This window comes from Candidatus Eisenbacteria bacterium (assembly GCA_035577985.1).
Taxonomy (GTDB): Bacteria; Desulfobacterota; Binatia; order DP-6; family DP-6; genus DATJZY01.
Genome location: DATJZY010000015.1, coordinates 1 through 44,313 on the forward strand (window position 1 = coordinate 1; position 44,313 = coordinate 44,313).

Sequence of the window (44,313 nt, forward strand, 5' to 3'; positions counted from 1 at the left end):
GGACCCTCGCCGGATACCTGCACGCCACGCGCCCCGCAAGCGCGCGAGCCGAGCGGGCATGCTACACCGCCATCCATGAGACGAGGGACGGGACGAGGTCTGGCGGTACTCACGAGCGGCGGCGACGCGCCGGGGATGAATGCGGCGATCCGCGCGGTCGTGCGCACGGGGATCGACCGCGGGTTCGAGCTGTACGGAGTGCGCGACGGCTACCACGGGCTCCTCGAGGGAAACCTGCGCCCGCTCGCGGGACGCGACGTCAGCGGCATCATCCAGCGGGGCGGGACGATGCTCGGCACGGCGCGGAGCCCGGCCTTCAAGACCGAGGCGGGGCTCGAGCGCGCCGTGCAGGTCATCTCGGACGCTCGCATCGACGGCGTCGTCGTCATCGGCGGCGACGGCTCGCAGGCGGGCTCCCTGGCGCTCTCGAATCGTGGGGTCCCGGTCGTCGGGGTCGCGTCGACGATCGACAACGACCTCGCCGGATCCGACGTCACGATCGGAGTCGACACCGCGCTCAACGTCGCGCTCGAGGCGATCGACCGCCTGAAGGTGACCGCGTCCTCGCTCCGCCGCGCCTTCCTGGTCGAGGTGATGGGTCGTGGCTGCGGGTATCTCGCGCTCGCGGCCGGCATCGCCGGGGGGGCCGAGGCCATCTGCATTCCGGAGCAGCCGGTCGACCCGGAGCACGTGGCGCAGGAGATCCTCTCGGCCTACAAGTCCCGCAAGCAGCACGCGCTCATCGTCGTGGCCGAGGGCGCCAGCCACGACGCGGCGGCGCTCATGCGCTACTTCGAGGAGCATCGCGACCGCCTCGGCTTCGTGATCCGGGCCACCACCCTGGGACACGTCCAGCGCGGCGGCACGCCGACGGCGTTCGACCGGCTTCTCGGCTCGCGCTTCGGCGCGGCGGCGGTCGAGGCCTACGCGAGCGGCACCCACGGAGTGCTCGTCGGTCTCCGGCGCGACTCGGTGACGACGACGCCCCTCACGGACGTGGTCGGGAAGAAGAAGCCCCTCAGCGCCAAGCTGATCGAGCTGGCGCGCGTCCTGCGCTGAAGGGATCCCTGCCGGAAAAGCAGCGGGCCGCGGGAGGAGCATCCTCCCGCGGCCCGCGTGATCCCGCGTTCGTTCGGCGCGCTAGGCGGCGGCGCCGATCAGGCGCTCGAGCTTCTGGCGCACCAGCGACGGGTCGACGACCGGCTTCGCCAGGTAGTCGTCGCAGCCGATCGCGAGCGCCTTCTCCTCGTCGCCGGCCATGGCCTGCGCCGTGAGAGCGATGATGCGCACGGCGTCGCCGCCGTCCATCTGGCGGATGCGTTTCGTCGCCTCCCATCCGTCCATGACGGGCATCTTCAGGTCCATGAAGATCAGGTCCGGGCGGTCGGCCTTCACCGCCTCGATGGCCTCCTGGCCGTTGGTGGCCTCGCGAATGTCGAACTGCCCGATCTTCTTCAGACGGTAGACGAGGATGCGACGATTGTCCTCGTTGTCTTCGACGACCAGGATCTTCTTGAGCGCCATCAGTGTCCCTCTCTCCCGTCTCCCGTTCCCGACGAAGCGGCCCCACGCTTCGCGCGCCGACACACGGCGTTCCATGCCGGCTGCGTGCTCAGTATGCAGCCGTGACCCCGGACTCTCAAACCTCGGCAGCTCCGCAGACCGTCAGTAATTTGACTTGCGGTCCGCCATCTCCTTACTTCCGCGTGATGTCGGTCCGCACGCGCTTCCCGCCGAGCCCGACCGGGGCGCTGCACATCGGCGCGGTCCGCACGGCCCTCTTCAACTACCTCTTCGCTCGCCACCACGGCGGTGCGTTGGTGCTCCGGATCGAGGACACCGACCGCGAGCGATCGACGCCCGAGTCGACGGCCACCATCCTCGACGGGCTCCGCTGGCTGGGTCTCGAATGGGACGAGGGTCCGTTCTTCCAGAGCCAGCGCACCGAGCTGTATCGGGCCCAGGCCGATCGCCTGCTCGAGGGCGGCCGCGCCTACCGCTGCTGGTGCACGGCCGAGGAGCTCGAGGCGAAGCGCGACGCGGCCATCAAGGCGGGGGGCCGCGTGGGCTACGATCGCACCTGCCGCGAGGGCCGGACGCCGCCGGGCGACGAGTCGAGCTTCGTCGTCCGCTTCAAGGCCCCGCTCGACGGCGAGACCGTCGTCGACGACAAGGTGAAGGGCCGCATCGTCTTCCAGAACGCCGAGCTCGACGACCTGGTCCTGCTGCGTTCCGACGGCACGCCGACCTACAACTTCTGCGTCGTGGTCGACGACGTCGACATGCGCATCACCGACGTGATCCGCGGCGACGATCACGTGGCCAACACGCCGCGGCAGGTCCTCCTCTATCAGGCGCTCGACGCGCCGCTGCCGCGGTTCGCCCACCTGCCGATGATCCACGGGCCCGACAAGACCAAGCTCTCCAAGCGGCACGGCGCGACCTCGATCCTCGCGTACCGCGACCAGGGCTACCTGCCCGACGCGTTGGTCAACTACCTGGCACGGCTCGGGTGGTCGCACGGCGATCAAGAGCTCTTCTCGCGAAGCGAGCTGGTCGAGAAATTCTCGCTGGAGAGCGTCGGCACCTCGCCGGCGATCTTCAATCCCGAGAAGCTCGCATGGGTGAACTTCCAATATCTCAAGGCGACACCGCCCGAGACCCTGGCCCGCCTCGTCGGCCCATTTCTCGTGCAGGCGGGTCTGCCGGTGCCTACCGATCAGGCATGGCTCGGCAGCGCCCTGGCCACCCTCCGCGAGCGCGCGAAGACCCTGGCGGAGCTCGCAGAGGCAGCGCGATTCTACATTTCGGACACGATCGAGATGACCGCACAGGCCCAGGCGCAGCTGAGGGCGGAGATCGCGCCCGCCTTCGACGAGCTCGTCGATCGACTCGAGCGTCTCGAGCGCTGGGAGCCGGCGACGATCGAGGCAGCGTTCCACGCCACCATCGAGCGACACGCGATCGGTCTCGGAAAGCTCGCGCAACCGGTGCGGGCCGCCGTGACGGGATCGACGGCGAGTCCCGGCATCTACGAGGTGCTCGACGTGCTCGGGCGTGACCGCACGATCGCGCGTTTACGCGCTGCACGCGCGCACTTTCCGAGCGTTGCGACGCCGTCCGCACCTTGACTCCCCCACCCCCATCCTCTAGCTTTCGCGCCGCGTTGAGGCGTCGGCTAATTGGTAAGCCACCTGACTCTGGATCAGGCCACTGGAGGTTCGAGTCCTCCCGCCTCAGCTCCGGTCCCATCGTCTAGCGGCTAGGACACCGGCCTCTCACGTCGGTAGCGGGGGTTCGATTCCCCCTGGGACCACTCACTCCTCCGCGCGGACCGCGTGCGATCCGCTGGCAGCGGAGTGCTCGCCGCGGCAATTTCTTGACAGCGGCCCTTCTGCAGCGTAGCCTCATGCTCGGGTCGCGTGTTCGGGACGACGCAGGACGATCCGAAGGGGGCGTGGGTGCGGTGGAGGTGTTGGGAGGCCGCAGAGCACCAGTGTGCGGCTACTTCGCGAGCGCGTGTCGCAAAGTGGCTCCGTTCGCTGTCTCGCTGGCTGCGACCCACTCGCCGGCCACGTCACCACGCCGGATCGTTCCGGCACATCGCTTGCACTTGGATGTGGCCAGCAGGCGTTACGCTCGCCGCGCGCACACCGATGAAACAAGAGGTTCTACGGCTCCAGCCCGTACGCGCTGGAGGAAGAACAGGGCCGGCCGGGCCCTGACACATCGGCCACGTCGGCGAGCCGAGAGGAGCAACGCCCATGGATAGGCAGCCCTCGTTCGAGCAACTGATCAAAGAGGACCGCGCCTCGCGCGACGCGAAGCGGTGGCGCGGGACACTCCTCGAATACCTCGAGCTGGTTCGCAAAGACCCGTCGATCACCAAGCTGGCCCACGCGCGGGTCTACGACATGATCATGCGCCCGGGCTCGCATGACATCCTCGAGACCGACGACGGGCGCGTGAAGCGCCTCTACAAGGACGAGTCGGTCAAGGTCTACGACTTCTTCGGGGACGAGTTCTTCGGCATCGAGAAGACGATCAGCCAGATCGTCCGCTACTTCCACTCGGCCTCGCTGAAGGGCGAGGAGAGCCGGCAGGTCCTCTACCTCATGGGCCCCGTCGGCTCGGGCAAGAGCTCGCTCGCCGAGAAGCTGCAACGCGGCCTCGAGGCGCTCGAGCCGTTCTACACCATCGACGGCTGCCCGATGTTCGAGGAGCCGCTCCACCTCCTGCCGCGCCACCTGCGCAAGGAGTTCGAAAAGATGCTCGGCGTGCACATCGAGGGCGATCTCTGCCCGGTGTGCCGCTTCCGCCTGAAGGAGGAGTACGGAACGCGCTACGAGGAATTCCCCGTCGTCGCGCGCTACTTCTCGAAGCGCAACCGCGTCGGCATCGGCGTCGTGCCGCCGGTCGACCCGAACAACCAGGATACCTCGGTGCTGATCGGCAGCGAGGACATCTCGAAGCTCGACGTCTACAGCGAGGGCGACCCCCGCGTCCTCGACCTGAACGGCGCGCTCAACGTCGCCAACCGCGGCGTGTGCGAGTTCATCGAGGTCTTCAAGAACGAGACCGAATACCTGCACGCCATGATCACGGCGACGCAGGAGAAGATCATCCCCGCGCCCGGCCGGCACGGCATGGTCTACGTCGACGCCGTCATCATCGCGCACTCGAACGAGGCCGAGTGGCAGAAGTTCAAGGCCGACCACACGAACGAAGCCATCCTCGATCGCATCGTGGTCGTGAAGGTCCCGTACAACCTGCGCCTGTCCGAAGAGGTGAAGATCTACCAGAAGATCATCCGCCACTCGGACTTCCACGCGCACGTGGCCCCGCACACGCTGGAGGTGGCCTCGATGTTCGCGATCCTCTCGCGACTCGAGCCGTCCAACAAGTGCGACCTCATGACCAAGCTGAAGCTCTACAACGGCGAGGAAGTCGTCGAGAAGGGCAAGACGAAGAAGCTCGACGTCCACGAGCTGCGCGACGACACCAAGCGCGAGGGCATGTTCGGCATCTCGACGCGCTTCATCATGAAGGCGCTCGACAACGCGCTGTCGGACAACGTCGAAGGGAACTGCATCAACCCTATCAACGTCCGCGAAGCCATCATCAACATGACGAAGGAGACGGACCTCCCGGACGACACCCGCAAGAGCTACCTCGAATTCCTTCAGGACACGCTCCACAAGGAGTACCTGGAGCTGCTCGAGAAGGAGATCACCAAGGCCTTCGTCTACTCCTATCAGGAGCAGGCCGAGTCGCTCTTCCAGAACTACCTCGACCACGCCGAGGCCTTCGTGAACAAGACGAAGGTGAAGGACCGCAACACGAAGGAAGAGCTGACGCCGGACGAGGGGTTTTTGAAGTCCATCGAGGAGCAGATCGCCATCATCGGCTCGGCCGCCGAGGGCTTCCGGCAGGAGGTCATCGCCTACCTCTGGGCGTCCAGCCGCCGCGGCGAAAAGGTCTCCTACCACTCCTACGAGCCGCTGAAGGAAGCCATCGAGAAGAAGCTCATGACCTCGGTGCGCGAGATCAGCCGCATCGTGACCAAGGCCCGCACGCGCGACGAGGAGCAGAACGAGAAATACAACGCGATGGTCCAGAACCTCCTCGACAACGGCTACTGCCCGAGCTGCGTCGACGTCACGCTCAAGTACGCGGCCAACAACCTCTGGAAGGACTGAGCGGCGCCCGCGATGTCGCGCACGGTCGATTCGATCTTCCGGCCGTACGCGCCCGCAGACGCCGAGCGCAGCGATCGCTCGGCCGGCGACCGGGCGCGTCACCGGGCCAAGGTCCGCGAGTCGATCCGCGAGAACATCGCCGACATCATCGCGGAGGAATCGATCATCGGGCAGAGCCGGGACCGCGTCATCAAGGTCCCGATCCGCGGCATCAAGGAGTACCGGTTCGTCTACGGCGACAACACGCCGCAGGTGGGCCAGGGCAAGGGCAGCACCGAGCGCGGGCAGGTCGTCGGCAAGGCCAACGGCGAAGCCGACGGCGAGGGCCAGGACAAGGCCGGCGATCGCCCGGGCGCCGACTACTACGAGACCGAGGTCACGCTCGAGGAGCTGATCGAGATCATGTTCGAGGACCTCGAGCTCCCGGACCTCGAACGGAAGGCGCTCCGACAGCTCGAATCGATCCGCTTCGGCAAGCGCAAGGGCTACCGGCAGGTCGGCATCCGTGTCCGGCTCGACAAGCGCCGCACGGTCCGCGAGCGCTCGAAGCGGCTCCACGCCGCCCGACGGCGCGATCGCCTCGCTGCCGAGAGCTCACCCGATCCGACGGCCACCCTCACGACGCCGCGGCGCTTCCCGTTCCACGACCACGACCTCGTCTACCGGCACATCATGACCGACATTCGCAACGAGTCGAATGCGGTCGTCCTGTGCCTCATGGACACCTCGGGCTCCATGGACACCATGAAGAAGTACCTCGCCCGGAGCTTCTTCTTCCTGCTCTACCAGTTCATCTGCACGAAGTATCAGAACGTCGAGATCTCGTTCATCGCGCATCACACCGAGGCGAAGGAAGTGACCGAGGAGGAGTTCTTCCACAAGGGTGAGTCGGGTGGCACGTTCATCTCGTCCGCGTACCTGAAGGCGCTCGAGATCATCAAGGAGCGTTACCACCCGTCGCTCTGGAACGTGTACGCGTTCCACTGCTCGGACGGCGACAACTTCGATTCCGACAACCCCGCGGCGCTGAAGTCGGCCAAGGAGCTCTCGGAGGTCTGCAACCTGTTCGGCTACGGCGAGATCAAGCCACTCGGCTCGCGCTACTACGAGAGCTCGATGCTGAACGTCTTCCGGCGCCTCGAAGCCGACAACTTCCAGACGGTCCTCATCGAGCGCAAGGAGGACATCTGGCCCTCCTTCAAGGCGTTCCTCGGCAAGGATCGCGCGGCGGCGGAGGGCTGAGACGGTGGCGACCTGGAGCGTCGCGGATCTCGAGGCGTGGGACGGGCGGATCCGCGAGCGCGTCGACGCCATGGGGCTCGACTGCTACCCGCAGGAGTTCGAGCTGTGCGACCACGCACAGATGCTCGGCTACATGGCCTACTCGGGCATGCCGTCGCACTATCCGCACTGGTCCTACGGCAAGGCTTACGAGAAGCTGAAGACGCTCTACGATCACGGCGTCTCGGGGCTGCCCTACGAGATGGTCATCAACTCGAACCCCGCGCTCGCCTACCTCATGCGCGACAACTCGCTCCTGCTCCAGGTGCTCACCATCGCACACGTCTACGGCCACAACGACTTCTTCAAGAACAACTTCACCTTCCGCACGACGCGCGCCGAGTTCACCATCAGCACGTTCAAGGCGCACGCCGACCGCATCCGCCGCTACGTCGACATGCCGAGCATCGGCATCGAGAAGGTCGAGGCCGTCCTCGACGCCGCGCATGCCCTCTCGCTCCAGTGCCGCCGCAACCTCGCCATCCGCAAGCTGAGCCCCGAGGAGCAGCGCGACCGTCTCGTCGAAGCCGCGACCCCGGCTCACGATCCCTTCCAGAGCATCCACCGCCGTGCCGAATCGACCGAGCCCGAGCTTCGCAAGACACCGGCGGCACCCGACGAGGACCTGCTCCTGTTCATCCGCGACCACAACCCCTTCCTGCAGGGCTGGCAGCAGGATCTCCTCACCATCGTCCACGAGCAGGCGCAGTACTTCATCCCGCAGATCGAGACCAAGATCATGAACGAGGGCTGGGCCTCGTTCGTCCACAAGCGCATCCTCGACTCGCTCGAGCTGCCGCAGGAGCTGCACCTGGAGTTCCTGGTCCGTCACAACCAGGTGGTGCGGCCGATCCCGGGCAGCCTCAACCCCTACCATCTGGGTCTGAAGCTCTGGGAAGAGATCGAGCGCATCGGCAACGATCCCACTCCCGAGGAGCGCGAGCGCATCGGACCGGGCAAGACCGGACGGGACCTCCTGTTCGAGACACGCGAGGTCGACCGCGACGTCTCGTTCCTGCGCCGGTGGCTCACGGAGAAGGTGATGCGCGACCTCGACCTCTTCGTCTACGAGCCGAAGGGCGACGACCTGGTCGTGAGCGACGTCTCCGACGAGGAGGGCTGGCGGTCGGTGAAGGAGTCCCTCCTGCACGCCGTCGGCATGGGCGGCATTCCGGTGATCCACGTCGAGGACGCCGACTTCGGCGGCAATCGCTCGCTGCTGCTCGCGCACGGTCACGACGGGCGCGACCTGCAGCTCGAGAACGCGGAGAAGACGCTCGCCTACGCCCACCGCCTGTGGGGCCACGACATCGTGCTCGACACCGTGCTCGACGGCAAGCGGACGCACCTCACGTTCAGCGACAACGGATTCGCGGCCAAACCCGTGAAGTAGAGGCCCGGCCGACTGGCTGGCTCCACCCCGGCTCGTCGGTATAATCCCCGACCGGATGCCGATCTACGAGTACCGGTGCGCCGATTGCCGGAAGAAGGTGACGGTGCTCACGCTGCGCGTGAGCGAGGCGGTCGACGCCGTGTGCGATCGCTGCGGAGGCCGTCGTCTGGACCGGCTCATGTCGCGCTTCGCCACCGTACGCTCGGAGAACGACCGCCTCGACGACCTCACCGACGACGCCGCGCTGGGCGACGTCGACGAGAGCGACCCCAAGAGCATGGCACGCTGGATGCGCAAGATGGGCAAGGAGCTCGGCGACGACGCCGGCGGCGATTTCGACGAGATGGTGGACGAGCTCGAGAGCGGGGAGAGCTCCGAGGACGAGGCCGGCGACGACGCCGGCGGAGGGGACGAGTCGTAGCGGTGTCCGCCCCCCGTCCTGCCCGCCGCTCCCGCGTGGAACGTGCCGCCGATCGCTTCGGCTGGACCGACGTCCTGGCCAGCATCTCCGACGGCGTCATCGTGCTCGACGCCGAGGGGATGATCGGCGATCTCAACCCGGCCGCGGAGCAGCTGACCGGCACGTCCGCCTCCCATGCCATCGGCCTGTCCTTCAGCGGCACCTTCGGCGCCCGCGATCACAACCGCTGGCTGGTCGACATGGTCGACGCCACCCTGCGCGAGGCCGTCACCCATCGCCGCTCGCAGGAGACGCTGCGAGGGCCGACGCACGAGCTCCTGGTCGGCGCCGCCTGTGCGCCCATCCTCGATCCCGGTGGCGCCGTGCGGGGCGCGGTCCTCATCCTGCACGACCTGACGCTGCAGCACACACTGGAGGGCGCGACCCGTCACGCCGAGCGCCTCTCGGCACTCGGTACGGTCACCGCCGGCCTCGCCCACGAGATCCGCAACCCACTCGGCGGCATCAAGGGCGCCGCGCAGCTCCTGCGCAACGACCTCACCGACCCCAATCAGCTCCGCTGCACCGAGCTCATCATCCGCGAGGTCGAGCGGCTGGACGGCCTCGTCGACCAGCTCCGTTCGCTCGGCGCGCCGCCGGCGTTGAACCTCGAGCCGGTCAACATCCACCGCGTGCTGAACGACGTCATCGACCTCGAGCGCCAGTCCCCCGAGTGGGGAGCGGCGGTCGTGGTCGCCGAGTTCGACCCGAGCCTCCCCCCGGTTCTGGGCGACCGCGCCCAGCTCCTGCAGGTGTTCCTCAACCTGGTGAAGAACGCCGTCGAGGCCCTCGGCGGCTCGGGCACGATCACGATCGTGACGCGCATGGACACCGGGTACCGCATCCGTCGCGGCGAGAATCGCGCCCGCTTTCTCGCCGTGACCATCACCGACACGGGGCCGGGGATCTCCGCCGCCGACGTTCCTCACCTCTTCGCCCCCTTCTTCTCCACCAAGGCGCGCGGCAGCGGGCTCGGCCTCGCCGTCTGCCAGCGCGTCATCTCGCAGCACGGCGGCGCGATCGCCCACGAGACCCCGTCGCGCGGCGGCGCGCGCTTCCGGGTGACCCTCCCGGTGACGGAGGATCACGATGGCTGAAGCACCCGAGGCGAGCGGCACCCTGCTCATCGCCGACGACGAGGAGTCGATCCGGTGGGTCCTCGAGCGGGCGCTCACGCAGCTCGGGCATCGCGTGCTCGTGACGCCGAACGGCGCCGCCGCCCTCGAGGTGCTGCGCTCGAACGACGTCGACGTGGCGCTCGTCGACATCCGCATGCCGGACCTCTCCGGCCTGGACCTCCTCTCCCGCGTCCGCGAGGAGGGCATCGACACGCTCCTCATCATCATGACCGCGCAGAACACGATGGGGAACGCCATCGAGGCCACCAAGCGCGGCGCCTACGACTATCTCACCAAGCCGTTCGACCTGGAGCAGGTGGGCCACCTGGTCGGCCGGGCGCTCGCGCTCCGCCGCCTGACGCGCGACCTGCAGCGGCTGCGGGGCGAGCTCGAGCAGCGGCACGAGCTCGTGATCGGGCGCACGCCCGCGATGCAGGAGGTCTACAAGGTGATCGGCCGCGTCGCCGCCACCGATGCGACCGTCCTCATCCAGGGCGAGACCGGCACGGGCAAGGAGCTGGTCGCCAAGACGATCCACTACCATTCGGGGCGCAGCGGGGCGTTCGTCGCGCTCAACTGCTCCGCGATCCCGAACGAGCTGCTCGAGAGCGAGCTCTTCGGCTACGAGCGCGGCGCGTTCACCGGCGCGACCGAGCGCCGCATCGGCAAGTTCGAGGCGGCGGCGAGCGGCACGCTGTTCCTCGACGAGATCGGCGAGCTGCCGCTCGCGCTCCAGGTGAAGCTGCTGCGCGTGCTCCAGGAACGCGAGTTCACGCGCGTGGGCGGCCGCGAGGCCATCCGCGCCGACGCGCGCATCGTCGCGGCCACGAACCAGGACCTCGAAGCCGCCGTCCATACGGGCCGCTTCCGCGAGGACCTGTTCTTCCGCCTGAACGTCGTCCGCATCACCGTCCCGCCGCTGCGCGACCGCCGCGCCGACATCCCCGAGCTGATCGACTTCTTCGTCGACAAGGTGAACCGCACGCTCAACACCGCGATCGTCGGCGTGACCGACGACGCCCGGGAGGCGCTCCTGCGCCACAGCTGGCCGGGAAACGTCCGCGAGCTCGAGAACACCCTGCTGAGGGCGGCCGTCCTGGCGCGCGGGCGGACGCTGCTCGCCGAGGACTTCACGCTGACGGGCGGCAAGCCCGGCGCCGCGGGCGCCGGTACGCTCGGCCTCGAGGACGCCGTGCGCCGCCGCGTCTGGGAGATCCTCGAGCAGAACGGCGACGCGACGACGGGCACGATCTACGACGCGGTCATCGCTGCGGTCGAGCGGCCCCTCATCGAGCTCGTCCTCGACCGGGCGGGCGGCAACCAGGTGAAGGCGGCCGACATGCTCGGCATCAACCGCAACACGCTGCGCAAGAAGATCACCGACCTCGGCATCGCGGTGCGCAAGACGCCCACCGGCACGGCGTGAGCGCGCCTCGCCTCCCTCGCCTGTACGCCATCGTCGATCCCCAGGGCACCGACCGTTCGCCCTTCGACCTCGCAGCGGCCTACCTCGCGGGCGGCGCGCGACTGCTGCAGCTCCGCTTGCCGGGGGCGACCGCGCGGGTCCTCTTCGAGGCGGCGCTCGCGCTGCGTGCGCTCACACGTGCGACGGGCGCACGCCTCATCGTGAACGACCGCCCCGACGTCGCCGCCGCGGTCGACGCCGACGGCGTCCACCTGGGGCAGAGCGACGTGCCCGTCGCCGTCGCCCGGCGCCTACTCGGCTCCGAGCGCTGGATCGGCGTCTCGACGCATGACCTCGCGGAGGCTCGGGCCGCCGTCGCCGGCGGCGCCGACTACCTGGGGGTCGGCCCCGTGTACGCGACCGCGAGCAAGGTGGGCGCCCTGCCCCCGCGGGGCCTGGACCTCGTGCGCGAGGTTCGTGCCCTCAGCGATTGCCCGCTGGTCGCCGTCGGCGGCATCACGCCGAGCACGGCGCCCGAGGTGATCGCCGCCGGCGCCGATTCGGTCGCTATGATCGCGGCGCTCGCCCGTGCGGCCGATCCAGCCGCGGCCGTGCGCGACGTGCTGGCGCGCCTCGCCCCGCGCGCTCAGTGAAGCCGGCCGCCCCCGCCGGTCGCCGCGTCGTCCGAGATCATCTCGCGGTTCTCGAAGCGCGTGTACTCGCGGAGGAAGGCCAGCTCGACGGAGCCGATGGGGCCGTTGCGCTGCTTGGCGACGATGATCTCGGCCACGCCCCGCTTCTCGGTGTCCTCGACGTAGACCTCTTCGCGATAGATGAAGGCGATCACGTCGGCGTCCTGCTCGATGGCGCCCGACTCGCGGAGGTCCGAGAGGCGGGGCTTCGGGGGGCTGCGGTTCTCCACCTGCCGGTTCAGCTGCGAGAGGGCGATCACCGGGACGTTCAGCTCCTTGGCGAGCGCCTTGAGCGAGCGTGAGATCTCGGAGATCTCCTGCTCCCGGCTGTCCTTGCCCTCCGAGCTCCGCATGAGCTGCAGGTAGTCGACGACCACGAGCCCCAGCTTCGAAGCGGGATCGCGCCAGAGGCGGCGCGCCTTCGCGCGGAGCTCGAGCACGGTGATGGCGGGCGAGTCGTCGATGTAGATCGGGGCCGACATGAGCACGTGCGCCGACTGCGCCAGCTCCGAGAGCTCGCCCGGCTGCAGGTGCCCGGTGCGCACGCGCGCGAGGTCGATGCGGGCCTCGGAGCACAGCATGCGGAGCGCGAGCTGCTCCTTCGACATCTCGAGCGAGAAGACGGCGATGCCGGTCCCTGCGCGGAGCGCGGCGTTGGCCGCGATGTTGAGCACGAACGCCGTCTTCCCCATGCTCGGCCGGCCCGCGATGATCACCAGATCGGACGGCTGGAGCCCCGCCGTCAGCTTGTCGAGGTCGACGAAGCCGGTCGTGACGCCCGTCACGGCCTGCTTCTGCGCGTGCAGGCGCTCGACCAGGTGGAACGTGTCGCTCATGAGGGAGTCGAGCTTCACGAACGCCGGCTTCACCTCGCGCTCCGAGATGGAGCAGATCTGCTGTTCGGCGCGATCGAGCAGGTCCTTCACGTCGCGTGAATCCTGATAGCCGCTCGACGCGATCTCGGTCGCGGCGCCGATGAGGCTTCGCAGAATCGCCTTCTCGCGCACGATGCGGGCGTAGTGCGTGACGTTGGCTGCGGTCGGCACTCGCTCCGCGAGCTCGGCCAGGTACGACGCGCCGCCCACGTCCTGCAGCTCACCACGCTGGCGCAGCGTTTCGGGCAGCGTCACGAGGTCGGCCGGCTCGTTGCGCTCGGCGAGCACGATCATGGCCCGGAAGATGCGGCGGTGCGCCTCGCGGTAGAAGTCGTCGGCGCGCACGAACTCGAGCACGCGATCGAGGGCGGTGTTGTCGAGCAGAACGCCGCCCAGGACCGACTCCTCGGCCTCGAGGCTCTGCGGCGGGAGCCGCCGGAGCGCGTCGTCGGCAGCGGCCATGGGCCGGCTATCTCGCGCCGTCGGTGAGCAGGGCGTTCAGAGCGTGCTGATCGTGCTTGGAGATCTGCTCGCCGGTGGGCGGGCGCACGGGCTCGTCGTTCATGAGAACGCGCCACATGCCGAATCCGGTCGCGACCGCCGCGATCAGCAGCACCAGGGGACGCAGGATGGCGCCGCGTGGCCGTCCGCCCGCCGCTCGTCCGTCATCCCTCCGCATCAATCCGCTCCTTCCATCCCAGCTACGTGAGGCCGGGAGTGTAGCGTTCGGGGCCCGCGATGGCCAGAGGGAGGGGTGTCCGCTCGCCGAGGCGCGGGCGGAGGATCGGCCAACCGCGGCGCTGGGCCACGCGTCGCAAGGGAGGATCGGGGTGGACGATCAGCGGGTGGCCGACGGCTTCCAGCAGCGGCAGATCGGTCACGGAATCGGTGTAGAAGTAGCTCTCCGCGAGGTCGAGGCCCTCGCGCGTCGCGAGCGCACGGGCCCAGTGCACCTTGCCCTCGGCGTAGCAGATCGGGTGTACGACCTTGCCGGTGAACAGGCCCTCCTCCACCTCGAGCTGCGTCACCAGGAAGTGTCCGATGCCGAGGTCGGCGGCGAGCGGCTCGGCCAGATACCGCGTTGCGCTCGTCGCCAGCACCGGCACGTGTCCCGCCTCGCGATGCGCCGCCACGAGCGCGGCCATCTGCGGATAGAGGTATTGGCGGACGTCGCGGACGTACCAGCGCTCGCAGTCCTCGCGCATCGTCCGTTCGTCTTTGCCGACGACGAACCGCATCGACTCGCCGAGCGTGCTCTGGATGTCGAGGAGGCCCAGCTTGTATCGCGCGAGGTAGTAGAGCGTCCACGCCACGTCGCGGCGGCGGGCCTGGCCCGTCCGCCGCAGGTGGCGCATGTAGAGCGGAGCGGAGTTGCGGGCGAGGAGCGTTCCGTCGATGTCGAAGAACGCCGCGATGCCCACGCCGACTAGGCTCGCTCGACGACCATCGCGATGCCCTGTCCACCGCCGATGCAGAGCGACGCGACGCCGAGCTTCGCGCTGCGATCGGCCATGGCGTAGAGCAGCGTGGTCAGCACGCGGGCGCCGCTCGCGCCGATCGGGTGACCGATGGCGATCGCGCCGCCGTGGACGTTGACACGCGCCTTGGGGATCTTGAGCTCGCGGAGCACGCCGAGCGACTGCGCGGCGAACGCCTCGTTCAGCTCCCAGAGGTCGATCTCCTCCTTGCGGAGGCCGGCCTTCGCAAGCGCCTTCTCGCACGACGGCCACGGGCCCATGCCCATGATCGACGGATCGACGCCGGCCGAGGCGTACGAGCGGATGGTCGCGAGCGGCGTCAGGCCCAGCTCCTTCGCCTTGGTGTCGGACATGACGACGAGCGCCGCGGCGCCGTCGTTGATGCCCGAGGCATTGCCGGCCGTGACGGAGCCGCCGTCGGGCTTGAAGGCCGGACGGAGCTTCGCGAGCACCTCGGTCTTGGTGTCGGGTCGCGGATGCTCGTCGGTGTCGAACTTGAAGACCTCGCCCTTCTTCGCGCCCGGCACCTCGACCGCGACGATCTCGGCCTTGAACTTCCCGCCCTTGATGGCCTCGCCGGCCTTGTGCTGGCTCTCGGCCGCGAACTCGTCCTGCTCCTCGCGCGTGACACCGTACTTGGCGGCTATGTTCTCGGCGGTGACGCCCATGTGGACGTGCGTGATCGGACAGGTGAGCCCGTCGGCGATCATGGAGTCGAGCAGCTGATCGTGCCCCATCCGGACGCCGAAGCGCGCCTTCTTCAAGATGTAGGGGGCGCCGCTCATGCTCTCCATCCCGCCCGCCACGACGATGTTGGCGTCGCCCAGGAGGATCGACTGGGCGGCCAGCGCGACGGCCTTGAGGCCCGATCCGCACGCCTTGTTCACCCCGTAGACCGGGACCTCGTTGGGCAGCCCGCCCTCGAGCTCGGCGACGCGCGACGGGTTCAGTCCGAGCCCCGCCGACAGCACGTTGCCGAGGATCACCTCGTCGACCTGTCCGGGCTGGATCTTGGCGCGGGCGATCGCCTCCTTCACGGCGATCGCTCCGAGCTTCGTCGCCGGCTGCTGGGCCAGCGCGCCTCCGAGCGTACCGACGGCGGTCCGAGTCGCGCTGACGATCACTGCCTTGGCCATGGGGATCCTCCTGACGTCGCCTTTGTGATGAGAGCCCGGATGGCGCGGAGCCGCGCCCCGGCGGGGAATGTGTGTCTAGCACAGCCCCGTCGCAATAGGCTATCGGTCCGGACGACCGTGTGGAATGGGCATCGGCTAGGGCTCGTGATGTCGGGTGGCGGAGCCCGCGGGGCCTACGAAGTCGGGGTCCTCTCCTTCCTGCTCGACACCCTGCCCCGGCGCCTGGGCCGACCGCTCGACCTCGACATCTTCACGGGGACCAGCGTCGGAGCCATCCACGCCTGCTATGCGGCCGCCAGCGGAGCGACCCCCGGGGCCGGGGACCGGTTGATCTCGATCTGGCGCTCGCTGTCGGTCGACGGCGTCTACGACCTGCACGTGCCGAACCTGGTCGCCGTTCCGAGGCGCCTCCTCGGCCTCAAGCGCGAGGTACCGACGGAGGGACGGCTTTCGGGCCTCCTCGACACCCGTCCCCTGGAGCGGCTCGTGCGCGAGAAGATCCCGTGGGACGAGCTGCGCCGCCGGCTCGACACCGGCGCGATCGAGGCGGTCGCGATCGCCGCGACGGAGATCGCCACGGGCAAGTCGGTGGTGTGGATCGACCGGCCCGGAACGCGCCTCCACGGCTGGTCGCACGACCCGTTCGTGATCGCGCGCTCGACGCAGCTCCAGCCGGTGCACGCTCTTGCGTCGGCGGCGATCCCGTTCCTCTTTCCGTCGCTCGCCGTCGACGGCAGCTACTTCTGCGACGGCGGCCTGCGCCTCAACACCCCCCTGTCACCCGCGCTGCGGCTGGGCGCCGACCGTCTCTTCGTCGTCGGGCTGCGCCACGTGCCGACCGCCGAAGAGGACGCCGCTCTGGCGAGTCATCGCGTCGCGAGCTTTCCGTCGCTCACCTATCTCACCGGCAAGGTGCTGAACGCGCTCCTGCTCGACCACGTCGACTACGACGTCGATCGCCTGGCGCTCATGAACGCCATCCTCGAGACGGGCGTGCGCGCCTACGGCCCCGAGTTCCTGCCGCGCATGAACGAGACGATCGAGCGCCTGCGCGGCAACCCGTATCGCGTCGTCCGCCACGTCTACCTGCAGCCGTCGCGCGACCTCGGCGTGATCGCCGCCGAGTGCGTCGAGCACCGTCCGCCCGGGCGCACGCTGCAGGGCTGGCTCGCCGACGTGATCGTCCGCTACGCCGTGCGCGGCGACGTCGTCGAGGAAGACCTGCTCTCCTACCTCTACTTCGACCGCTGCTACGCCGAGCACCTGATCGAGCTCGGCCGCGCCGACGCCGAAGCACGCGGCGACGAGATCGCGGCGCTGTTCTCGGACTAGCCCTGCGGATCCGCGCCGACGCGCGGGTAGCCCTCGGGGCGCACGTAGCGGGGGCTGCGGCCCGGCGGCACCGGAACGCGATCGCGCTGCTTCTTCGTCAGGCGGATCATCACCTTCATGGACTGCTCGAACTCGTCCATGGGGCGCGTCTCGAGCAGACCGCGGCGAACCATGTCGTCGAACAGCTCCTCGCCGCGCTTGGAGCGCAGGACGGTGATCGTCCAGTCCATGCACGCGACGCCGCCGCACGAGATGTCGGCGAGCTCGGCCGTGAAGTCACCGCAGTGGTGGCACTCGGGCCGTGCGTACTCCTGCGCCTTGTGGAGGCTCATCTCCACGACCTCGCCGTCCTTCTTGTAGACGAGGACCTTCCCCTTCACGTTGAACTTCTTCACCTCCGACAGGGGGATCTGCATTTCCTCCTGGATCTTCTTCACCATGAGGCCCTCGTAGGTGAAGACCTCGGTACACAGGAGGCCGATCGTGAAGTCGACGATCTCGCCGAAGCCTTTCAAGAACTTGGTCTGCTTCTCGATGTGCGCGGGCTTCTTCTTCCCGTTGTGGATGAACGCGGTGTCGGCGTGCTGGATCTTGCGGACGGGCGTGATCTGGCAGGGCACGCCGACGAACGCCACCTTCTTCAACCCGAGCTTGTCGGCCTGCTCGAGCGCAAGGTCGTTCGGACAGTAGGTGTACCAGCTCGACGCGCTGCCGATCGCCTCGTGGACGGTGCGCACGACCTTGGGCTTGGGATGCGCGGGCATCTCGGGATCGGCGGCCGACACGCACGCCCCGTCGAAGATGCCTTCGCGCAGGCCGTGCGCCAGGATCGCCGTCACGACGCCGCCGTCCTGACACTTGGCGAGGATCTCCGGATCCTTGCAGCGCGCCGCGACGATGCGGCGGTAGCGCCCGAAGACGTCCTCGTGCAGCGCGGGCTCCTTCGGATGGACCTGGTCGCGGAGGTCGAACTCGCGGATGCCGATCCGGGGACACACTTGCGCGCAGACGTCGCAGCCGATGCCGGTGCTGATGCCGCAGTGGTCGAAGGCGGCGGTGGCCTTCGCCACCTGCTTCGGCTTCCCGTCGATGTAGTCGATGACGTTGTGCGGGCACACGAGGACGCAGGTGCCGCACTCGCAGCAGCTCCCGAACGCGACGACCTCGTTCATCATCTGCTTGAACGTCACGTGAGCCATCGCCGGACCCTTAGCACCCCCGTCGCGCGAACTGAAAGGCAGCGTCAGTGGGGGAAGTACGCCGGCCATACGAGCGGATCGAGCACGGCCGTCTGCACGCAGAAGGCCAGCTGTCCCGCGACGGCGAGCCGGAAGATCGCCGTCGACGGCCGCGGATGCGCCCGTACGATCGCAACGAGGAGCCCGACCGATCCCACCGCCACCGCACACAGAACGAAGCGGATCACGATCCAGAGCCCCTCGGACGGCGCCTCGAGCATGCGGAACGTGAGAGGCATCCAGAGGGCCGACGGCACCAGCATGAGAGCGTAGAGCGCGGAGAATACGCCGTAGCCCTGGCGCCCCACGCGAACCCGCTCGGCGTCCAGGCGCAGGAGCACGAAGGCGAAGGCCGGGAAGTAGCCGGCAGCTGCGGCCAGCATCGAGACCGCATAGGCGGGGCGCATCCAGTCGGGGACACCCCCCCAAAGCGCGCCAGGGTCGCGCGTCGTGGCGAACCCGTACCAGTAGCTCCCGAGGACGGCCACGCCACCGAAAACGTTGATCCAGAGGAGCCTCCGCCGGGCCGGGTGCACGCTCCGAGACTGTGCACGGATGCCCGATTGAAGCTACTACCTTCGTACGGAAAACGCTGGCGCGATCGCCATGTTACACGCGCCGGGCGCCTCCTTTTTTCATTGACAAGCGCATCGGCGCCTATGTTACCCAACAAGGGCTAACGTTGGAGGAGGGGCCCTCGTGTCGATGCATTTCTTTCAGGCCAAGTGCCGGTCGGCTTCCGCAACTCGCGTGACGGGACGCCTCGCCGTCTTGGGCGGCGTGCTGCTCGCTACGACGCTCGTGCTCGGCATGGCCGCGCCCGCCGCGGCGCAGGTGTGCGGCGACACCATCCTCGACGCCGGTGAGCAGTGCGACGACGGCAACACCGTCGCCGGCGACTGCTGCTCGCCGACGTGTCAGTTCGAACCGTCGACGACGGTTTGCCGTCCCGCGGCCGGAGCGTGCGACGTCGCGGAGACGTGCACCGGCGCGAGCGGCACCTGTCCCGCCGACGTCATTCGACCGAGCGGCTTCTCGTGTCGTCCCATCGCCAACATCTGCGACCAGGCCGAGTTCTGCGACGGCGTCAGTACCGCCTGTCCCGTCGACGGCTTCCTGCCGAGCACGGTCGTCTGTCGCGGCTCCCAGGGCGTGTGCGACCTCGCCGAGAGCTGTACCGGAGCGAGCGCCATCTGTCCCGGCGACGCCAAGAGCGTCGCCGTCTGCCGTCCGTCGGTGGGCGTGTGCGACGTGCCGGAGAACTGCGATGGATCGCACAACACCTGTCCCGCCGACATCGTGGTACCGGGCGGAACGGTCTGCCGGCCTTCGGCGGGCATCTGCGACATCGCCGAGACCTGTACGGGCGTCACCGGCGCCTGTCCGGCGGACAGCTTGCAGCCGTCGACGACCGTCTGCCGCGCGAGCGTCGGCACGTGCGACATCGCCGAGAACTGCACGGGGTCGAGCCCGCTCTGTCCGGCCGACCTCGTGGTGAATGTCGGCACCGTCTGCCGCGTGGCGGCCGGCGTGTGCGACGTGGCCGAGAGCTGCACGGGTCTCTCGGGCGCCTGTCCGCCCGACGCCTTCGTGCCGGCGGCTACCGAGTGCCGCGCATCGGCCGGCGTCTGCGACGTGGTCGAGACCTGCACCGGCTTCAGTGGCGTCTGCCCTGCCGATACGTTCCAGCCCGCGACGCTCGTGTGCCGCCTGTCGGCGGGACCGTGCGACCAGGCCGACCAGTGCACGGGCATCGGTGCGGCATGCCCCTCCGACGCCAAGAAGACCAGCGTCTGCCGCTTCGCGGCGGATCTCTGCGACCAGGCCGAGAGCTGCGACGGCATCAACGATGCGTGTCCTCCGGATCTCGTCCGCCCCGCGGGCTCGCTGTGCCGCGACGCGGCCGGGCCGTGTGACCTCGCCGAGAGCTGCGACGGCGTCAGCGCCGCGTGCCCCGCCAACGCCTTCCGGCCCGCCACGTTCGAGTGCCGCACCTCCGCGGGCATCTGTGACGTCGCCGAGTTCTGCACGGGATCGAGCGCGCCCTGTCCGCCGAACACCTTCCAGCCGATGAGCACCGTGTGTCGCGCTTCAGTGGGAGCGTGCGACGTCGCCGAGAATTGCACCGGGGCGAGCGCTACCTGCCCGGCCGACGCGAAGAGCACGGCCGTATGCCGGCCTTCGTCGGACCTCTGTGACGCGGCCGAGACCTGCGACGGCGTGAGCAACACGTGCCCACCCGACGTCTTGAGCCCGAACGGCACGGTCTGCCGCGCGCCGGCGGGCGTATGCGACGTCGCGGAGCTGTGCACGGGTTCCAGCCCTGTCTGCCCCGCCAACTCGGTCTCTCCCTCGGGCACGGTGTGCCGTCCCGCGGCTGGCACCTGCGACGTCGGCGAGACCTGTGACGGCGCGAACCCGACCTGCCCTGCCGACGCGTTCCAGCCGTCGGGGCAAGTGTGTCGTGCCGCCGCCAGCGTGTGCGACATCGCCGAATCCTGCACCGGAACCTCCGCCTCTTGTCCCGCCGACGTCGTGCAGGGCGCCGGACTCGAATGCCGGCCCTCCGCCGGCGTCTGCGATCCCGCCGAGTCCTGCAACGGCACGAGCGGGACCTGTCCGCCCGACGCCAAGAGCACCGCCGTGTGCCGGCCGGCCGTGGACCTGTGTGACGCGGCCGAGAGCTGCGACGGCGTCGGCAGCAACTGTCCGACAGACGGCCTCCAGCCGTCGGGCACGACCTGTCGCGCGGCGGCGGGAGGGTGCGACGTCGCCGAGGTGTGCAGCGGCGCCAGCGCGAGCTGCCCCGCCGACGTCCTCGCGCCGAGCGGCACGGTCTGTCGCGCCTCGGCGGGCTCGTGCGACATCGCCGAGACCTGCAACGGCTCGACCAGCGCCTGCCCGGCCGACGCGTTCCAGCCATCCTCGCTCGTGTGCCGCCCGTCGGCCGGAGTGTGCGACGTGGCGGAGAGCTGCACTGGAACGAGCGGGGTCTGCCCGGCCGATGCGAAGAGCACGGCGGTCTGCCGGCCGTCGACGGATCTCTGTGACGCGGCCGAGAGCTGCGACGGCGTCGGCGACACCTGTCCGGCCGACGCCCTCGCCCCGGCGGGCACCACGTGCCGGGAGTCCTCGGCGCCCTGCGACGTGGCCGAGACCTGCACGGGCTCGAGCGCGGCGTGCCCACCCGATACCGGTGTCAACAACACCGACGGCGACGGGGACGGCGCCTGCGATCCCATCGACGACTGCCCGGCGGTCGCGGATCCGGCTCAGGCCGACACCGACGGCGACGGCGTCGGCGACGCGTGCGACCCGTGCACGAACATCGTGCCGGTCGTGGGCGTGAAGACGAAGCTCACCATGGCGCGCCTGGTGGCGCCGGCGGGCGACGACCGCGTCAAGTTCAAGGGCCTGATGACCGTCCCGACGTCGCCGGCGATCGATCCACCCACCAAGGGGATCCGCTTCGTCGTGACCGACGGCACCGGCGCGACGGCAGTGGACGCGACCATCCCCGGCGGCTCGCCGTGGATCACGAACGGCGCCGGGACCGCGTGGATCTACCGCGATCGTACGGGCGCGGTCGACGGCATCACGAAGGCGGTGCTGAAGAGCCGCACGCCGGGCGAGATCAAGTTCACGGTCGTGGGGAAGAACGGAACGTACGGCCTACCGACCGAGCCCACCGTGCGTGCGACGCTCGTCATCGACTCGCCGAACGCGACGACCGGACAGTGTGGTGAGTCCACCTACACGACCGGACAGGACCAGCAGTGCAAGTTCCTGCCGGGCGGCCGCATCGTCTGCAAGTAGACACACGACTCCCGTCGGCGCTCGAGCTGCTCTCGACCCATACACGCAGTCGCTGACGAGGCGGCCGCCCATGCGGCCGCCTCGTCTACTGCGCTGATCCTCAGCCGCCGCGACGCTGCGGCGGCGGCGGTGGAGGCGGAGCCGGCCGAGCTGGCGGTGGCGGTGGCGGTGGCGGCGGCGGCTCTGGGCAAGCGTAGTGGCCGATCAGGTAGCCGACCAGGCCACCTCCGACGAAGCCACCGCCCGTCCCTGCGGCGATCTGACCAGAGTCACCGCCATCCCCACCCTCGAACTCGCCGACCAGCGTGCCCCCGAGCGCTCCGCCGATGACGGCACCGCTCGCGGTCGTGATGGCTTTACAGAGAGTGGGATTGTCCCGCATCGCGCTGCACCCGGTGAGTCCCACCAGCACAGCAAGTGCGGCTACTCCTCTGCCTATTCTCATCGTTCCCCCTTATTGGGTTTGCGGCTCGCGACGACACAGGCATGGCGATCCATCGCCGTTTTCGGCCTGCCCCGCCGGGCCTACTTCCATGCAGTGACGTCTCCATACAAAGTTTCGCGCAAATCGCAAAATGGTCCCCCGTCTGGCATAAAGGGACTCATGGTGACCCCCCTTGCATTGCCCTTGACTCCAAGCAGCCCCGCGGCTCGGCGCGCCTACCCGGTGCCGGTCGCCCTGGTCCTCTTGGTCCTGCTCGTGACCGGGGGATGTGCCGCCCTGAGCGAGCCGAAGGTGCAGAAAACAGAGGGAAGGAAGGACGCTGTGGGGCCATATCTGGTCCTCAAGCTGAACGAACGCCGCGTCTATCTGATGGACGACCCCCCGGGGTCGCCCCCGAAGTCGTACATCGTCGCGGTCGGCCGAAAGCCCACGGAAACTCCGACCGGGAAGTTCGCGATCAAGGAGATGGTCAAGAACCCCGATTGGGTGAAGTTCGACTTCAAGGATCCGACGCGCGTCCTCGGTCGGATCCCTCCGGGCCCGAAGAACCCGATGGGCCTTCGCTGGATCGGCTTCGCGATGTCGCCCCACGGCTGGGACGTCGGCTTTCACGGCACGCCGCAGCCGGAGCTGCTCGGACAAGCGGTGAGCCACGGCTGTGTGCGGATGCGGAACGAAGACGTCGTGATGCTCTTCGATCGGGTGAAGATCGGAACCCCGGTCATCGTCGAGCCCTGACGACGGGGGGTCGCGTCACCTGAGCGCCGCGCGACGCTACACCGCGAACCGGAAGTGCACGATGTCGCCGTCCTGGACGACGTAGTCCTTCCCTTCGAGCCGCAGCTTCCCCGCCTCGCGACACCTGGCCTCGCTGCCGAGCGCGATGAAGTCGTCGAACGCCATCACCTCGGCGCGGATGAAGCCGCGCTCGATGTCGCTGTGGATGCGACCCGCGGCCTTGCGCGCGACCGTCCCGCGACGGATCGGCCAGGCGCGACACTCGTCCTCGCCCGCGGTGAGGAAGCTGATCAAGTCGAGCAGGCCGTAGCTCGCGCGAATGAAGCGGTCACGCGCGCTCTCGGTGAGACCCAGATCGGCGAGAAACGCGGCGCGGTCCGCCGGCTCGAGCTCGGCCACCTCGGCTTCCACCGCCGCCGACAGAACGAGCGCTTCTGCACCGACGGCCTTCGCCGCGGCAGCGACGTCGGCCGGCACCGGCTTCGCGACCTCGGCCTCGGCGACGTTCACGACCACGAGCAGCGGGCGCATAGAGAGAAACGCGAAGCTCGAGAGCGCCGTCTGCTCGTCGGCCGAGAGTCCCGCCAGGCGAAGCGGGCGGCCGTCTTCGAGCAGCGCCTGCAGGCGGACGAAGAGCGCGAGCTCGCGCTCGTTGCCCTTCTCCTTCTTCATGCGCTCGACCTTCTTTTCGACCTGCGCGAGATCCGCGAGCACGAGCTCGGTCCCGAACGCCTCGACGTCGGCCGCGGGTGTCGCGGCGGCGCCCGCGAGATCGGGGAACCCGCGCACGACGACGACGAGCGCGTCGGCGTCGCGCAGGGCCGTCACGATCTCGGCGTCGAGGACGGCCTTCCTGGTTGCGTCCTTCGGCGGCGGGAAGTCGACGAACGTGACCTCGGCGTAGGTCACCTTCTTCGGGTTGTGGATCTTCGCGAGCGCGTCGACGCGCGCGTCGGGCACCTTGATGGTCCCGAGCAGCGCGCGCCGCTCGCCGGCCGTCGCGCGGAGCCCCGTCAGCGCCGAGAAGACCATCGTCTTGCCGGAGCCAGAAAATCCCGTGAGCCCGACCTTCACGCGGCCTCCCGGACTGCGGCGGCTGCGAGCTCGAGGCCGATGATCGTCTTCGCGTCGACGATCTCGCCGCGGTGGACCATGGCGAGCGCTTCGTCGAGCGGCACCTCGCGGATCTCGTCGATCACCTCGTCATCGTCGCGCGCGTGGCCGACCTGCTCGAGGCCACGCGCGAGAAAGAGGTGGATGCGCTCGTTGCAGAACCCGGGCGTGGTGAAGACCGATCCCAGGTGGCGCAGCTCGCGGGCGGTGAGGCCGACCTCTTCGCGCAGCTCGCGCGCGGCGCACGCGACCGGCGGCTCGTCCGCCGTGGCGAGGATACCCGCCGGCAGCTCCCAGATGTAGCCGCCCGCCGCGTGCCGATACTGCCGGATCAGCACCACGCGGCGGGCCTCGTCGACCGCGGCCACGGCGGAGGCGCCCTTGTGATCCATCAGCTCGAGATCGACCGTCGCCCCGTTCGGCAGCGCCACCCGCTCGATGCGCAGGTTCACCACCCGGCCCTCGTAGATCATCCGAACCATCCGCTCCGGATATCGAGTGGCGCGCGCAATTGAAAGTGCCGCCCGCGACGGCGGCCGCAGTAGTGTTTGATCGCCCCGTGTACTACAGCCGACCGCCATGAATCGCCGCGACCAGATCGCTCTCACACCCGACGAGCAGCGGAGCTACCTCGACAGCGCCCACACGATCATCCTCGCCACCAACGGCCCCAAGGGCCACCCGCAGCTCACGGCCATGTGGTTCATCCCCGAGCGCGACGGCACGATCCTCATGACCACGTTCGCGAAGTCGCAGAAGACGAAGAACCTCGAGCGCGACCCGCGCTGCACGCTGCTGGTCGAGAGCGGGCGCACCTACCCCGAGCTGAAGGGCCTCATGATCACCGGGCGCGCCGACCTGGTGCGCGACACCGAGAAGGTCCTCGACATGCTCGAGCGCGTGAACGTCAAGTACAACGGCCTCGAGCCGTCGGTTTCGCTTCGAGACGCGCTGCGCGGCCAGGCCTCCAAGCGCGTCCTCGTCCGCATCACGCCGATCAAGACGTCGAGCTGGGATCACTCGAAACTGGGTGCCGGCGTCTACTAGCCCTTCTTGATGGGATCGCCGGGTCCTTCACGTACTCGGGATCGTCGGGAGCTCGCACACCGAAACGGCACTTGCAGCACACGTCGCCGAGCTCCTTGCGAGGCGGGATGGAGAGGATCTCGATCTTCGCTACTCGGGTTGGTTCGGCACGCCTTCGAACAGCTGCTCGGTGGGCCCCGCGTCCACCATACCCCACACTTTGGTGAGGAGGTGCGGCGCGAAGACCGACAGGTAGACGAGGTGCCCGACGGCGACGAACCCGGTCACCGAGTGGAGTGCGGATTGCCGGCGGCCGCGCGACGTCGCGTCGGCCCACATGTCGATGACGGTGCGGCCCTGCGGGTCCGTTCGCCCGAGCAGATAGGTGAAGACCATCATCTGCACGCCCATCGCCAGCGCGTCGTACACCGGGTACTGGTGCGGGGTGCCCTCCCACAGTGCGAGCCCGCTGATCACCCGCCCGTAGGAGAAGACGCCGAACCTGGCGCCTATGATCGCATTGAACAGGAACGCCCAGGCGAATCCGACGACGAGGCCGACGGTCAACAGGGTCATCGGCCGGCGCCATCGAAACCTCGCGATCAGCCGGCGTCCGAGGAAGGCACCGAGCACTGCGGGCAGGACGAAGTAGGCGATGTAGCCGGGGGGAACCGACGCCGGCAGACCACCCCAGGTCATGTTCAACGGCCACCAGGACGGCATGCGGGGGATGGCAGGTGGGAACTGCGCGTACACCGCCCAATCGTAGGGAGCCTCGATCCACGAGAACGAGATGGCCGAGATGCACACGAGGAGGAGGGGATGCAGGCGTCCCCCCCGGACGCTCAGCCACACGCCGATGGCGACGAACGTGAACCCGCCGATGTAGGCGAAGCTGATCGCGGCCTGCAGAAGTGGCGTCAGCTCATCCATCAGCGGCCGTCTTGGTCTTCGACGGGCGACGTGCCTCTGGGTCGAAGCGACGCACCAGGCCGTAGATGAGCACGATCAATCCGACGAGCCAGCCCAGCATGATGAAGGCACCCACGTTCCGGTCAAGGAAAGCGCGCGGCCCAGAGCGTGCCTGCCATCGCCAGCTCGACCGTGCAGTAGAACCACGACGGGTAGAAGCCACCCGGCCGCTCGAGACCCGCGGACACGACGCGACCGAGCGCCATTCCCGCGAATGAAGCCGCCACGGTGAGGAAAATGCCCGGGCGCATCGCAGGGTCGCGCAGTCCCCACGCGAGCATGGCCGCGATGACGATGCCGAACCCCCCATACACGGCGCGGATCTCGTTGCGGGCCGCCGGCGTCGTCGTCGTGCCGAAGATGGCCGCGACGCGCTCCGGTGCGGCGAGCGCGATGACCCCCATTCCCAAGCAGAACACGATCACGATCGCGACGAGCAGCGTCAGCATGGCAGCATCTCCATCACGAAAGCCGTCGTTCCAGGATCGCCAGCCGGCGCTCGAGGCCGTTCACGCGCCGGAGGTCCGCCGTGCGGCCGGTCGTGACGGCCCGGTGCATGCGCTCGATGCGCAGCTCCAGGCGGTCCAGCGTCTTGCGCGTCTGGCGGTTCTGCATCGCCACCACGCGCACGAGGCGCGTCAGCACGTCGGTCGCCTGATCGAGCTGGTCGCCCAGATCGCGCACGCGCTGCTCGACGAGGTCGAGCCGGCGTTCCAGCCGGCGCATGCGTCCCTGCGGCAGCTTGACGACCGTGGCGCTCGGCATGGGCTAGAGGAACGCCGCGAAGCCGGCGAGCCGCTCGACCCACTCGGGCGGAATGACCGCGACCTCGCCCCCGAACTGCTTGCAGTAGAGGTAGAGCTTCGCCGTCTCCTCGATCATCATCGCGCGCGTCGCCGCGTCGCGCATGGTCTTCCCGACCGCCATGAGGCCGTGGCACTGCAGGATCGCGCCGCGGCTCGCCTTGAGCGCCTCGGAAACCGCTTCGGCGAGCTCGCTCGATCCCGGCATGAACCACGGCACGATCTGCGTGTCGGCCAGGAAGATCGCGTCCGTGTTGATGGGCGGGAACTTCTGGTTGGTGATCCCGAACGCCGTAGCCGCCGGGCTGTGGGTGTGCACCGCCCCGGTCGCGTCGGGGCGCACGCGGTAGGAGCCCCAGTGCATCTGGTACTCGACCGACGGCTTCCCTTCCCCTTCGACGATCGACCCGTCCTCGCGGATGCACAGGAGGCACTCGAGCGTGAGGCTGCCCTTGTAGAGCTGCGAGGGCGTGATCCAGATCTTGTCGTCGTCCGCCGCGCGGGCGGAGAGGTTGCCGCCCGTTGGCGTCAGGTGCCCCATCGCGAACAGGTCGTTCGCGATCTCGATGATCTGCTTCTTCGCGTCGGCGTCGCTGCGCATGCCCTGGCTGGTTCCTTTCTCGAAATCAGAGGCCGCCGCGGAGGAGACGGCCCGCCCGGCGGTCGACGGGGGCGCCGCGCTCGACCACGGCCGCGCCGTTCACGAGCACGTACTCGATCCCGTCGGCGCCCTGCAGGAGACGGCGCTGCCCTTCCGGCAGGTCGTTCACGAGCCGCGTCGGCTTGGTGCCGACGCGCTTCGGGTCGAACAGCACGAGGTCGGCGGCGCCACCGGCCGCGATCCGTCCCCGCCCGCGCAGGCCGTAGCGATCGGCGGGCTTGCTCGTCACGAGCTGCACCGCCTCCTCGAGGGAGAGCCGTCCACGCTCGCGCACCCAGTGCCCCAGGAGGTAGGTCGTGAACCCCTGGTCGCAGAGCGTGTCCATGTGGGCGCCGGCGTCGGACAGCGCCATGACCCCGGCCGGATGCCGCAGCATGGGCGCCACGTGGTCCTCGTCGTAGTTCATGACGAGCGCGCCCCACTGGTCTTCGAGATTCCCCTCCAGGACGACGTCGCAGAAGGCATCGACCGGCGCCACGCCGCGCTCCGCGGCGATCTCGGCGACGCTGCGATCCTGCAGCGCGCGCGTCCGCTCGCCGCCCGGGATCCGGAGCACGATCTGGCTCCACTCGCGCGCGAGCGCCATGACGAAGCCTCTCGAGTTGCTGGCGAGGCTCTCGCGGAATGCCGGATCGGCGAACAGCCGCGTCCGCTCCTCGCGCGGCTTCGCCATGATCGGGCGCCAGAAGGGGTTGTTGTCGAGGCCGAAGCCGGGCCGCGCGAAGTCGAAGCGCAGCTCGAGCGGACGGCAGCCGACCTGCGGCGTCACGTTCACTCCCTCGCGCTGGAGGCGCGCCGCCTCGTCGAGGCAGCGCTCGCCCTGATCGGGGACGAACGAGGTCTGGAAGAGCGGCGCCCATACGACGAGCTTGCCGCTCGCACGCGCGAGATCGGCGTAGAAGCCGATCTCCTCGATGCGGTCCTCGGTCGATCCGACGAGGAGGCGCGGCGCGAGCTCGACGATGCCGCGATCGTACGGCCGCAGGGCCTCCGCCAGCGCGAGCAGCTCGTCGCGCTCGGCCACCCGGCTCGGCGCGGGCTTGTTGTCGTCGGCGAAGAAGTGCGTGGGCGCGAACGACGTCGACCAGCCGAGCGCGCCCGCGTCCATCGCGTCGCGGACGTGCGCCGCCATGGCGTCGCGCTCGGCCGCCGTCGCAGGACGCTCGAGCGCGTCGGCGCCCATCACGTGCAGGCGAATCGCCGAGTGGCCGACGAACGACGCCACGTTGATGCCGAGCCCCTGCCGCTCGAGCGCGCCCAGGTAGTCGGCGTAGCTCTCCCAGCTCCACGGGATGGCGGCGCGCAGCGTGTCGAGCGGCATGCCCTCGACGAACGAGAGGAGCCGCATGATCGTGTCGCGGTGCTCGGGCTTGCAGGGCGCGAGCGTGAACCCGCAGTTCCCCATGACGACCGTGGTGACGCCGTGCCACGGCGACGGCGTCGCGTGCGCGTCCCAGAAGAGCTGGCAGTCGTAGTGCGTGTGCAGATCGATGAATCCGGGCGCGAGGGCGAGGCCGGCGGCGTCGATCTCCGTCCGCCCGCGCTCGGCGACGCGGCCGACGGTGGCGATGCGATCGCCGGTGACGGCGACGTCGCCCCGAAACGCGTCGCGTCCCGTGCCGTCGACGACCAGTGCGTCCCGCACGACGAGATCGGTCATGGCGCGGATCGTTCTAGCACCACTCGCCTTGCCTTTCTCAAGAGCCTGTGCGACGCACCGCCCGAGAGCCGCAGGGTGCGCGCGGTGCCGCGCCGCGGCGGGAGGCGCCCATGAAGCTGAGCTGGTTCCACCTGATGCCGTGGCGATGGCTGCCCGACGATTTCCGGGATCGCTACCACAGCGTATGGGTCGATCTCCCCAATCGCCTCTACGATCCCGAGCGCGGCCACCGGCTCTACAACGAGTATCTGGACATGCTCGAGTACGCCGACCAGATGGGCTTCGACGCCGTCGGCGTGAACGAGCACCACCAGAACGCCTACGGCATGATGCCGTCGCCGAACATCATGGCCGCTGCGCTCGCGCGGCGGACGAAGAACGCCATGCTGCTCGTCCTCGGCAACTCGATCGCGCTCTACAACCCGCCCATCCGCGTGGCCGAGGAGTTCGCGATGCTCGACGTCATCTCGGGCGGGCGACTCATCGCCGGGTTCCCCGTCGGCACGTCGATGGACACGAACTACTGCTACGGCGAGAACCCGGCCACGCTGCGCGACAAGTATCGCGAGGCGCACGACCTCATCATCAAGGCGTGGGCCGAGCGCGAGCCGTTCCCGTGGAACGGCAAGTACACGAAGCTGCGCTACGTGAACCTCTGGCCGCAGCCGATCCAGAAGCCGCACCCGCCCATCTGGGTGCCGGGGCTGGGCTCGCTCGAGACGTGGGACTTCTGCCTCGACCACGACTACAACTACAGCTACCTCTCGTTCAGCGGCTACAAGCGCGCCCAGAAGATGATGGACGGCTACTGGGAGCACGCCGCCAAGCGCGGCAAGAGCGAGAACCCCCACCGCGGAGCCTTCTTCCAGCAGATCTGCGTCTCCGACACCGACGCCCAGTGCGAGAAGGAGTGGTGGCCGCACGTCGACTACTTCTTCAATCGCTGCCTGCACCTCTACCCGGGCACGTCGGGCGCACCGGGGTACATGAGCGAGGCGTCGCTGCGCGCCGGCATCGTGGCCCAGGTCGGCAACACGTCGCAGAACATGGGCATGAACAAGACGTGGAAGGAGCTGTGCGAGCAGCGCTACATCGTCGCCGGCTCGCCGGCCACCGTGCGCCAGCAGCTCGAAGAGCTCGCGAAGTCGCTCCGGGTCGGCCACCTCGCCATCGGCGCCCACATCGGCAGCGCGCCGATCGCGCTCACGAACCGCAGCACGTACCTCTTCGCGACCCAGGTGATGGCGCACCTGCGGCCCATCTTCTCGGAGTACGACGACATCGCGTGGCCGAAGGCGCTGCCCGCCGACGAGCGCGTGCAGCCGGGCGCCCAGAGCGCCGCCGTGCAGGCGACCGCCGAGCGCAAGGTCGGAGCCGCGGCATGAGCTCGCCGGCATCGCGCCTCGTCGACCTCGGCCAGGGCCGGCGCATCGAGGTCTTGAGCGCGGGGAGCGGTGCTCCGCTCCTCTTCCTGCACGGCGCCGGCGGCATCCCGCAGTGGGAGGGCGTGCTGCCGATCCTCTCGTCGAGCTTCACGGTCCACGCGCCGCTCCTTCCGGGCTACGGCCAGTCGGTCGGTCTCGAGGCGCTGGACGACCACTTCGATCTCTTCTTCCACTGCTTCGACGTCATGGAAGCGCTCGGCGTCGAGCGCCCCTACGTCGTGGGCGAGTCCCTCGGCGGATGGATCGCCGCCGAGATGGCGGCGCTGCGGCCGAAGGAGATCGGCCGGCTCGCCCTCGCCGCCCCGATCGGCCTGTGGCGCGACGAGGCGCCGGTGGTCGACATCTTCGGCTACACGACGAGCGAGCTGGTGCCGTTCCTGTTCCACGACACCACCTGCCCCGCCGCGCAGATGATGCTCGGCGTCGGCGCGATGCTCTCCGACAAGGACGATCGCACCGAGGCGCAGGTCGAGTTCCTGCTGGCCCTCGGGCGCGGCTTCAAGACCGCCGCCAAGTTCCTCTTCCCGATCCCCGAGCGCGGCCTCGAGCGGCGCCTGCATCGCATCACGGCGCCGACGCTCGTCGTCTGGGGCGCGGAGGACCGGCTCGTGCAGCCGCTCTACGGCAAGATCTTCGTCGAGAAGATCCGTGGCGCGCGGCTGCTGACGATCCCGAAGGCGGGTCACCTGATCGGCGCCGAGCAACCGGAGCCGTACGGGCGCGCGCTCGTCGCGTTCGGCCGCGGCGAGCAACCGCGATAGCCCCCGCCGCTCCCACGTCCCTCGGACGACGCGCGTTCTGGCTCGCCGCCGGAGTCGTCGTCGGGGCGGCCGCACTCCGCGGCTGGCGCCTCGCCTACGGGCTCGCGGACGGTCTGTACTTCCGGGACGAGATGATCTGGCTCTACCGCGTCGGGATGTTCTTCCCGCTCTCGCGGCGGTCCTTCAACACGCCCATCTGGTATTTCTACCCGACGCTGTACAGCACCGTCGCGGGGCTCTGCACGGCCGCAGGCGTCCAGCTCGGCATGATGGCACCGCCGGTGCGCGACGCTCCGTTCCTGGACGCGATCCTCGTCTCGCGCCTCGTCGGCGCGGCGGCGAGCCTCGGCACGCTCGGGCTCGTCGGATGGCTCGGCACGCGCGCCTTCGGACGCGCCACCGGGCTTCTCGCCATGGTCCTCTTCGCCGTCGTGCCGGTCGACGTCCTGCAGGTGCACTTCGCGTCCGTCGATCCGATGCTGACGCTCTGGATGATGGCGACGCTGGTGGCGTCGTACGGCGTCGCGCGCTCGGGATCCTGGGCGCGGGTGGTGCTCGCCGGCGTCGCGGCCGGGCTCGCGACCGCAACCAAGTTCACGGGCGCCGCGGGGCTCGCAGTCGTCGGCTGGGGCATCGCCGAGAGCGCGCTTCGCCACCGCGCCTGGGGACGCGCGGCGGGGCAGGTGCTCGTCGCCGTCGCGATCGCCGTGGCGACGGCCGTCGTCGCCTGCACCGCATGCGTCCTGCAGCGCGAGGGCTACCTCCGCGAGATGGCTCGCCTGCAGTCGCTCATCTCGCAGGGGGGCGGCCTCAACAGCAGCCTCACGACCACGCTCGGTTGGTACGGCCGCCCCTACCTGTACCAGCTCGTCGTCGGCCTGCCCTTCGCGCTCGGCGTCTCGCTCTGGGTCGTCGCCGCGGCCGGCGTCGGCGTCGCTGCGTTGCGCCGGACGCTCGCCGATCGCCTCCTCGCCGTCGCGATCGTTCCGTACTTCGCCATCGTCGGCGGATACGGCGCGATCTATCCGCGCTACCTGATGCCGCTCGTCCCGCCGCTGGTGCTGCTGGCCGCACGCGCGCTCGTCGGCACCGGCTCGTGGCCCCGGGTGCGCGCCGCGTTGGCGGCGGTCGTGGCCGTCCACACGCTCGTCTTCTCCGCCTCGCTGGTGGAGCGCTTCGCGTACGATCAGCAGGTCGACGTCGCACGCTGGGTGGCGGCGCGCGCCGCGACCACGGGAAGCTCGCCGCGCATCCGGATCCCGGAGCCCTGGGCCGGCTATTCGGGGCTCCTCGAGCCGCTCGCGCGCGAGCACCTGAAGGCGGAGCCCGCGGCATGGGGCCACTGGCTCGAGCAGTCGCCCGACGTCTTCCTCCTGCCGGAGTGGGCGGCGATCTACGTGCGCCGGACTCCCATGCCCGCCGCCGTCGCGGAGCTCGACGCGCTCGAGGCGGGCGTCGCGGGCTACGAGGAGGCGAAGCGCTGGGCGCCCTCCTGGTTCCTCCACGAGGAGCTGTACGGCTGGCTCGATCCCGGCCTGCGCTCCGAGTGGTACGGCCGCACCGGCGTGCGCGTCTACGTCCGCGCGCAATAGTCGGAGCCGGCATACATGAACGAGAGCATGCCGTGCGCTTGTCGCGCTCGGTGCGCGCGCGTAGCGACGCCGCCATGGAGGGACGGGCACGCGCGGTGGCGGCGATCGCCGCGGCGATCGTCGTCGCCGGCGGTCCCGCGAGCGCGCGGACGGTGCTCTGCTTCGGCGACTCCACCTCGTGGCGCTATCCCGCCCGCCTGCAGGCGCGGCGACCCGACCTTCGCGTGGTGAACGGGGCGCTCCCCGGCGATGTCTCGACCAGCGTGCCACGGCTGCGCATGTTGCTCGACCGCGATCGGCCGGACGACGTCGTCGTCATGATCGGCACGAACGACGTCGTGCGTCGCCCGGACGGCCGTGCGGTCGTGACCGACGACCCGGCCGTGACCTTCCGCAACGTCGTACGGCTCGCGCGCCTCGCCCGCCGCCGCGGCGCGCGCGTGATCGTGCTCACGCAGACGCCGGCCTCGTGCGTCTCGTGCGCCCCACGGCAGACGCACACGCGCGAGGTCGCGCACCGGCTGATCGCGTGGAGCCTCCGCCGTCCGCGCGGGATCGACGTCGCCGACCTCCGCGACGAATTCACGATCCACGCCTGGTCCACGCTGTCGGACGACGGGCTCCATCCGAACGCCGCGGGAGCGGATCTCATCGCAGCGTTCGTGGCGGATCGCCTTCCCGAGCGCGTCTACAGCGAGCACACCTCGACGACGGCGACCGTCCGGATCGCCAGATAGACCCCCGCCACGAGGACGGCGACGGTGATCGCCTTCACGAAATCGGCGTCCGTTCCCTTCGCATTCCGAATGCCGAGGGCGCGTACGACCGCCGGGACGATGACGGCGAGCGCCGCCAGCCGGGCGACGAGGAAGAGCGGCCAGACGAGGCGCGCGAAGCACGCGCTCAGGACCGTCGCCACGTCGAGCACCGCGAACGCGCACGCAGCGCGGACGAGATCCGCCTCGGCCCGCACGACCGCGCGTCGCCACACCCCGACGAGGCGCACTGCCTGCTCTGTGCCGTCCCGCCAGGCGTCGGCTTGGCGGCCGTTCACGACCGCACGAGCGCGTTCAAAAGCGGCCTTGGGGAGCTCGATTTTGCGTTGGCCACCGGGTCTCGCCATGTGCAGCGGCATACCAGAGCAAGCCGGGTGCCGGGCCACCCGACGCCCGTCCACACGACGCGGGGTCAGTTGAACTGCATGGTCATCCGCAGCGAGAGCATGTCGTGCTGGCGGAAGCTGCCGAGGCTTCCCGTCCACGAGCCGGCGATCATCGAGTACGTCACGTTGGCCAGGACGTTGTCGTTGATCCGATAGGTCAGCGTCGGCTGCAGGGCGTAGTAGCCGTTCACGTCGGCGATGAACGTGAACTGCGGCGTGATGCGGCCGTGCATGTAGTCGGTGCGGATGGTCGCCTGGAAGAGACCGTCGTACTGGTAGGCGTCGACGTAGTCGTGCGGGTCGACGTAGATGCAGAGCGCGTTCGTGCGCGACGCCTTGCCCTGACAGCCGGGAACGCCCGGGATCGGCCCGAGGCGCGTCTGCGGGTGGCCGGGCTTCGTATAGGCGTTGCGATAGTCCTTTCCCCCCTTCTCGGAGAGGTTGAAGGAGCTCGTGTACGACGTGATGAGCGTGAAGCTCGTCGACGAGTTCAGCGGACGGTAGAAGAAGTTCGCGTCGTAGCCGACGGCCCACCGAAAGAACCCCGCCTCAGCCGCGCGCCGGTGCGCGCCAGGATGAGGTTGCTCGGAACCTCGAAGATGAAATAGCCGATGAAGGACACGCCGGCGCCGAACCCATACACGGAGTCGCTGAAGCCGAGGGCGTCCTTCATCTGGAGCTGCGCGAAGCCGACGTTGATGCGGTCGAGGAACGCCGCGACGTAGAGGACGAACAGGAACGGCAGGAGCGTCGCGACACCTTCCGCACGGCCGAGCCCACGAGTTCCTCTTCCCGCGACGGCTGCACCTGCGATGCGCGGCATACGACGCCGAGAGCCGTCCGTCCAGGTTCGGCACGAGCCGCGACACTGCGAGTGCCCCCGGCGTGATTCGAACACGCGACCCCAGGATTAGGAATCCTGTGCTCTATCCACCTGAGCTACGAGGGCGATGAACGAGTCCGGTAGCTTAGAACGCCGACGAGCGCCAGCGATGCGCAAACGCGGTCGACACTCACGCCCGCGTTGTGACAGCCCGCGACGGCTGCTATCGCGCGAGCAACGAAGGAGGACCGCCATGGAGCAGGAAGCGATGCGTGAGCGTGCGACCGCCGTCCTCTCCGCGTGGAACAGCCACGACGTGGATCGGGTGATCGCCTGCTATACGGAAGACTGCGTCTACCGCGACCCCAACACGCGCGGCGCGATAACCGGTCGGGAGGCATTGCGCCGATACCTGACGCGGCTCTTCCGGGACTGGCGCATGCGTTGGTCGCTGCGCGAGTTCTTCCCGTTCCCGGACGCCGGTGGTGGAGCGTTCCTGTGGGATGCGACGCTGACACCGGCGACCGGCGGCCACACCGCCGAGATCAGCGGCATGGATCTCGTGTGTCTGCGCGGAGAACAGCTGTCCCGCAACGAGGTCTACTTCGACCGGGTGGCGCTGTTCGGCGAGGGGCCCAAGTAGTCGCGATCGCACGACGCTCGGACAGTTTCCGGAACGGACCACGCCGTCGCAGACGATTGACGCCGCCCGACTCGGCCGAGACGGCACCCTCCCCGCCCGGCGGGTATACGCAGCCACTGCTCCTGTGCTACAGGCGGATCTCCCCAGTACGACAATCTCCTCGACCGGACCGCGATCGGCAGCGGAGGTGGACCATGGATGGTTTCGTGGAGCCGCGCGTCCGACGGATCGTCGCCGACGTGCTTGGCGTCGACGCCGCCTTGCTGGAGGTCGGCGTGTCGCTGCGCGACGACCTGGCGCTCGACTCGCTCGACTTGGTCGAGCTGTCGAGCGCGATCGAAGAGGATCTGCAGGTCGTCATGCCACCCGAGCTCCCGTCGTGGGTCAGAACCTACGGCGACGTCGTCGAGCTGCTGACGCTCCTCATCCCGTCACGCGCGCCGAACGCGACCATCGTCTGCATACCGCCGCCCGGCAGCGCCGCGTCGCAGGTGACGCGTTGCGAGGCGCTCACGCCGTACGCCGTCGAGACCGTCGTGGACGAGGCGCAGCGCCTCGGACCTGGTACCGAGCTCGACGTCACGCTCGACAACGCCGACGACATCGCCCTTGCACGGGTCCGGTCCGCGCTCGGCTGCCTCGCCGCGCATGGGATCAGCGTCCACGTGCATCGCACGGGCGCTCGCCCGCATCCACACGCGGCCTGACCGCAACCGTTGCAGCGCGCGGAGCGCCCGCGTACACACCCGGTATGGACGAGCGAACCTCCTTCCGGACGTGCCCGCTCTGCGAAGCGACCTGCGGCCTCGCGATCACGACGCGCGGGCGCGAGGTGACCGGCATCCGCGGCGACGATGACGACGTCTTCTCCCGCGGCTACATCTGCCCGAAGGGTCCGGCGCTGGCGGCGCTCGACGCCGATCCCGATCGGCTGCGGCGACCGATGGTGCGCCGGGGCACCACCTGGCACGAGGTCGGGTGGGACGAAGCGTTCGCCGAGATCGATCGCCACCTGCCCGCCATCATCAAGGAGCATGGGCGCGACGCGGTCGGCGTGTACCTGGGCAACCCGTCCGTCCACAACCTGGCGCTGGCGCTCTACTCGCGCGCGCTCCTGCGCGTGCTCGGTTCGCGCAACGTCTATTCGGCGAGCACCGTCGACCAGATGCCGAAGCAGATCTCCGCCGGCTTCATGTTCGGCACGGCCCTCTCCATCCCGGTGCCGGACCTCGATCGCACGCAGTATCTCTTGATCCTCGGCGCCGATCCGATGGTCTCGAACGGAAGCCTCCTCACCGCCCCCGACATGCGCGGGCGCCTGCGCGGCATCCGCGAGCGCGGGGGCCGCATCGTGGTCGTCGATCCGCGGCGCAGCCGCACGGCCGCCGAAGCGAACGAGCATCACTTCATCCGCCCCGGCACCGACGCCCACTTCCTGTTTGCGCTCGTGCACACGATCCTCGCGGAGAAGCTCTCCGGCCCGGGGCGGCTGGCCGAGCATACGGCCGGCCTCCCCGACGTCGAGACGCTCGCGCGCGACTTCGCGCCCGAGGCGGTGGCACCGGTGTGCGGCATTCCGGCGGCGACCATCCGGCACATCGCGCGCGACCTGGCGCGCGCCGAGCGCGCCGCGGTGTACGGGCGCATCGGCACCTGCACGCAGGAGTTCGGCACGCTCGCCTCCTGGCTGGTCGACGTGCTGAACGTCCTCACCGGCAACCTCGATCGCGACGGCGGCGCCATGTTCACGAAGGCGGCCGTCGGCGCCCTCAACACGCGCGGTACCCCCGGACGCGGCAAGGGGCTGCGCACCGGGCGGCGGACGAGCCGCGTACGCGGCCTCCCCGAGGTGCTGGGAGAGTTTCCGGTCGCGACCCTCGCCGACGAGATCGAAACACCGGGCGAAGGACAGATCCGGGCCCTCATCACGATCGCCGGCAACCCGGCGCTCTCGAACCCGAACGGCGGCCGGCTCGCCGCGGCCCTCGCGAAGCTCGACTTCATGGTGAGCCTCGACATCTACCTGAACGAGACGTCGCGGCACGCGAACGTCATCCTCCCCGGCCTCTCGCCGCTCGAAACCTCGCACTACGACGTGGCGCTCTGGCAGCTCGCCGTGCGCAACGTCGCGAACTATTCGGCGCCGGTCTTCGCGCCGCCCGGCGACCGGCCGAACGAGTGGCAGACGCTGCTCCGCCTCGGCGCCATCGTCATGGGCAACGGACCCGACGCCGATTCCGCCGCGCTCGACGACTTCATCGCGCGCCAGCAGGTGGAGGACTCGGTCGGTGCGACGGGCTCCCCCATCGCCGGCCGCGAGCCCGACGAGATCCTCGCGGCCATGGCGCCGCGTCGAGGGCCCGAGCGCCTGCTCGACCTCATGCTGCGCACGGGGCCGTACGGCGACGCCTTCGGCGCCCGCGAGGGTCTCTCGATGGCCGCGCTCGAAGCGAGCCCGCACGGCATCGACCTGGGTCCGCTCGCGCCCCGCGTCCCGGAGGTCCTGCGCACGCCGTCGGGGAAGATCGAGCTCGCCCCTGCCGAGATCACGGGCGACGTCGCCCGCCTGCGCGCGACCCTCGATCGCCCTGCCCCGCAGATGGTCCTGGTCGGCCGGCGCGACCTGCGCTCGAACAACTCGTGGATGCACAACATCGACAACCTCGTGCGCGGGAAGTCGCGCTGTACCCTCCTCGTCCATCCCGACGACGCCGCACGCCTCGGCCTCACCGACGGCCGGCCGGCGCGCGTACGGTCGCGCGTGGGAACGGTCGACGTGCCGGTGGAGGTGACCGACGCGATCATGCCGGGCGTGGTCAGCATCCCCCATGGCTGGGGGCACGACGCGCCCGGCATCCGGATGCAGGTCGCGAGCGAGCACGCGGGGGTCAACACGAACCTCCTCGCCGACGAGCTGCTGATGGATCCGCTCTCGGGGAACTCCGTCCTGAACGGCATCCCCGTGACGGTCGAGCGCGCCGCATAGCGACACCGACCCAAGACTGCGTCTTGGGTCGGGAGAACCGAGAGTGTGGCGTCCGTGGCACGCACGATCGGCATGCCGCGGCCGGCGAAGCCGGCGCGGCAGAGCGAGGTACGCGCGAAGCGTTGAAGCACAACGACGCATTACCTCCTATCGGCACCAATTCTCTCGTGCGTGCTAGCGTTGCCGCGCCGGCTTCGCCGGCCGCGGCATACCGGTCGCGCGTCCCACCAACGCTGCACTCTCGCCCCCGACCCAAGACGTAGTCTTGGGTCGGCGTTCCTATCCCATGCGCGGCAGTGCGAGCGTGAAGCGGCCCTCGGCCACCACGCGATCGCCGACCCGCGCCCGGCCGCGAAACAGCGTGGCCGCGGAGAAGTGGCGCATGATCTCGACGTCCAGGTAGAGCTCGTCGCCCACCTTCACGTCGCCGGAGGTCTGGAAGTCGTCGACCGCGGCGAGGTAGCCGAGCTCCGGGCCGCCCGTCGATTGGGCGCCGATGAGGGCGCCCGCCGCCTGGGCGAGCGCCTCGAGCAGGAAGGCGGCGGGCAGCGTGTCGTCGGGTGCGATGCAGGGATCGCTCGCGCTGACGAGCTTCAAGAACGTCCCCCGCCGTTCTTCCACCTCGATCACGCGGTCGACCAGCAGAAAGGGATGGGCGTGGGGCAGCTTCGGGAACGGGTTCGGGAGATCGCTCACGCGGAGCTCCTTACAACCCGAACCGGGCGACAGATGCCACCCCGCCCGATTGCGCTGACGGCGGCCACGCCGATCCGCCCGGCACGCGCCGCACCGGCGACGACGTCGAGCCCCTCGCGCGCCGGGGGCCGGATGCCGGCGGTGGGCGGAATCCGCTGCGTGTGGATCGCGAGCACGGCGGCGGCGACGCCGAGCGCGCCGGCCGCGCCGAAGTCGCCGATGGCGCCGCGGGGCGCCGTGACGGCGACGCGCCGGCCTGCGGTCGCCCGTGCGATCGCCACTGCTTCGACCGCGTCCAGCGCCGGCAGCCCGCTCGCGCCAGCAACGACGAGATCGGCGTCGGCGACCAGCGGCCGGAGCCGCCGCGCGATCGCGTCGGCATCGCGCGGGTGACCATGCACGGACGAGGGAACCGCGAAGCCAGGATGGGGCACGATCTCCGCATACACGCGCGCCCCTCGGGCGCGTGCTCGATCGCGCGGCTCGAGCACGAGCATGGCGGCGCCTTCGCCGAGCGCCCGGCCGTCGCTCGCCCGATCGAGCGGGCGCGGCACGTCGCGCGTGAGCCCGCCCGACTCCCCGAGCACGGCGAAGAGCACGTCCGCGATCTCGTCGACGGCCCCGGCGACGCACACGTCGGCGGCGCCGTCCGCGACGGTCCGCGCGCCCCACGCGATCGCCGACTCGCCCGACACCTCGACCTCGGTCACCATCGCGGTCGGCCCCGTGACGCCGAGCTCGATCGACACATACGAGAGCGGCGCATTCATCACCATGTTGGGGAACACGAGCGGGTTGCCCGCGCCCTTCTCGAAGACGCGGTCCAGGAAGGGCGGCGTCTCGCGCAGGTTTCCGAGCGACGACCCGATGGCGAGCCCCGTGTGCGCGGGATCGAGCGGCGCGTCGTCGATCCCGGCATCGGCGAGGGCGAGACGCGACGCCGCCAGCGCCATGAGCGACGCGTGGTCGATGCGCCGGCCACCGGGCGTGCGGACGAAGTCGCGGAGCTCGAGGCCCTCGACGATCCCGGCGAGCGCGCCCTCCGGACCGCCCGGCGTGAGCCCGCTTCGTCCCGAGAGCAGTCCCTCCCAGAACGGGCCGACGCCGATCCCGAACGCCGACAGGACGCCGATGCCGGTCACGGCGACCGGGGTCACTTGCGCACCTCGGGACGGGCCAACACGAGCGTCACGTTGTGGCCGCCGAAGCCATACGACGAGCTGACCGCGATGCCGAGCGGCGCGCGGCGTCCGGCCGATGGCACGAAGTCGAGGTCGGCCCACGCCGGCTCCGGCGTGCGCAGCGTGACCGTCGGCGGGAGGATGCCGTCCGTCAGCGCGACCACGGTGGCGACGGCCTCGATCGCACCCGCCGCTGCGAGGCAGTGACCGACCTGCGACTTGGTCGAGCTGACCGGCAGGCGGGGCAGGCGCGCCCCGAAGACGCCGCGCAGCGCCGCCACTTCGACGTCGTCGTTGTGCCTGGTGCCGCTGCCGTGCGCATTCACGTAGTCGACCGCCTCCGGCGCGATGCCCGCGGCGGCGAGCGCGCCGCGCATCGCCGCCAGCGCGCCCGACCCCTGCGGGTGCGGAGCGGTCACGTGGTGCGCGTCGGCGGTGACGGCGGACCCCAAGAGGAGCGCCCGGATGCGCGCGCCGCGCGCGCGTGCATGGTCGGCGCGCTCGAGGACGACCACGCCCGCGCCCTCGCCGAGGGAGAGCCCGCGCCGGGTGGCGTCGAACGGACGGCAGGGCTCGGCGTCGAGCGCCTGCAGCGCGTCGAAGCCGGCGTAGGTGAGGCGACAGAGCGTGTCGACGCCGAGCGCGAACGCGACCGGCGCCTCGCCGCGCTCGACCATGCCGGCTGCGGTCGTGATCGCGAGCGCGCCGGACGAGCACGCGGTCGAGACCGTGGCGCGCGGGCCGAACATGCCGAGGCCCTGCCCCACCGCCGCGCCGACGGTCGAGAGCGGCATGCCGAGAAAGCGCGACAGGCGCACGCGACGGTGCTCGCCTGCGCGCCAGCGACGATAGGCTTCCTCGGTCTCGAACATGCCGCCCGTGGTCGCCCCGACGACGAGGGCGGCGTCGGCGCGGAGCGCGGCGTCGAGGCCTGCCATGCGGCACGCCTCCGCCGTGGCGACGAGCGCGAAACGGTCCGAGCGCGACAACCGCCGCGCATGCGGCATCGCCACCGGGGGAAGCTCCGGAACCTGGGCGGCGATGGCCGCGCGACCGCGATGCGCGAACAGCGTCAGCGGTCCGATCCCGCAGCGCCCCTCCACGAGACCGACGGTGAGGGCCGTCACGTCGCCACCCAGCGCCGTGACCTGGCCCACGCCCGTGATGGCGACGGCGCCGGCCATCCGCGCCTTCGTCAGGCCGCCCGGGCCTCGGAGATGAAGTCGGCGAGCGCCGCCACGGACGCGAAGGCCCGCTTGCCGGTGTCCTCATCCGCGATCGTGACGTTGAACCGCTCCTCGACCAGCACGACCAGCTCGAGGGCGTCGATCGAATCGAGCCCGAGGCCCGTCCCCTCGGAGGACTGCCCGAAGATGGGTGCCTCGTCGACGATCTCCTGCGGGCTCACCGTGAGCCGGAGGCCCTTGATGAGAAGCTTCTTCACTTCCGCCCGGACGTCGCTGCGATCCATCGGAATCCGGCTCTTTAGAGCATCGTGAGACCGCCGTCCACGTGCAGGGTGGTCCCCGTGACGCAGGCGGCGCCGGTCGAAGCCAGGTACACGACCGCTGCAGCCACTTCTTCCGGGGTGGCCAAACGACCGAGGGGGATGCGGCCCTGCAGCGTCTCGCGGTGCTCGGGCGCCATCCCCGCGATGAGCCCGGTGTCGACCAGGCCCGGCGAGACGGCATTCACGGTGATCCCGTAGCGCGCGACCTCGCGCGCGAGCGACTTGGTCATGGCGACGAGCCCCCCCTTGGACGCCGCATACGCCCCCGCCCCCTCCTTGCCCAGAAAGGCCGCGGGGGAGACGACGTTGATGATGCGGCCCCAGTGTCCGCCGATCATGCCGCGCAGCGCGATCTTCGTACAGAGGAAGGCTCCTTTGAGATTGGTGTCGAGCACCCGGTCCCAGGCCGCGTCGCCGGTCATCATGAGGAGCGCGTCGTGCGTCACCGCGGCGTTGTTCACGAGCACGTCGGCCGGCCCGCCCAGCTCGGCGCGCACCTGGGCGAAGAAAGCGGCGACCGCGGCCGCGTCGGCCACGTCGGCCCTGCCCGTGCACACCGCGGCGCCGAGCGCCCGCGCGGCGTTCGCCGTCTCGGACGCCGCCGCCTCGTTCGACGCGTAGTTGAAGGCGACGGCTGCGCCCTCGCGCGCGCACGCGAGCACGATCGCCCGCCCGATGCCGCGCGATCCCCCGGTGACGACGACGCGGCGGCCCGCGAGCGTCAAGCCGACCTCTCGACGACGATGCTCGCCACGTGACCGCTCGGGCAGCGGCCGAGCACGTGGGTCGTGCGCGGCGCCCCGTCCTTCAACGCCGCCAGGATCTCGAACACGCCGGCCGCGGCGAGCGCGCTCGGTGCGCGGGCGGCGGCGGCGCCAGGCTCGAACCCGGCCGCCGCGTCGCGCACGATGCCGAGCACACGGGCGCCGCGAGCTCGCGCATGGTCGACAGGCTCGAGGACGAGCGTCGCCGCCCCTTCGCCGACCGGGCCATCGAGCGCCAGGCCGCCGTCGGCGATCCATCGCTCGAGCGGCTCGCCTGCGGCGTCCATCCCGCCGGCGACGAACGCGTCGGCTTGCCGAAGGCGCAGCAGATCCACGGCGTGGCCGATCGCGACGAGCCCCGCGACGCCACCCGCGGTGAGGGTGATCGCGGGGCCACCCAGCCGATACGCGATCGCGAGCTCGCCGGCGGCCGCGTTCGAGACGGTGGCGGCGAACAGGCGCGGGCTCGCCGCCGCGGCCCCGCCGTCCACGAAGCGCCGCTGGTAGGCGACGTTGGTGAGAAAACAGCCGAGCGCCGTCCCGAGCACGACCCCCACCTCGGGGCGGGGATCGCCGGCCGTGACGTCGAGTCCGGCCATCGCGAGCGCGGCGCCGGCTGCGCCGATCACGAGCTGCGTCACGCGCTCGGCGCGCGCCGCGCGGGCCCGCACGACCTCCGGCATGGCTTCCGGATCCGGAGCGTGCACGCCGCCGACGCCGGTGATCGCGATCTCGCCCGTCACGCGGCCGCCGGTGACAGCGGGTGCGTCGGACGCACCCGCGCACAAGAGCGTCGGCTGCTCACGCAGCCTCCAGCACGAGGGCCGCGTTCGCGCCCGCGAAGCCCGACGAGGTCGACACCACGAGACGCGCCGTGGTCCGCCGCGGCGCGCCGGCGACGAGGTCCAGGTCGGCGCAGGCGGGGTCGACGTGCTCGAGCCCGGCCGTGGGCGGGATCGTCCCGCTCTCGAGCACGCGCACGCACAGGACGGCCTCGAGCGCACCCGCCGCACCGAGCGTGTGGCCGACCGCGCCCTTGATCGAGTTGACCGCGACCCGTCCCGCGCCGAAGACGTGCCGCAGCGCCGCCGCCTCCATCGCATCGTTGTACGGCGTCCCCGTGCCGTGTGCGGAGACGAAGCCGACGTCCGCGGGCGCCCGCCGCGCGTCGGCGAGCGCGCTCCGCATGGCGCGAGCCGCCCCCGCCCCTTCCCGGTCCGGTGCCGTCATGTGCACGGCGTCGGCGGCGGCGCCGATGCCCGCGACGCAGGCGCGCGCGCGAGCGCCGCGTGCCTCGGCGTGCTCGCGCGCTTCGACCACGACGATCGCCGCCGCCTCGCCGAGAACGAGGCCCTTGCGGTCTCGATCGAACGGCCGCGCCACCTCGGACGTGGCGCGCAGGCAGTTGA

44 protein-coding genes, 3 tRNA genes and 1 pseudogene are annotated in these 44,313 nt (G+C 70.0%); 22 read left to right on the forward strand and 26 right to left on the reverse strand.

All coding sequences use genetic code 11. The features are described 5' to 3' along the window. The first annotated feature begins 75 nt into the window (after positions 1-75). Positions 76-1,059 carry an ATP-dependent 6-phosphofructokinase gene (locus tag VMS22_01825; protein HXJ32753.1) on the forward strand — a complete coding sequence of 328 codons (984 nt, stop codon included), beginning with the start codon at positions 76-78 and terminating at the stop codon, positions 1,057-1,059. 81 nt (positions 1,060-1,140) lie between these two features. On the opposite strand, the gene VMS22_01830 is transcribed toward VMS22_01825, so the two are convergent. Continuing rightward, positions 1,141-1,524, reverse strand: a complete 384-nt coding sequence (locus tag VMS22_01830; protein ID HXJ32754.1) for a response regulator — start codon at positions 1,522-1,524, stop codon at positions 1,141-1,143. Positions 1,525-1,706: 182 nt separating this feature from the next. Between VMS22_01830 and gltX the strand changes: the two genes are divergently transcribed. From gltX to thiE, 10 genes are all read left to right on the forward strand, one after another. Continuing rightward, a complete protein-coding gene (gene gltX, locus VMS22_01835; GenBank protein ID HXJ32755.1) occupies positions 1,707-3,131 on the forward strand; it encodes a glutamate--tRNA ligase in 1,425 nt (474 codons plus the stop codon). A gap of 36 nt (positions 3,132-3,167) precedes the next feature. Beyond that, positions 3,168-3,240, forward strand: a tRNA-Gln gene (locus tag VMS22_01840). Between the two features lie 4 nt (positions 3,241-3,244). After that, positions 3,245-3,316, forward strand: a tRNA-Glu gene (locus tag VMS22_01845). Positions 3,317-3,764: 448 nt separating this feature from the next. Continuing rightward, the gene (locus VMS22_01850) at positions 3,765-5,699 is read left to right on the forward strand and encodes a serine protein kinase (GenBank protein ID HXJ32756.1); all 1,935 of its coding nucleotides are present in this window, start codon (positions 3,765-3,767) and stop codon (positions 5,697-5,699) included. 12 nt (positions 5,700-5,711) lie between these two features. Then, positions 5,712-6,941 (forward strand): sporulation protein YhbH, encoded by a 1,230-nt coding sequence (gene yhbH, locus VMS22_01855; protein HXJ32757.1) that lies wholly within the window; start codon positions 5,712-5,714, stop codon positions 6,939-6,941. A gap of 4 nt (positions 6,942-6,945) precedes the next feature. After that, positions 6,946-8,373 carry a SpoVR family protein gene (locus VMS22_01860; GenBank protein HXJ32758.1) on the forward strand — a complete coding sequence of 476 codons (1,428 nt, stop codon included), beginning with the start codon at positions 6,946-6,948 and terminating at the stop codon, positions 8,371-8,373. Positions 8,374-8,428: 55 nt separating this feature from the next. Continuing rightward, positions 8,429-8,794, forward strand: a complete 366-nt coding sequence (locus tag VMS22_01865) for a zinc ribbon domain-containing protein (GenBank protein HXJ32759.1) — start codon at positions 8,429-8,431, stop codon at positions 8,792-8,794. A gap of 35 nt (positions 8,795-8,829) precedes the next feature. After that, complete coding sequence (locus VMS22_01870; GenBank protein HXJ32760.1) at positions 8,830-9,930, forward strand: ATP-binding protein; 1,101 nt, start codon at positions 8,830-8,832, stop codon at positions 9,928-9,930. Then, positions 9,923-11,377 carry a sigma-54 dependent transcriptional regulator gene (locus tag VMS22_01875; GenBank protein HXJ32761.1) on the forward strand — a complete coding sequence of 485 codons (1,455 nt, stop codon included), beginning with the start codon at positions 9,923-9,925 and terminating at the stop codon, positions 11,375-11,377. The genes VMS22_01870 and VMS22_01875 overlap by 8 nt, the downstream gene beginning before the upstream one ends. Beyond that, on the forward strand, positions 11,374-12,009 hold the full coding sequence (gene thiE / locus VMS22_01880) for a thiamine phosphate synthase (protein HXJ32762.1): 636 nt from the start codon (positions 11,374-11,376) through the stop codon (positions 12,007-12,009). Before VMS22_01875 ends, thiE begins: the two co-directional genes overlap by 4 nt. Here the strand turns inward: thiE and dnaB are convergent. Genes dnaB through VMS22_01900 form a run of 4 tightly spaced genes read right to left on the reverse strand, consistent with a single transcriptional unit; the run spans position 12,003 to position 15,537 of the window. Beyond that, the gene (gene dnaB / locus VMS22_01885; protein HXJ32763.1) at positions 12,003-13,385 is read right to left on the reverse strand and encodes a replicative DNA helicase; all 1,383 of its coding nucleotides are present in this window, start codon (positions 13,383-13,385) and stop codon (positions 12,003-12,005) included. The genes thiE and dnaB overlap by 7 nt on opposite strands. 7 nt (positions 13,386-13,392) lie before the next feature. Continuing rightward, the gene (locus tag VMS22_01890; GenBank protein ID HXJ32764.1) at positions 13,393-13,602 is read right to left on the reverse strand and encodes a hypothetical protein; all 210 of its coding nucleotides are present in this window, start codon (positions 13,600-13,602) and stop codon (positions 13,393-13,395) included. 22 nt (positions 13,603-13,624) lie between these two features. Further along, entirely contained in the window at positions 13,625-14,344 is a 720-nt protein-coding gene (locus VMS22_01895; GenBank protein ID HXJ32765.1) for an HAD family hydrolase, read from the reverse strand. A 5-nt stretch (positions 14,345-14,349) separates the two neighbouring features. After that, complete coding sequence (locus tag VMS22_01900; GenBank protein HXJ32766.1) at positions 14,350-15,537, reverse strand: acetyl-CoA C-acetyltransferase; 1,188 nt, start codon at positions 15,535-15,537, stop codon at positions 14,350-14,352. A gap of 147 nt (positions 15,538-15,684) precedes the next feature. Between VMS22_01900 and VMS22_01905 the strand changes: the two genes are divergently transcribed. After that, on the forward strand, positions 15,685-16,869 hold the full coding sequence (locus VMS22_01905; protein ID HXJ32767.1) for a patatin-like phospholipase family protein: 1,185 nt from the start codon (positions 15,685-15,687) through the stop codon (positions 16,867-16,869). Here VMS22_01905 and VMS22_01910 read toward each other — a convergent pair. Both VMS22_01910 and VMS22_01915 read right to left on the reverse strand, forming a co-directional pair. Then, positions 16,866-18,068 carry a Coenzyme F420 hydrogenase/dehydrogenase, beta subunit C-terminal domain gene (locus VMS22_01910; GenBank protein ID HXJ32768.1) on the reverse strand — a complete coding sequence of 401 codons (1,203 nt, stop codon included), beginning with the start codon at positions 18,066-18,068 and terminating at the stop codon, positions 16,866-16,868. The two genes, VMS22_01905 and VMS22_01910, sit on opposite strands and share 4 nt — an antisense overlap. Before the next feature lie 44 nt (positions 18,069-18,112). Beyond that, a complete protein-coding gene (locus tag VMS22_01915) occupies positions 18,113-18,595 on the reverse strand; it encodes a hypothetical protein (protein ID HXJ32769.1) in 483 nt (160 codons plus the stop codon). Positions 18,596-18,857: 262 nt separating this feature from the next. Between VMS22_01915 and VMS22_01920 the strand changes: the two genes are divergently transcribed. Then, complete coding sequence (locus VMS22_01920) at positions 18,858-21,923, forward strand: hypothetical protein (GenBank protein HXJ32770.1); 3,066 nt, start codon at positions 18,858-18,860, stop codon at positions 21,921-21,923. A gap of 196 nt (positions 21,924-22,119) precedes the next feature. Then, positions 22,120-23,106, forward strand: a complete 987-nt coding sequence (locus VMS22_01925; GenBank protein ID HXJ32771.1) for a L,D-transpeptidase — start codon at positions 22,120-22,122, stop codon at positions 23,104-23,106. Positions 23,107-23,142: 36 nt separating this feature from the next. Here the strand turns inward: VMS22_01925 and VMS22_01930 are convergent, their stop codons facing one another. Together VMS22_01930 and VMS22_01935 are read right to left on the reverse strand one after the other, a co-directional pair. Further along, a complete protein-coding gene (locus VMS22_01930; protein ID HXJ32772.1) occupies positions 23,143-24,180 on the reverse strand; it encodes a DUF933 domain-containing protein in 1,038 nt (345 codons plus the stop codon). Next, on the reverse strand, positions 24,177-24,701 hold the full coding sequence (locus VMS22_01935) for an NUDIX hydrolase (GenBank protein ID HXJ32773.1): 525 nt from the start codon (positions 24,699-24,701) through the stop codon (positions 24,177-24,179). The genes VMS22_01930 and VMS22_01935 overlap by 4 nt, the downstream gene beginning before the upstream one ends. A 97-nt stretch (positions 24,702-24,798) precedes the next feature. Here VMS22_01935 and VMS22_01940 point away from each other — a divergent pair, with 97 nt between their 5' ends. Then, positions 24,799-25,266, forward strand: a complete 468-nt coding sequence (locus tag VMS22_01940) for a TIGR03618 family F420-dependent PPOX class oxidoreductase (GenBank protein HXJ32774.1) — start codon at positions 24,799-24,801, stop codon at positions 25,264-25,266. A 129-nt stretch (positions 25,267-25,395) separates the two neighbouring features. Here the strand turns inward: VMS22_01940 and VMS22_01945 are convergent, their stop codons facing one another. The 6 genes from VMS22_01945 to VMS22_01970 are packed head-to-tail and all read right to left on the reverse strand — an operon-like array spanning position 25,396 to position 29,341. Continuing rightward, positions 25,396-26,181 (reverse strand): spirocyclase AveC family protein, encoded by a 786-nt coding sequence (locus VMS22_01945; protein ID HXJ32775.1) that lies wholly within the window; start codon positions 26,179-26,181, stop codon positions 25,396-25,398. Then, the gene (locus tag VMS22_01950) at positions 26,171-26,293 is read right to left on the reverse strand and encodes a hypothetical protein (protein ID HXJ32776.1); all 123 of its coding nucleotides are present in this window, start codon (positions 26,291-26,293) and stop codon (positions 26,171-26,173) included. The genes VMS22_01945 and VMS22_01950 overlap by 11 nt, the downstream gene beginning before the upstream one ends. Before the next feature lie 7 nt (positions 26,294-26,300). After that, positions 26,301-26,666 (reverse strand): DUF4345 domain-containing protein, encoded by a 366-nt coding sequence (locus VMS22_01955; protein ID HXJ32777.1) that lies wholly within the window; start codon positions 26,664-26,666, stop codon positions 26,301-26,303. A 13-nt stretch (positions 26,667-26,679) separates the two neighbouring features. Next, a complete protein-coding gene (locus VMS22_01960; protein HXJ32778.1) occupies positions 26,680-26,982 on the reverse strand; it encodes a hypothetical protein in 303 nt (100 codons plus the stop codon). A 3-nt stretch (positions 26,983-26,985) separates the two neighbouring features. Beyond that, positions 26,986-27,621, reverse strand: a complete 636-nt coding sequence (locus tag VMS22_01965) for a class II aldolase/adducin family protein (protein HXJ32779.1) — start codon at positions 27,619-27,621, stop codon at positions 26,986-26,988. A gap of 25 nt (positions 27,622-27,646) precedes the next feature. Next, positions 27,647-29,341: an amidohydrolase family protein gene (locus VMS22_01970; protein HXJ32780.1), complete on the reverse strand. Its 1,695-nt coding sequence runs from the start codon at positions 29,339-29,341 to the stop codon at positions 27,647-27,649. A 110-nt stretch (positions 29,342-29,451) separates the two neighbouring features. On the opposite strand from VMS22_01970, the gene VMS22_01975 reads away from it, so the two are divergent. From VMS22_01975 to VMS22_01990, 4 genes are all read left to right on the forward strand, one after another. Beyond that, positions 29,452-30,726 (forward strand): LLM class flavin-dependent oxidoreductase, encoded by a 1,275-nt coding sequence (locus VMS22_01975; GenBank protein ID HXJ32781.1) that lies wholly within the window; start codon positions 29,452-29,454, stop codon positions 30,724-30,726. Next, positions 30,723-31,547: an alpha/beta hydrolase gene (locus VMS22_01980; protein ID HXJ32782.1), complete on the forward strand. Its 825-nt coding sequence runs from the start codon at positions 30,723-30,725 to the stop codon at positions 31,545-31,547. Before VMS22_01975 ends, VMS22_01980 begins: the two co-directional genes overlap by 4 nt. Positions 31,548-31,678: 131 nt before the next feature. Next, the gene (locus tag VMS22_01985; protein ID HXJ32783.1) at positions 31,679-33,139 is read left to right on the forward strand and encodes a phospholipid carrier-dependent glycosyltransferase; all 1,461 of its coding nucleotides are present in this window, start codon (positions 31,679-31,681) and stop codon (positions 33,137-33,139) included. Between the two features lie 32 nt (positions 33,140-33,171). Next, entirely contained in the window at positions 33,172-33,876 is a 705-nt protein-coding gene (locus tag VMS22_01990; protein HXJ32784.1) for an SGNH/GDSL hydrolase family protein, read from the forward strand. Here the strand turns inward: VMS22_01990 and VMS22_01995 are convergent. From VMS22_01995 to VMS22_02010, 4 genes and pseudogenes are all read right to left on the reverse strand, one after another. Beyond that, the gene (locus VMS22_01995; protein ID HXJ32785.1) at positions 33,828-34,193 is read right to left on the reverse strand and encodes a hypothetical protein; all 366 of its coding nucleotides are present in this window, start codon (positions 34,191-34,193) and stop codon (positions 33,828-33,830) included. The two genes, VMS22_01990 and VMS22_01995, sit on opposite strands and share 49 nt — an antisense overlap. A 134-nt stretch (positions 34,194-34,327) precedes the next feature. Further along, positions 34,328-34,534, reverse strand: coding sequence for a hypothetical protein (locus tag VMS22_02000; protein ID HXJ32786.1), 207 nt, complete (start codon positions 34,532-34,534; stop codon positions 34,328-34,330). 320 nt (positions 34,535-34,854) lie between these two features. Then, positions 34,855-35,108, reverse strand: a pseudogene (locus VMS22_02005) (MFS transporter). 68 nt (positions 35,109-35,176) lie between these two features. Next, positions 35,177-35,250 (reverse strand) — tRNA-Arg (locus tag VMS22_02010). A gap of 127 nt (positions 35,251-35,377) precedes the next feature. On the opposite strand from VMS22_02010, the gene VMS22_02015 reads away from it, so the two are divergent. From VMS22_02015 to VMS22_02025, 3 genes are all read left to right on the forward strand, one after another. Then, on the forward strand, positions 35,378-35,767 hold the full coding sequence (locus tag VMS22_02015; protein HXJ32787.1) for a nuclear transport factor 2 family protein: 390 nt from the start codon (positions 35,378-35,380) through the stop codon (positions 35,765-35,767). A 194-nt stretch (positions 35,768-35,961) separates the two neighbouring features. Then, the gene (locus VMS22_02020; GenBank protein ID HXJ32788.1) at positions 35,962-36,474 is read left to right on the forward strand and encodes a phosphopantetheine-binding protein; all 513 of its coding nucleotides are present in this window, start codon (positions 35,962-35,964) and stop codon (positions 36,472-36,474) included. A gap of 44 nt (positions 36,475-36,518) precedes the next feature. Further along, positions 36,519-38,753, forward strand: a complete 2,235-nt coding sequence (locus tag VMS22_02025) for a molybdopterin oxidoreductase family protein (GenBank protein HXJ32789.1) — start codon at positions 36,519-36,521, stop codon at positions 38,751-38,753. A 279-nt stretch (positions 38,754-39,032) separates the two neighbouring features. Here VMS22_02025 and VMS22_02030 read toward each other — a convergent pair whose 3' ends face one another. From VMS22_02030 to VMS22_02060, 7 genes are all read right to left on the reverse strand, one after another. After that, positions 39,033-39,449 carry a 3-hydroxyacyl-[acyl-carrier-protein] dehydratase FabZ gene (locus VMS22_02030; GenBank protein ID HXJ32790.1) on the reverse strand — a complete coding sequence of 139 codons (417 nt, stop codon included), beginning with the start codon at positions 39,447-39,449 and terminating at the stop codon, positions 39,033-39,035. Then, positions 39,446-40,606 carry a beta-ketoacyl synthase N-terminal-like domain-containing protein gene (locus VMS22_02035; protein HXJ32791.1) on the reverse strand — a complete coding sequence of 387 codons (1,161 nt, stop codon included), beginning with the start codon at positions 40,604-40,606 and terminating at the stop codon, positions 39,446-39,448. Before VMS22_02035 ends, VMS22_02030 begins: the two co-directional genes overlap by 4 nt. Next, positions 40,603-41,814: a beta-ketoacyl-[acyl-carrier-protein] synthase family protein gene (locus VMS22_02040; GenBank protein ID HXJ32792.1), complete on the reverse strand. Its 1,212-nt coding sequence runs from the start codon at positions 41,812-41,814 to the stop codon at positions 40,603-40,605. The genes VMS22_02035 and VMS22_02040 overlap by 4 nt, the downstream gene beginning before the upstream one ends. Before the next feature lie 11 nt (positions 41,815-41,825). Continuing rightward, positions 41,826-42,101: a phosphopantetheine-binding protein gene (locus VMS22_02045; protein ID HXJ32793.1), complete on the reverse strand. Its 276-nt coding sequence runs from the start codon at positions 42,099-42,101 to the stop codon at positions 41,826-41,828. 14 nt (positions 42,102-42,115) lie between these two features. Beyond that, complete coding sequence (gene fabG / locus VMS22_02050) at positions 42,116-42,865, reverse strand: 3-oxoacyl-ACP reductase FabG (protein ID HXJ32794.1); 750 nt, start codon at positions 42,863-42,865, stop codon at positions 42,116-42,118. Continuing rightward, complete coding sequence (locus VMS22_02055) at positions 42,862-43,647, reverse strand: beta-ketoacyl synthase N-terminal-like domain-containing protein (protein ID HXJ32795.1); 786 nt, start codon at positions 43,645-43,647, stop codon at positions 42,862-42,864. Before VMS22_02055 ends, fabG begins: the two co-directional genes overlap by 4 nt. A 58-nt stretch (positions 43,648-43,705) precedes the next feature. After that, positions 43,706-44,313: 3-oxoacyl-ACP synthase (locus tag VMS22_02060; protein ID HXJ32796.1), on the reverse strand; the 608-nt coding region annotated here is incomplete at its 5' end.

Bases quoted from the DNA above. Each gene is read 5' to 3' on its own strand.
- VMS22_01825 (HXJ32753.1), top strand. From the start codon at position 76: ATGAGACGAGGGACGGGACGAGGTCTGGCGGTACTCACGAGCGGCGGC.
- VMS22_01830 (HXJ32754.1), bottom strand. From the start codon at position 1,524: ATGGCGCTCAAGAAGATCCTGGTCGTCGAAGACAACGAGGACAATCGT.
- VMS22_01850 (HXJ32756.1), top strand. From the start codon at position 3,765: ATGGATAGGCAGCCCTCGTTCGAGCAACTGATCAAAGAGGACCGCGCC.
- yhbH (HXJ32757.1), top strand. From the start codon at position 5,712: ATGTCGCGCACGGTCGATTCGATCTTCCGGCCGTACGCGCCCGCAGAC.
- VMS22_01865 (HXJ32759.1), top strand. From the start codon at position 8,429: ATGCCGATCTACGAGTACCGGTGCGCCGATTGCCGGAAGAAGGTGACG.
- VMS22_01875 (HXJ32761.1), top strand. From the start codon at position 9,923: ATGGCTGAAGCACCCGAGGCGAGCGGCACCCTGCTCATCGCCGACGAC.
- dnaB (HXJ32763.1), bottom strand. From the start codon at position 13,385: ATGGCCGCTGCCGACGACGCGCTCCGGCGGCTCCCGCCGCAGAGCCTC.
- VMS22_01890 (HXJ32764.1), bottom strand. From the start codon at position 13,602: ATGCGGAGGGATGACGGACGAGCGGCGGGCGGACGGCCACGCGGCGCC.
- VMS22_01900 (HXJ32766.1), bottom strand. From the start codon at position 15,537: ATGGCCAAGGCAGTGATCGTCAGCGCGACTCGGACCGCCGTCGGTACG.
- VMS22_01905 (HXJ32767.1), top strand. From the start codon at position 15,685: ATGTCGGGTGGCGGAGCCCGCGGGGCCTACGAAGTCGGGGTCCTCTCC.
- VMS22_01910 (HXJ32768.1), bottom strand. From the start codon at position 18,068: ATGGCTCACGTGACGTTCAAGCAGATGATGAACGAGGTCGTCGCGTTC.
- VMS22_01935 (HXJ32773.1), bottom strand. From the start codon at position 24,701: ATGGTTCGGATGATCTACGAGGGCCGGGTGGTGAACCTGCGCATCGAG.
- VMS22_01940 (HXJ32774.1), top strand. From the start codon at position 24,799: ATGAATCGCCGCGACCAGATCGCTCTCACACCCGACGAGCAGCGGAGC.
- VMS22_01955 (HXJ32777.1), bottom strand. From the start codon at position 26,666: ATGCTGACGCTGCTCGTCGCGATCGTGATCGTGTTCTGCTTGGGAATG.
- VMS22_01960 (HXJ32778.1), bottom strand. From the start codon at position 26,982: ATGCCGAGCGCCACGGTCGTCAAGCTGCCGCAGGGACGCATGCGCCGG.
- VMS22_01965 (HXJ32779.1), bottom strand. From the start codon at position 27,621: ATGCGCAGCGACGCCGACGCGAAGAAGCAGATCATCGAGATCGCGAAC.
- VMS22_01970 (HXJ32780.1), bottom strand. From the start codon at position 29,341: ATGACCGATCTCGTCGTGCGGGACGCACTGGTCGTCGACGGCACGGGA.
- VMS22_01975 (HXJ32781.1), top strand. From the start codon at position 29,452: ATGAAGCTGAGCTGGTTCCACCTGATGCCGTGGCGATGGCTGCCCGAC.
- VMS22_01980 (HXJ32782.1), top strand. From the start codon at position 30,723: ATGAGCTCGCCGGCATCGCGCCTCGTCGACCTCGGCCAGGGCCGGCGC.
- VMS22_01985 (HXJ32783.1), top strand. From the start codon at position 31,679: ATGATCTGGCTCTACCGCGTCGGGATGTTCTTCCCGCTCTCGCGGCGG.
- VMS22_02000 (HXJ32786.1), bottom strand. From the start codon at position 34,534: ATGCACGGCCGCATCACGCCGCAGTTCACGTTCATCGCCGACGTGAAC.
- VMS22_02015 (HXJ32787.1), top strand. From the start codon at position 35,378: ATGGAGCAGGAAGCGATGCGTGAGCGTGCGACCGCCGTCCTCTCCGCG.
- VMS22_02020 (HXJ32788.1), top strand. From the start codon at position 35,962: ATGGATGGTTTCGTGGAGCCGCGCGTCCGACGGATCGTCGCCGACGTG.
- VMS22_02025 (HXJ32789.1), top strand. From the start codon at position 36,519: ATGGACGAGCGAACCTCCTTCCGGACGTGCCCGCTCTGCGAAGCGACC.
- VMS22_02040 (HXJ32792.1), bottom strand. From the start codon at position 41,814: ATGGCCGGCGCCGTCGCCATCACGGGCGTGGGCCAGGTCACGGCGCTG.
- VMS22_02045 (HXJ32793.1), bottom strand. From the start codon at position 42,101: ATGGATCGCAGCGACGTCCGGGCGGAAGTGAAGAAGCTTCTCATCAAG.